The sequence below is a fragment of the Gordonia jacobaea genome (genome assembly GCF_001186365.1).
GTDB classification, from domain to species: domain Bacteria; phylum Actinomycetota; class Actinomycetes; order Mycobacteriales; family Mycobacteriaceae; genus Gordonia; species Gordonia jacobaea.
Genome location: NZ_LDTZ01000013.1, coordinates 115,047 through 172,717 on the forward strand (window position 1 = coordinate 115,047; position 57,671 = coordinate 172,717).

Annotated in this window: 53 protein-coding genes (2 of these 53 cut by a window edge); 38 read left to right on the plus strand and 15 right to left on the minus strand. The window is 65.9% G+C overall.

Annotation, left to right across the window (positions count from 1 at the left end; genetic code table 11):
* Together ABW18_RS00610 and ABW18_RS00615 are read left to right on the plus strand one after the other, a co-directional pair.
* On the plus strand, window positions 1-482 hold the 3' portion of the coding sequence (locus tag ABW18_RS00610; protein ID WP_049697098.1) for a GNAT family N-acetyltransferase. It extends 355 nt beyond the left edge of the window; 482 of the gene's 837 nt are visible here — the last part of the coding sequence; its start codon lies off the left edge, out of view; the stop codon is at window positions 480-482.
* A gap of 49 nt (window positions 483-531) precedes the next feature.
* Window positions 532-2,367 carry a penicillin-binding transpeptidase domain-containing protein gene (locus ABW18_RS00615; protein WP_049697099.1) on the plus strand — a complete coding sequence of 612 codons (1,836 nt, stop codon included), beginning with the start codon at window positions 532-534 and terminating at the stop codon, window positions 2,365-2,367.
* A gap of 133 nt (window positions 2,368-2,500) precedes the next feature.
* On the opposite strand, the gene ABW18_RS00620 is transcribed toward ABW18_RS00615, so the two are convergent.
* Genes ABW18_RS00620 through ABW18_RS00630 form a run of 3 tightly spaced genes read right to left on the minus strand, consistent with a single transcriptional unit; the run spans window position 2,501 to window position 5,378 of the window.
* Window positions 2,501-3,295, minus strand: coding sequence for a heme ABC transporter ATP-binding protein (locus tag ABW18_RS00620; RefSeq protein WP_049697461.1), 795 nt, complete (start codon window positions 3,293-3,295; stop codon window positions 2,501-2,503).
* Entirely contained in the window at window positions 3,289-4,368 is a 1,080-nt protein-coding gene (locus ABW18_RS00625; RefSeq protein ID WP_049697100.1) for a FecCD family ABC transporter permease, read from the minus strand. The genes ABW18_RS00620 and ABW18_RS00625 overlap by 7 nt, the downstream gene beginning before the upstream one ends.
* The gene (locus tag ABW18_RS00630; protein WP_235434252.1) at window positions 4,365-5,378 is read right to left on the minus strand and encodes a heme/hemin ABC transporter substrate-binding protein; all 1,014 of its coding nucleotides are present in this window, start codon (window positions 5,376-5,378) and stop codon (window positions 4,365-4,367) included. Before ABW18_RS00630 ends, ABW18_RS00625 begins: the two co-directional genes overlap by 4 nt.
* Before the next feature lie 191 nt (window positions 5,379-5,569).
* On the opposite strand from ABW18_RS00630, the gene ABW18_RS00635 reads away from it, so the two are divergent.
* Genes ABW18_RS00635 through map form a run of 3 tightly spaced genes read left to right on the plus strand, consistent with a single transcriptional unit; the run spans window position 5,570 to window position 7,394 of the window.
* Window positions 5,570-5,947, plus strand: a complete 378-nt coding sequence (locus ABW18_RS00635; RefSeq protein WP_049697102.1) for a TA system antitoxin ParD family protein — start codon at window positions 5,570-5,572, stop codon at window positions 5,945-5,947.
* Window positions 5,944-6,534, plus strand: coding sequence for an ATPase (locus tag ABW18_RS00640; RefSeq protein ID WP_049697103.1), 591 nt, complete (start codon window positions 5,944-5,946; stop codon window positions 6,532-6,534). Before ABW18_RS00635 ends, ABW18_RS00640 begins: the two co-directional genes overlap by 4 nt.
* Window positions 6,531-7,394 (plus strand): type I methionyl aminopeptidase, encoded by an 864-nt coding sequence (map, locus tag ABW18_RS00645; RefSeq protein ID WP_049697104.1) that lies wholly within the window; start codon window positions 6,531-6,533, stop codon window positions 7,392-7,394. The genes ABW18_RS00640 and map overlap by 4 nt, the downstream gene beginning before the upstream one ends.
* Window positions 7,395-7,397: 3 nt before the next feature.
* Here map and ABW18_RS00650 read toward each other — a convergent pair whose 3' ends face one another.
* On the minus strand, window positions 7,398-8,117 hold the full coding sequence (locus tag ABW18_RS00650) for an SDR family oxidoreductase (RefSeq protein ID WP_049697105.1): 720 nt from the start codon (window positions 8,115-8,117) through the stop codon (window positions 7,398-7,400).
* 143 nt (window positions 8,118-8,260) lie between these two features.
* On the opposite strand from ABW18_RS00650, the gene ABW18_RS00655 reads away from it, so the two are divergent.
* The 3 genes from ABW18_RS00655 (at window position 8,261) to ABW18_RS00665 (ending at window position 11,158) form a co-directional block, all read left to right on the plus strand.
* Window positions 8,261-8,656, plus strand: a complete 396-nt coding sequence (locus tag ABW18_RS00655; protein ID WP_049697106.1) for a winged helix-turn-helix transcriptional regulator — start codon at window positions 8,261-8,263, stop codon at window positions 8,654-8,656.
* Window positions 8,657-8,665: 9 nt separating this feature from the next.
* Complete coding sequence (locus ABW18_RS00660; RefSeq protein ID WP_049697107.1) at window positions 8,666-10,225, plus strand: cobyric acid synthase; 1,560 nt, start codon at window positions 8,666-8,668, stop codon at window positions 10,223-10,225.
* Window positions 10,226-10,321: 96 nt separating this feature from the next.
* Window positions 10,322-11,158: an alpha/beta fold hydrolase gene (locus ABW18_RS00665; protein ID WP_083444262.1), complete on the plus strand. Its 837-nt coding sequence runs from the start codon at window positions 10,322-10,324 to the stop codon at window positions 11,156-11,158.
* A gap of 39 nt (window positions 11,159-11,197) precedes the next feature.
* Here ABW18_RS00665 and ABW18_RS00670 read toward each other — a convergent pair whose 3' ends face one another.
* Together ABW18_RS00670 and ABW18_RS00675 are read right to left on the minus strand one after the other, a co-directional pair.
* Complete coding sequence (locus ABW18_RS00670; protein WP_049697108.1) at window positions 11,198-12,613, minus strand: mycothione reductase; 1,416 nt, start codon at window positions 12,611-12,613, stop codon at window positions 11,198-11,200.
* Window positions 12,610-13,644: an alpha/beta hydrolase gene (locus tag ABW18_RS00675; protein ID WP_049697109.1), complete on the minus strand. Its 1,035-nt coding sequence runs from the start codon at window positions 13,642-13,644 to the stop codon at window positions 12,610-12,612. Before ABW18_RS00675 ends, ABW18_RS00670 begins: the two co-directional genes overlap by 4 nt.
* A gap of 221 nt (window positions 13,645-13,865) precedes the next feature.
* Here ABW18_RS00675 and mqo point away from each other — a divergent pair, with 221 nt between their 5' ends.
* Genes mqo through ABW18_RS00705 form a run of 6 tightly spaced genes read left to right on the plus strand, consistent with a single transcriptional unit; the run spans window position 13,866 to window position 21,697 of the window.
* Window positions 13,866-15,398 (plus strand): malate dehydrogenase (quinone), encoded by a 1,533-nt coding sequence (mqo, locus tag ABW18_RS00680; protein ID WP_049697463.1) that lies wholly within the window; start codon window positions 13,866-13,868, stop codon window positions 15,396-15,398.
* A 40-nt stretch (window positions 15,399-15,438) separates the two neighbouring features.
* Window positions 15,439-15,912, plus strand: coding sequence for a GNAT family N-acetyltransferase (locus ABW18_RS00685; RefSeq protein WP_049697110.1), 474 nt, complete (start codon window positions 15,439-15,441; stop codon window positions 15,910-15,912).
* Window positions 15,909-17,933, plus strand: a complete 2,025-nt coding sequence (locus ABW18_RS00690) for a VWA domain-containing protein (protein WP_049697111.1) — start codon at window positions 15,909-15,911, stop codon at window positions 17,931-17,933. The genes ABW18_RS00685 and ABW18_RS00690 overlap by 4 nt, the downstream gene beginning before the upstream one ends.
* A 32-nt stretch (window positions 17,934-17,965) precedes the next feature.
* A complete protein-coding gene (cobO, locus tag ABW18_RS00695; protein WP_049697112.1) occupies window positions 17,966-18,583 on the plus strand; it encodes a cob(I)yrinic acid a,c-diamide adenosyltransferase in 618 nt (205 codons plus the stop codon).
* Window positions 18,584-18,602: 19 nt separating this feature from the next.
* Window positions 18,603-20,030 (plus strand): cobyrinic acid a,c-diamide synthase CobB, encoded by a 1,428-nt coding sequence (locus tag ABW18_RS00700; protein WP_049697113.1) that lies wholly within the window; start codon window positions 18,603-18,605, stop codon window positions 20,028-20,030.
* Window positions 20,030-21,697 carry a GAF domain-containing sensor histidine kinase gene (locus ABW18_RS00705; protein WP_049697464.1) on the plus strand — a complete coding sequence of 556 codons (1,668 nt, stop codon included), beginning with the start codon at window positions 20,030-20,032 and terminating at the stop codon, window positions 21,695-21,697. The genes ABW18_RS00700 and ABW18_RS00705 overlap by 1 nt, the downstream gene beginning before the upstream one ends.
* Before the next feature lie 4 nt (window positions 21,698-21,701).
* Here ABW18_RS00705 and ABW18_RS00710 read toward each other — a convergent pair whose 3' ends face one another.
* The gene (locus tag ABW18_RS00710; RefSeq protein ID WP_049697114.1) at window positions 21,702-22,415 is read right to left on the minus strand and encodes a response regulator; all 714 of its coding nucleotides are present in this window, start codon (window positions 22,413-22,415) and stop codon (window positions 21,702-21,704) included.
* A 193-nt stretch (window positions 22,416-22,608) separates the two neighbouring features.
* On the opposite strand from ABW18_RS00710, the gene ABW18_RS00715 reads away from it, so the two are divergent.
* The 4 genes from ABW18_RS00715 to ABW18_RS00730 all read left to right on the plus strand — a co-directional run bounded on the left by ABW18_RS00715 (window position 22,609) and on the right by ABW18_RS00730 (window position 27,054).
* Window positions 22,609-23,607 carry an acyl-ACP desaturase gene (locus ABW18_RS00715; protein ID WP_049697115.1) on the plus strand — a complete coding sequence of 333 codons (999 nt, stop codon included), beginning with the start codon at window positions 22,609-22,611 and terminating at the stop codon, window positions 23,605-23,607.
* The gene (locus ABW18_RS00720; protein WP_082937950.1) at window positions 23,604-23,945 is read left to right on the plus strand and encodes a hypothetical protein; all 342 of its coding nucleotides are present in this window, start codon (window positions 23,604-23,606) and stop codon (window positions 23,943-23,945) included. Before ABW18_RS00715 ends, ABW18_RS00720 begins: the two co-directional genes overlap by 4 nt.
* A gap of 117 nt (window positions 23,946-24,062) precedes the next feature.
* A complete protein-coding gene (cobA, locus tag ABW18_RS00725; RefSeq protein WP_049697116.1) occupies window positions 24,063-25,400 on the plus strand; it encodes a uroporphyrinogen-III C-methyltransferase in 1,338 nt (445 codons plus the stop codon).
* A gap of 106 nt (window positions 25,401-25,506) precedes the next feature.
* Window positions 25,507-27,054 carry an MFS transporter gene (locus ABW18_RS00730; protein ID WP_049697117.1) on the plus strand — a complete coding sequence of 516 codons (1,548 nt, stop codon included), beginning with the start codon at window positions 25,507-25,509 and terminating at the stop codon, window positions 27,052-27,054.
* 7 nt (window positions 27,055-27,061) lie between these two features.
* Here the strand turns inward: ABW18_RS00730 and ABW18_RS00735 are convergent, their stop codons facing one another.
* On the minus strand, window positions 27,062-27,796 hold the full coding sequence (locus ABW18_RS00735) for an aminoglycoside 3'-phosphotransferase (protein WP_049697118.1): 735 nt from the start codon (window positions 27,794-27,796) through the stop codon (window positions 27,062-27,064).
* An 11-nt stretch (window positions 27,797-27,807) separates the two neighbouring features.
* Window positions 27,808-28,548 carry a peroxide stress protein YaaA gene (gene yaaA, locus ABW18_RS00740; RefSeq protein WP_049697466.1) on the minus strand — a complete coding sequence of 247 codons (741 nt, stop codon included), beginning with the start codon at window positions 28,546-28,548 and terminating at the stop codon, window positions 27,808-27,810.
* Window positions 28,549-28,631: 83 nt separating this feature from the next.
* Here yaaA and ABW18_RS00745 point away from each other — a divergent pair, with 83 nt between their 5' ends.
* Window positions 28,632-30,362, plus strand: coding sequence for a proline--tRNA ligase (locus ABW18_RS00745; RefSeq protein WP_049697119.1), 1,731 nt, complete (start codon window positions 28,632-28,634; stop codon window positions 30,360-30,362).
* A 53-nt stretch (window positions 30,363-30,415) separates the two neighbouring features.
* Here the strand turns inward: ABW18_RS00745 and ABW18_RS00750 are convergent, their stop codons facing one another.
* Window positions 30,416-30,850, minus strand: coding sequence for a ferritin-like domain-containing protein (locus ABW18_RS00750; protein WP_049697120.1), 435 nt, complete (start codon window positions 30,848-30,850; stop codon window positions 30,416-30,418).
* Window positions 30,847-31,413: a hypothetical protein gene (locus ABW18_RS00755; RefSeq protein WP_049697121.1), complete on the minus strand. Its 567-nt coding sequence runs from the start codon at window positions 31,411-31,413 to the stop codon at window positions 30,847-30,849. Before ABW18_RS00755 ends, ABW18_RS00750 begins: the two co-directional genes overlap by 4 nt.
* A gap of 240 nt (window positions 31,414-31,653) precedes the next feature.
* Between ABW18_RS00755 and rimP the strand changes: the two genes are divergently transcribed.
* The 7 genes from rimP to ABW18_RS00790 all read left to right on the plus strand — a co-directional run bounded on the left by rimP (window position 31,654) and on the right by ABW18_RS00790 (window position 39,675).
* Window positions 31,654-32,199: a ribosome maturation factor RimP gene (rimP, locus tag ABW18_RS00760; RefSeq protein WP_049697122.1), complete on the plus strand. Its 546-nt coding sequence runs from the start codon at window positions 31,654-31,656 to the stop codon at window positions 32,197-32,199.
* A 111-nt stretch (window positions 32,200-32,310) separates the two neighbouring features.
* Window positions 32,311-33,351: a transcription termination factor NusA gene (gene nusA, locus ABW18_RS00765; RefSeq protein WP_049697123.1), complete on the plus strand. Its 1,041-nt coding sequence runs from the start codon at window positions 32,311-32,313 to the stop codon at window positions 33,349-33,351.
* A gap of 160 nt (window positions 33,352-33,511) precedes the next feature.
* On the plus strand, window positions 33,512-33,829 hold the full coding sequence (locus ABW18_RS00770; RefSeq protein WP_152929968.1) for a YlxR family protein: 318 nt from the start codon (window positions 33,512-33,514) through the stop codon (window positions 33,827-33,829).
* Window positions 33,830-33,908: 79 nt separating this feature from the next.
* Window positions 33,909-36,725, plus strand: a complete 2,817-nt coding sequence (gene infB, locus ABW18_RS00775; protein ID WP_049697124.1) for a translation initiation factor IF-2 — start codon at window positions 33,909-33,911, stop codon at window positions 36,723-36,725.
* 153 nt (window positions 36,726-36,878) lie between these two features.
* Window positions 36,879-37,337 (plus strand): 30S ribosome-binding factor RbfA, encoded by a 459-nt coding sequence (rbfA, locus tag ABW18_RS00780; protein ID WP_049697468.1) that lies wholly within the window; start codon window positions 36,879-36,881, stop codon window positions 37,335-37,337.
* Window positions 37,334-38,293, plus strand: coding sequence for a DHH family phosphoesterase (locus tag ABW18_RS00785; RefSeq protein ID WP_049697125.1), 960 nt, complete (start codon window positions 37,334-37,336; stop codon window positions 38,291-38,293). The genes rbfA and ABW18_RS00785 overlap by 4 nt, the downstream gene beginning before the upstream one ends.
* A gap of 59 nt (window positions 38,294-38,352) precedes the next feature.
* A complete protein-coding gene (locus tag ABW18_RS00790) occupies window positions 38,353-39,675 on the plus strand; it encodes an MATE family efflux transporter (protein WP_414651947.1) in 1,323 nt (440 codons plus the stop codon).
* A gap of 51 nt (window positions 39,676-39,726) precedes the next feature.
* Here ABW18_RS00790 and ABW18_RS00795 read toward each other — a convergent pair whose 3' ends face one another.
* Window positions 39,727-43,227 carry an Ig-like domain-containing protein gene (locus ABW18_RS00795; protein ID WP_049697127.1) on the minus strand — a complete coding sequence of 1,167 codons (3,501 nt, stop codon included), beginning with the start codon at window positions 43,225-43,227 and terminating at the stop codon, window positions 39,727-39,729.
* A gap of 175 nt (window positions 43,228-43,402) precedes the next feature.
* Between ABW18_RS00795 and ABW18_RS22655 the strand changes: the two genes are divergently transcribed.
* A complete protein-coding gene (locus tag ABW18_RS22655; protein ID WP_152929970.1) occupies window positions 43,403-43,675 on the plus strand; it encodes a hypothetical protein in 273 nt (90 codons plus the stop codon).
* Between the two features lie 352 nt (window positions 43,676-44,027).
* On the opposite strand, the gene ABW18_RS00805 is transcribed toward ABW18_RS22655, so the two are convergent.
* Entirely contained in the window at window positions 44,028-44,519 is a 492-nt protein-coding gene (locus tag ABW18_RS00805) for a hypothetical protein (protein WP_235434253.1), read from the minus strand.
* Between the two features lie 346 nt (window positions 44,520-44,865).
* Here ABW18_RS00805 and ABW18_RS00810 point away from each other — a divergent pair, with 346 nt between their 5' ends.
* From ABW18_RS00810 to truB, 3 genes are read left to right on the plus strand one after another with little or no spacing between them, the layout of a single operon-like run.
* On the plus strand, window positions 44,866-45,852 hold the full coding sequence (locus ABW18_RS00810) for a metallophosphoesterase family protein (protein ID WP_049697130.1): 987 nt from the start codon (window positions 44,866-44,868) through the stop codon (window positions 45,850-45,852).
* Window positions 45,849-46,505, plus strand: coding sequence for a 4'-phosphopantetheinyl transferase family protein (locus ABW18_RS00815; RefSeq protein WP_049697131.1), 657 nt, complete (start codon window positions 45,849-45,851; stop codon window positions 46,503-46,505). Before ABW18_RS00810 ends, ABW18_RS00815 begins: the two co-directional genes overlap by 4 nt.
* A 1-nt stretch (window position 46,506) precedes the next feature.
* Window positions 46,507-47,406: a tRNA pseudouridine(55) synthase TruB gene (gene truB, locus ABW18_RS00820; protein WP_049697132.1), complete on the plus strand. Its 900-nt coding sequence runs from the start codon at window positions 46,507-46,509 to the stop codon at window positions 47,404-47,406.
* A gap of 39 nt (window positions 47,407-47,445) precedes the next feature.
* On the opposite strand, the gene ABW18_RS00825 is transcribed toward truB, so the two are convergent.
* The gene (locus ABW18_RS00825; protein ID WP_005204465.1) at window positions 47,446-48,150 is read right to left on the minus strand and encodes a metal-dependent transcriptional regulator; all 705 of its coding nucleotides are present in this window, start codon (window positions 48,148-48,150) and stop codon (window positions 47,446-47,448) included.
* A gap of 205 nt (window positions 48,151-48,355) precedes the next feature.
* Between ABW18_RS00825 and ABW18_RS00830 the strand changes: the two genes are divergently transcribed.
* From ABW18_RS00830 to ABW18_RS00855, 6 genes are all read left to right on the plus strand, one after another.
* A complete protein-coding gene (locus ABW18_RS00830; protein WP_039855079.1) occupies window positions 48,356-49,330 on the plus strand; it encodes a bifunctional riboflavin kinase/FAD synthetase in 975 nt (324 codons plus the stop codon).
* Window positions 49,331-49,497: 167 nt separating this feature from the next.
* The gene (gene rpsO / locus ABW18_RS00835; protein ID WP_005204469.1) at window positions 49,498-49,767 is read left to right on the plus strand and encodes a 30S ribosomal protein S15; all 270 of its coding nucleotides are present in this window, start codon (window positions 49,498-49,500) and stop codon (window positions 49,765-49,767) included.
* 479 nt (window positions 49,768-50,246) lie between these two features.
* A complete protein-coding gene (locus ABW18_RS00840; RefSeq protein WP_049697133.1) occupies window positions 50,247-52,535 on the plus strand; it encodes a polyribonucleotide nucleotidyltransferase in 2,289 nt (762 codons plus the stop codon).
* Between the two features lie 131 nt (window positions 52,536-52,666).
* A complete protein-coding gene (locus tag ABW18_RS00845) occupies window positions 52,667-54,169 on the plus strand; it encodes a putative nucleotidyltransferase substrate binding domain-containing protein (protein WP_049697469.1) in 1,503 nt (500 codons plus the stop codon).
* A gap of 28 nt (window positions 54,170-54,197) precedes the next feature.
* The gene (locus ABW18_RS00850) at window positions 54,198-54,959 is read left to right on the plus strand and encodes an NRDE family protein (protein WP_049697134.1); all 762 of its coding nucleotides are present in this window, start codon (window positions 54,198-54,200) and stop codon (window positions 54,957-54,959) included.
* Window positions 54,960-55,053: 94 nt separating this feature from the next.
* Window positions 55,054-55,728 carry a GAP family protein gene (locus tag ABW18_RS00855; protein WP_152929971.1) on the plus strand — a complete coding sequence of 225 codons (675 nt, stop codon included), beginning with the start codon at window positions 55,054-55,056 and terminating at the stop codon, window positions 55,726-55,728.
* Window positions 55,729-55,806: 78 nt separating this feature from the next.
* Here the strand turns inward: ABW18_RS00855 and ald are convergent, their stop codons facing one another.
* Window positions 55,807-56,922 carry an alanine dehydrogenase gene (ald, locus tag ABW18_RS00860; protein WP_049697136.1) on the minus strand — a complete coding sequence of 372 codons (1,116 nt, stop codon included), beginning with the start codon at window positions 56,920-56,922 and terminating at the stop codon, window positions 55,807-55,809.
* Between the two features lie 173 nt (window positions 56,923-57,095).
* Here ald and ABW18_RS00865 point away from each other — a divergent pair, with 173 nt between their 5' ends.
* Both ABW18_RS00865 and dapB read left to right on the plus strand, forming a co-directional pair.
* Complete coding sequence (locus ABW18_RS00865; protein WP_005204483.1) at window positions 57,096-57,578, plus strand: Lrp/AsnC family transcriptional regulator; 483 nt, start codon at window positions 57,096-57,098, stop codon at window positions 57,576-57,578.
* 75 nt (window positions 57,579-57,653) lie between these two features.
* Window positions 57,654-57,671: the start of a 4-hydroxy-tetrahydrodipicolinate reductase gene (dapB, locus tag ABW18_RS00870; RefSeq protein WP_049697137.1), read on the plus strand. It continues 735 nt past the right edge of the window; the window shows 18 of its 753 coding nt (coding positions 1-18); its start codon is at window positions 57,654-57,656; the stop codon falls past the right edge of the window.

The window sequence follows — 57,671 nt, forward strand, 5'->3', positions numbered from 1 at the left end:
GCCCGGCGCAGCCGCTGCTCGCGCTGTCGGGACCGCCCCTTGTCGCACCCGATCCGGGCGTGCGTCTGGTGACTCTCGACGATCTCGACGTCTATCTGCCCGCTGCCGTCGAGATGTTCATCGGCGAGGTCGGGGTCGACCCCTGTGCGGGCGATGGTGGCCGGTCGTATCGTCGACGTCTGGCCGCGCTGATCTCGGCGCAGCGAGTGTTCGCACGATTCGACGGCGCAGCGGTGGTGTTCAAAGCCGAGATCGGTTCTCTCTCACGCCGAGTCGGCCAGATCCAGGGAGTCTGGGTCGATCCGACGCGGCGCGGACAGGGATTCGGTGCGGGTGGCACTGCCGCGGTCGCCGCGGCAGTGCAGGCACAGGGCCGGATCCCGAGTCTGTATGTGAACAGCTTCAACCTTCCCGCACGGTCGGTCTATCAGCGGATCGGATTCACCGAGGTGGGCACCTTCGCGACCGTCCTCGTCGACTAGGGCGAGCCTCCCCGGCGGGTGGTCTTCGCGGGCTTATCATCGGCTACCGATGGTGCTTCTGAGACGTCACGTCACTTCCCTGATTCCCGTGGCGATCAGTGCTGCGCTCATCGTCGGGGCCACTGCGTGCACCTCGGCTGACGACGGTCCGCGTCAGGCCGCACAGCACTTTCTCGCGGAGTTCGGCAAACGAGATGTCGACGCCGCCGCGGCGCTGACCGACAATCCCAATCAGGCTTCGCAGGGACTCGAGGGCGCGTGGTCGGGGTTGGGTGCCACGTCGATGACCGCAGAGGCCGGTCGTGCCGACATCAACGGCGACACGGCCGATATCGACGTCACCTATCGCTGGAAGTTGCCCCGCGGCCGCGAATGGAGCTACCCGGCGACGGTCAAGATGGGGCGGAGCGATTCCGGCTGGTCGGTGCGCTGGACGTCGACCGATGTGCACCCGGATCTCGGTGCCAATCAACGCTTGTCGATGCGAATCGTCGAGGCGCCGCGGGCGACGGTCAACGAGGCCGACGGCTCGCAGGTGATGGTCAACGGCACGGTCGTCGGGGTCAACTTCGACGCGAAGAAGGCGGCGGAGGAGGGGTCGGTCGCCGATTCGGTGACCCGACTGACCGCGGCACTCAACGCGACCGGAATGTCGCTCGACGCGCAGAAGATTGCCGAGGATTCCACCGCCACGGACGGCGAGTATCCGATCACGCGTCTCAGCCAAGCCCAGTTCGACCGTCTGCGTGATCAATTGGCGATTCCCGGCGTCGTCACCAACGAGCAGGCCGAGCTTGTCGCCAAGGATCCGGATTTCGCACCCGCGCTGCTGTCTCAGGTCAAGAAGGTCGTCGACAGTGAGGTCGACGGACACGTCGGGTGGCGCGTCGTGACAGTCAACCCCAACGGACTCGACGCGGACGTCCTCACCGACCATGCGGCGACGCCTGCGCCGTCGATCTCGTTGAGTCTGTCGCGAGCCGTCCAAGAGGCTGCGCAGCGAGCAGTCAACGCCACCAACCGTTTTCAGATTGCGATGGTCGTGGTCCAACCGTCGACCGGACGCATCCTGGGAGTGGCGCAGAACCAGTCGGCAGATGCGAGCGGACCGATCGCCACCACCGGCCTGTACCCGCCCGGTTCGACGTTCAAGATGGTCACCGCGGCCACGGCGATCAGGCGTGATCTGGCGCAACCGGATTCGCTCGTGCCGTGTCCCGGTGAAATCGAGATCGGGCCGCGAACCATCCCGAATTACGACCGATTCTCGCTCGGCACCGTGTCGATGCTGAAAGCCTTCGCGTCGTCGTGTAACACGACGTTCGCTCATCTCGCCAGCATGATGGGGCCGTCGGATCTTGCCAACACTGCAGCGGCGATGGGCGTGGGGGAGCAGTACGAGATCCCCGGCCTCGACGCGGTGTCGGGGTCTGTTCCGATCGCCAACGAGCTCGTGGCCCGCAGCGAGGACGGGTTCGGTCAGGGCAAGGTGCTGGTCAGCCCTCTCGGGTTGAGCCTGGTGGCGGCGACCGTTGCCAACAACGGCAAACGTCCTGTCCCGCAACTCATCCTCGGCAAGCCCACCACGGTGACCGGTCCGACGCCCGCGCTGGAACCCGGCGTCGTGGACAAGCTGCGCCCCATGATGCGTGCGGTCGTCACCGAGGGAACCGGCACCACGATCGCCGAGCAGGGCGAGATCTACGGCAAGACCGGTGAGGCCGAATTCGACGGCGGATCGCACGCCTGGTTCGCCGGCTACCGCGGCGACCTCGCCTTCGCGACGCTCGTCGTCCGCGGCGCCGACTCGAACAACGCCGTCGCGGTGACCCGCGACTTCTTCAACTTTCTGCCGCCGGGCTATGCGACGGCCACCCGCCCCTAGACGCGCTACCCACTCGGCACGCTGGAGCGCCCACTCGGCACGCTGGAGCGCCCAGTCGACACGCTCGAGCGCACGCTCGACGCTGCGCGGCCGTCGAGTGGGCGCTTCTGAACGTCGAGTGGGTACCTCATGCTCAGCGTCGCCGCGGGATGATCACCGGTTGGCCGGTCTCGGGGTGGTCCCAGATCTCGACGGGGTGGTCGTAGGTCTCCGACAGTCGGTCCGCGGTCATCACCTCGCGCACCGAGCCGACGGCCAGCAGGTGGCCCTCCTTCATCAGGGCGACGCGGTCGGCGTAGGCGGCGGCGAGCGAAAGGTCGTGGACCACAAGCAGAATGGCTGCGCCGTTGTCGCGGTGGTTGCGCAAGATGTCGAGGACGCCCTCTTGGTGGTGGATGTCGAGGGCCGCGGTCGGTTCGTCGAGAAGCATGATCGGGGTCGACTGCGCGAGTGCGCGACCCAGCGAGACGCGTGCCTGCTGGCCTCCGGAGAGTTGTCCGAAGGGGCGCTCGGCGATCTCGTCGAGATGGCACAGCCGCATCGACTCGGCGATGATCCGCGGTGACTCGGCGGCCTGCGGAGTGCGCAGCCACGGATACCGACCCATCTCGACGACCTCGGCGACTGTGAACGGCGTATCCGGACGATTCTGCTGGGTCACCAGCGAGCGTGCCCGCGCCAGATCCCGTGCGTGCATTCCGGAAATGTCGACGCCGCCGACACTCACGCGGCCCGCCTGCGGAGTTCGGAGACCCGCCATCACCGACAGCAGCGTCGACTTTCCGCATCCGTTGGGGCCGACCAGCACGACGAGTTCGCCGGGTGCGACCTCCAGCGTGACGTCGCGGACCACGGTTCGCCCGCCGAGTTCGACCTCGATGTGCTCCCCGAGCAGCCCGGCCGTTGTCGGGGTGTCAGCGCTCACCAGCCGGCTCCGGCGTTTCGACTGCGGCGTAGGAGCAGGAAGAAGACCGGTCCGCCGACGATTGAGGTGAACAATCCGAGCGGCAGGCTCGCGGGAGGCATGACGGTCCGTGCTGCGAGATCGGCGGCGGCGAGCACCAGTGCGCCGCCGATGACGCTGGTCGGCAACAGGATCGAATGTCGGGGTCCGACGATGAGCCGCATGAGGTGCGGCACGATCAGTCCGACGAACATCACGATGCCGGTGAATGCGACGGCTGCCGCGGTGAGGATGGCCACCAGGACGATGACCTGCCGACGCACCACCTCGACGTTCACGCCCAGCGACGCGGCCTGCACCTCGCCGAGAGCGAGCAGATCGAGCTTGTGCACCAACAGAAACGACGCCGCGACGGCCGCCACGACGAGCGGCAGCGCCACCCACACCGGTCCCCAGCCGATGCCTTCGAGTGAACCGAGTTGCCAGAACACGATCTGCTCGCGGGCTGTCGTCGACGCGATGAACGTGAGGTAGGCGATGATGCCGAGAGCGAAGGCGTTGACGGCGATCCCGGTGAGCACCAACATGATCGGCGACGACGAGCCGTCGCGCAGCGAGAGCACGTACACCGCTGCGGAGGTGGCGAGCGCGAAGACGAACGCGACAGCGGCCAGTGCCCACCCGTTCACTCCGACGCCGCCGACGACGATCATCAGCGCCGCGCCGACGGCGGCACCCGACGACACTCCGACGACGCCGGGTTCGGCGAGGGGATTGGCCAGGACGCCCTGCATGAGACACCCGCCCGCACCGAGCGCGGCGCCGACGATGAGGCCCATGACAATCCGGGGGAAGCGAACGTTCCACAGTGTGTACTCGCCGATGTCGGCCGGAAGCGGTCCGATCGACAGGTGGAGGTGGTGTGCGAGGCTGCCGAGGACTTCGACGGGTGACACACTGACCTGCCCGACGGCCGCCGAGGTGATCACCACCAGAACGGTCAACACCAGGAGCGCCACGATCACGACGACGCCGGACACGCGGCCGCCGTGGGTTGTGAGGTGTCGCGATCGCGACGGTGAGGTCTGCAGGGTCATACGTAGATGGCCCGGGCGAGTGCGCCGAGCACCTTCCCGGTGTCGGGTCCGAACGAGAGCATCTCGGTTTCGTCCATCTGGACCACACGACGCGCTTTGCCCGCACTGGTCTGCGAGACACCGGGGAGCGCGAGGACGCCGTCGAGCCCGCCGACCGAGTCGGCGCCCTGGGTCATCACGAGGATCACATCGGGGTTCGCGCTGAGCAGTGCTTCGGTGGTGACCTGGGTGAACCCGGGCTTGAGCCCTGACGCGGTTCCGGCGTCGGTGCCGCCGAGCGCTGCGATCAGATCATCGGCCCCCGATTGCGGTCCGGACATGAGCACCAGTCGTGGGCCGCGGATATAGAGAAACGCCATGCGCGGATTGCCCGACGGATTGGGCACCGCTGCTCGGGCGTCGGCGATCTCCTTCTCGGTCCGTGTCACGAGTTGCTCGCCGGCCTGCCGAACACCGAGGGCTGCGGCAACGTCGCGGATGAGGGCGGGAGTGGTGGCAATCGTTCTGGTTGAGGTGAACGCCACCACCGGGATACCGGAGTTTCGAATCTGATCGACTGCGCCGGGCGGTGTCGTGTCCTCGTCGACGAGCACCACCGTGGGGTTCAGCGCGAGTACCGCCTCGGCGCTGAGCGTGTGTCCGTTGGTCGTGACGAGTGGGAGCCTCGACGCTGACGGGAAGGTCGTCGACCTATCGCGGCCGACCACCCGCGATCCCAGCCCAAGCGAGAACACGGTGTTGGACAGCGTTCCGTTGCGATCGATCGCGATGATGCGGCTGGTGTCGGTGACCGTCACCTTGCCGTGTCCGACGGAGTCGACCGTCGCGGGCAATGTGATGGTCGGTGTCGCGGTGACCGGCACGACGTCGGAGTCGGGAAGTGTCGCCGTCGACGGTCCGTTGCGTAGGTGTGCGGTCGCGGCAACCGAACTGCTCGTCGACTGTTGGATGGGTGCGGTGCTACAGCCCGCGACGAGCGCGGCCAGCGCTCCCAGCAACACCGCGAGCACCCGTGAAGACCTCAATCGCCCGCGACCTCCCGCTTTCCCCGACATGCCATCTGTGCCACCTGGGGCAATGCGTCGGCTTAGTCTCACCTTAGTCGTCGCATCGGCAGAGACGTCCGAGGGATCTGGCTCTCGTCCGGCTCTGGCCGTAGCAGATTGCTACACTGGGTTGAGGTTCGTGGTCAGGAGGAGTCATGACGAACGTTGCCGACAAGGTAACTCGCTTCTCGTCGGAGCTTGTCGACGCCGCGGCGTCGGAGGGCCGACGCGAACAGCGCTCTGCGCGACAGCAACTCGAGCACTGGGTGCGGGTCGGTCGTGAGGTGTCCGACCAGCGGCAGGTCGCCCGACGTCGTGTCGAAGCCGCGCTCGCCGGACGGCTCCCGCTCGGTGATCTGTCGATCGAGGAGGGGGCGGTGTTCAACGCAGAGATCGCCGCATCCCTCGAAGAGTCGCTCGCCACCGGCAATCACGTCGCCGATCGTGCGGCTCGTGGTCTCGCGACGGTGGCACTCGACGACCAGGGACGCGTCGTGAAGCATCTGCCTGACGGTACGCAGATCGTTCTGTGAAGCGGCTCGACCTCGTCGTCGGGCCCAACGGTTCTGGTAAGACGACGTTCGTCGAGCAGCGCCTCGCGCCGCTACTGCCCGGCAGCGTGTTCGTGAACGCCGACGTGATCGCCCGCGATCGCTGGCCCGAGGCTCCCGAGGCGCACTCCTACGAGGCAGCCCGCATCGCCTCGACGATCCGCGAGACGCTGATCGAGCAGGGCGAGTCCTTCGTCGCCGAGACCGTGTTCTCCCACCCGTCGAAGCTGCACCTGATCACCCGCGCGCGACGATCGGGCTACGTCGTGGTCCTCCACGTCGTGCTCGTACCAGTCGAACTCTCGGTGGCGCGTGTCGCCGAACGGGTCGTCGAAGGCGGGCATTTCGTGCCGGAGGACAAGATCCGCGGCAGGTATGCGCGTCTGTGGGCTCTGGTGTCCGCCGCGATCGGCATGGTCGATCACGCGACGGTGTATGACAACTCGGCTCCCGACGTCACGCGGATCGTCGCACGCTTTGTCGACGGCGACCACGCGGGCACGGCGCAGTGGCCGTCGTGGGCGCCCCACGAACTGATCGAGATCACGGAGCCTAGTCTGGAGGTATGACCGTGCGCACTGCTCTTCGACCAGGAAAGCCGACACCCATCCGTCAGGTGCCCGACTCCATCGAGCGCCCTGAATATGTGTGGAAGCCGACCGTCAACGAGGGCCACGAGCCGTGGGTGCAGAGCCCCGAGGTCATCGAGAAGGTGCGCGTGGCGTCGAAGATCGCCGCCAACGCGCTCGCCGAGGCCGGTAAGGCCGTGGCTCCCGGTGTGACCACCGACGAACTCGACCGTATTGCACACGAGTACATGATCGACCACGGTGCATACCCATCGACGTTGGGCTACAAAGACTTTCCCAAGTCATGCTGCACGTCGCTCAACGAGGTCATCTGTCACGGAATCCCCGATTCGACGGTCATCGAAGACGGCGACATCGTGAACATCGACGTGACCGCGTACATCGACGGCGCGCACGGCGACACCAATGCGACGTTCCTGGCGGGCGATGTCTCGCAGGAGGTGCGGGATCTGGTGGAGCGCACCAGAATCGCCACCGAACGAGCGATCAAGGCGGTCAAGCCCGGTCGCGAGCTCAACGTCATCGGACGGGTGATCGAGGCGTACGCGAACAGGTTCGGCTACACCGTCGTTCGCGATTTCACCGGGCATGGGATCGGCGAGACCTTCCATAACGGGCTCGTCGTGCTGCACTATGACCAGCCCAACGTCGAGACCGTGATCGAACCCGGCATGGTGTTCACGATCGAACCGATGATCAACCTCGGCGGGCTGCCCTGGGAGATGTGGGACGACGGCTGGACCGTCGTCACGGCAGACAAGAAGTGGACGGCGCAGTTCGAGCACACACTCGTCGTCACCGACGACGGCGCCGAGGTTCTGACGATTCCCGACGCGTAGCGATCACGCGCTGCGTGCCCCGCCTTCGACGTGGATGGTCTCCCCGGACACGAATCCCGCGGTGAGCAGCCATTCGGCAGCGTCGACGATGTCGTCGACGGCGCCGACTCGCCCGGCGAGGTTGCCGCCCGCGACACCGTCGAAGAACGCGCTTCGGTCGGCCTCGGGCATCGCGTCCCAGGTTCCGGAGTCGATGATTCCGGGCGAGATCGCGTTCACGCGAATGGGTTTCAGTTCATCGGCCAGATGGCTGACCGCGAACGAGACCGCCCCGTTCGTGATGCCCATGACCGAGTAGCCCGGCGCAGGCTTCCATGCGGCGACGCCCGAGAACAGGGTGATCGATCCGCTCGGTGGCAGCTTCGGTGCGAAGTGCTTGGCCAGCAGCATCGGCCCGATCACTTTGGCGTCGAACGCCTTGACTGTCGCATCGTGGTCGAGTTCGGCCACGGGCACATTGTGATGTGCCGCAGCGGTACTCACGATGTGGTCGACGGCCCCGAGTTCCGCAGCGGCCGCAGCGATCGACTGCTCGTCGGTGACGTCTATCGCGATCCCGCGCCCATCACGGAGTTCGGCGGCCGCCTTCTCCGCGGAATCGATGTCGCGCGCGCCGATGATCACCGACGCTCCGGCGGCGTCGGCTCGGCGTGCGATCGCCAGCCCGAGATTCTTGGCACCTCCGACGACGAGGACGGTGGTTCCGGACAGGTGTGCGCTCATGGCGTGGTCCCTTCAGATCGGTAAGCTGAACACCGACCACGGTATGGATTTGATACCGGTATCTTCAACGAAATCGTCGACGACCAGCGCAGATCGAGGCGTCTAGCGGTGCCGGGAGCGCGAATTGCGGTGAGAGGAAAGAGATGGCCAAGGCGTACGACGTGATGGCGGCGACGTGTCCGAGTCGGGTTGTGCTGCACCGGATCGGGGCGCGGTGGACGGTGTTCGTCATCACCGCGCTCTCCGACGGCCCGATGCGCTTCAGCGCGCTCAAGGCGCATATCGAGGGCATCACCCCGAAGGTGTTGACGGAGACGCTGCGGGCCCTGCACTACGACGGACTCGTCGACCGCCTCGACCTCGGTGGGCAGCCGCCGCACGTGGAGTATCAACTCACCGATCTCGGTCGGTCATTGTTGGTGCCGCTGGCCGCGGTGCGGGCGTGGGCGGAGGATCACGTACCCGACGTCGAGGACGCGCATCGACGCTTCGACGACGGCGATCTCGCTCCGACGCGTGCCGATGGAGCACCCCGATAGGGTGAGCCGGTGACGGAGTTACGCGGAGCGCTTCTCGTCGGGGGTACGAGTTCTGACGCGGGTAAGAGCCTCGTCGTCGCCGGATTGTGTCGGGCGCTCGCGCGCGAAGGTGTGCGGGTCGCGCCGTTCAAGGCGCAGAACATGTCCAACAATTCGGTCGTCACGCTCGATGGCGGTGAGATCGGTCGTGCGCAGGCGTTACAGGCCACAGCGTGCGGACTCGCACCGTCGACACGATTCAACCCGGTGCTGCTGAAACCGGGCAGTGACCGACGTTCGCACGTCGTGGTCCGCGGCCGACCTGCCGGCGATGTGGGTGCGCGGGACTACCTCACCCGACGTGCGGAGCTGCGCGAGGTGGTCGCCGACGAACTCGCCTCTCTGCGTGCAGAATTCGACGTCGTCATCTGCGAAGGCGCAGGATCGGTCGCCGAGATCAACCTCCGCGCCTCCGACATCGCCAACATGGGCCTGGCGCGATCGGCAGGCCTTCCGGTGATCCTCGTCTCCGATATCGACCGCGGCGGATCGCTCGCGCACCTCTTCGGCACCACCGCGATCCTCGATTCCGCCGACCAGGCGTTGGTCGCCGGGTACGTGATCAACAAGTTCCGCGGTGATCAGACGATCCTCGACCCCGGCCTGCACACCCTCGGCGCGCTGACCGGTCGCCCGACCCTCGGCGTGCTGCCGTATGTCGACGACCTATGGATCGACGCCGAGGATTCGCTGGCCGCGCCGGTGGGGCGCAGGGTCGGCCCGCCGGAAGCCGCCGGTGCGTTCAGAACAGGCCAGGCCGCGTCCGAGCGGCTGTCGGTGGCAGCCATCCGGTTGCCACGTATCTCGAACTCGACCGACGTCGAGGCACTCGCGTGCGAGCCGGGTGTCGATGTCACCTGGGTCGCCGATCCGACGTCGGTACGCACCGCAGACCTGGTCGTCGTGCCGGGAACGCGTGCAACCGTGGCCGATCTCGCGTGGATTCGTGAACGCGGCCTCGACGTCGCGTTGACCGAACGCGCGGCGCGGCACGGCGCGATCCTCGGTATCTGCGGTGGCTTCCAGATGTTGGGCAGACGGATCGTCGACTCGGTCGAATCCTCTGGTGGGGCCGTTGTCGACGGTCTCGGTCTGCTCGACGTCGACGTGCGATTCGAGCCGGAGAAGGTGCTGCGCACGACGACCGGCGTCGTCGACAAAGTCGAGGTCACCGGGTACGAGATCCACCACGGCAGGGTCGTCGACTCGTCGGAAGCGTCGTGGATCGACGACGACGAGCAGGGTCCGGAGGGTGCCCGCCGGGACGCGATAAGGGGCACGCACTGGCACGGACTGCTGGCGTCGAACGAGTTCAGACGCCGTTACCTGCGTGAGGTCGCTGCCGTCGCGGGTAAACACTTTGAACCGGCAGGTGACACCGACGTCGCCGCGATCCGGGGCAGGCAACTCGATCTGATGGCAGACCTGGTGACAGCACACCTCGACATGGCCGCGATCTGCGACATCATCGGCAGCGGCGCACCGCGACGGGCGCCGACAATAGCCCACTACCTGGGCGGGAACCGGTGAGTGGTTGCCGACACATCGGTGAGTAGTGAGATTTGCAACCTGTGACCCGGCTCAACCCGCTGATTCAGCGGCGATCCCGCCGCTAGGGTTGGTGGAGTGGAAACTGAGCGGCGCGAGATCACAGTCGGCGACCTGACCTTCGACGTTCGCGTCGGCGGTCCTGACCGCGGCCCCTGGGTGCTGCTGTTGCACGGGTTCCCGGTGAACAGCTCCTGCTACGACGACGTCGCCGACCGCCTGCACGAGTCCGGTCTGCGCACCATCCAGGTCGACCAGCGCGGCTACAGCCCGGGGGCGCGTCCCGAGGGGGTCGAGGCCTACCGGCTCGAGGCACTCGTCGACGACGCACTCGGCGTACTCGATGCGCTCGACGTGCCGTACGCGATTCTCGTCGGTCACGACTGGGGCGGAATCGTCGCCTGGCACCTCGCAGGTAAGCACCCCGACCGGTTCACCGGCCTGGTTGTGGCGAGCACTGGCCATCCGTCGGCGATGCGTGATGCGATCAAAGACCCGGACGCCGTCGACGATCAGCGCGAGAAGTCGGCGTACATCAAGGATTTCATCGCCGAGGGTGCCGAGGAGATGCTCCTGGCGCGCGACGGGGTGCTGCTGCGTCGCGCAGGTGTGACGGCCGAGGAATTGGCTCCGCTGCGCGAACCGGGGGCGTTGACGGCAGGACTCAACTGGTACCGCGCCAACTTCACCGGCGACGTCGCCGCAACCCTCTCCTGCCCACCGATCGAAATCCCCACCACCCTGGTGTGGAGCGACGGCGACACCGCGCTCGGCCGGGCGCAGGCCGAGGGGAGTGGCCGCTACGTCTACGGCGACTACCGGTTCTGTGAACTGTCCGGCATCGACCACTGGATTCCGCAGAAGGCCGCGAAGGAGTTGGCCAGCGAGATCTCGCTGCGCTCGGCTGTGTTCTGAGCGGGACGCCGCGCGGTCAGGATTGCACAGACACGGCGCTCAGAACTCCAACCCGAGCAGAGCGTTCTCCAGAACCTCCGGCATGGCCGGGTGAATCCAGTACTGACCGCGCGCCATCTCTTCGACGCCGAGGCCGAAGCTCATCGCCTGGATTGCAGGCTGAATCAACGTCGGTGCCTGCGGGCCGATGATGTGGACTCCGAGTAGTCGGTGGGTCTCCCGGTCGGCGATGACCTTGCATGCGCCGGTCGTGTCCTCCATCGCCCAGCCGTAAGCGACGTCGCCGAACTCCTGCACCTTGACCGCGATGTTGTGGCCGCCGTCGCGCGCTTTGAACTCGGTCAAGCCCACCGCAGCGACCTGCGGGTGGGTGAACACCGCAGCGGGCACGACGTCGTGCTGGAAGGTGTCGAGATCGGGTGCGTCCCAACCCTTGAGCAGATTGGCGGCCACCACGCGCTCCTCGTGATTGGCCACGTGCTTGAGCTGGAACGGCGAACTCACGTCGCCGAGTGCCCACACTCCACGCGCACCGGTGCGGCCGTGGGAATCCACCTCGACGCGGCCGTCGTCGGTCAGGTCGAGGCCGATCGTGTCGATGCCGAGGCGGTCTCCGTTGGATACGCGCCCGGTCGCCACGAGCAGGACGTCGGCTTCGACGATCTCGTCGTCGCCGAGGGTGAGTCGGACCCCACCGTCTGCAAGATTCTCGGCGGAGACCAGGTCGCGCTCGAGCCGCACGTCCCACTTGCCGCTCGCGATGTCGGTGAACCGCGTGGACAATTCGGTGTCGAGCTTGCGGAGCAGCCGCGGACCGCGCGCCAGAATCGTGACCTGTGTGCCGAGTGAGCCGAAGACGTGTGCGAATTCGGCTGCGATGTAACCACTTCCGAGGATGATCATGCGGCGCGGAAGGTCGGGGAGTCGCATCACGTCGTTGTTGGTGTGATAGGTCACGCCCGATTCGGTGATGCCTTCCGGTATCACCGGGCGTGAACCCGCTGCGATCACCACCTCGCGGGCGAGCACAAGGGCGTCGGCGGTGACGAGCCGGTAGAGCCCGTCGTCGTCGCGTCCGTCGAATTCGACGTGGGAGGCGTAGACGGTGATGTTGTCGCATTCGAGTTCGCGGTACTGCAGGCCGCCGGTCGAGATGGGATCGATCCGGCCGAACACCCTGTCGCGAATCGCGGGCCAGTCGACGCCGTCGACCCGGGAATGAACGCCGAAACGGTCACCGTCGGAGGCGATGTCGGCGACCTCGGCCGGATAGACGAACATCTTCGTCGGGATGCAGCCGACATTCAGGCAGGTCCCGCCGTAGATGCCCTCTTCGAAGATGGCGATCTGCTTGTCGGCGAAGCGGTCGTCGGGAATCGAGTTGCCGCTGCCGCTTCCGATGATCGCGAGATCGACTGTCTGCGTAGCGGATCGGGTGTCGGAAGTTGCGGTCATGATGCGCTCCTTGCTGGCGACGGGTCGACGACGGTGTCGAGCCACCGATCGACCTCGGAGTATGCCTGTGTGCGCGCCGACTCGACGGACAGGAATACGTCGTGGCGTGCACCGGCGATGGGCGCGATCGTGACGTGACCGCCAAGACTGCCGCTCCACCGCGCGATCTGCGTGACGTCGAGTACGACATCGGCTGCGTCGACCGCAGGCGAGTAACTCTTGGCGAACTTCGTTGCGTCCGAGCGCAACACGAGTGTCGGAACCCCCACATCGATGCCGTGATGAAGGTGGCGCTGGCCCGAGCGGACCGCGTTGAGGAATCCGAACGTAACCGGAAAGCCGCCGAGTGGCTTCTTCGTGAGGTCGTAGGCCCACTCTCCGTGGGAGTCGACGTGCAGGCTCTCGCCGTAGGCCGCGGAGAGTTCGCGGGTGAGCGTCTCGAAGGGGCGCACGGCCGCAAGGCCTTTGACGACCATCGTCACCGGATACGAGCGCAGCACGGGCTTGCCCTGCAGGTCGAGCCACGGGCTGTTGAGCAGAAGCCCCGACACACGCGCGTGGCGCTCCGGCGATGCGGTGCGTAGACGATCGAGCCACAGCGGGGTGATCAATCCACCCGTCGAGTGGGCGGCGATCAGTACCGGTGTGTCGGCGGTGAAGTCGTCGGCGATGGCATCGAGTGCGAGCCCGAGCTCGAGATCGTAGGCAGCGAGGTCGCGGACGAAATGGGGCGTCTGCCCGTCGAGCAGCGAACGTCCACATTTGCGTAGATCCAGTGCGTAGAACGCGTACCCGCGGTCGTGGAAGTGATCGGCGAGGGGCTCGTGAAAGAAGTAGTCGGTGAATCCGTGGACGTAGAGCACCGCGCCATTAATTGCGGCCGCTGGTGCGGTGGGTTTGCGAACCAGGGTTGCGGTGATCGGGTCCTCGCCATCCGGGTCGGGGCCGAGGTCGAAGGTCCGCACCTCGTAGTGGTCGAGGAAGCCGTCGGGTTGCCAACCGGAATCGCGGTCAGTGGGATCATCTTGCACCGAGGAGGTCGACTGCTGACTAGTCGACTCTGGGGACACAGTCACGATTTCCACTGTAAAGGCGCATCCGAGGTAGGCACGCAAGTGTCATCCGGCCCACACTTCTCGGAGGCGATTCGGGCGGCTACACACTCATGGGGAACAATGGTCGACGTGGACGAAGATTCGTCCTCCGCAACACAAGACAGTGTTGTCGAGTGGAGTCTGAAGTGGGGTCCGAGTTGTCTGAATCGGTGATCAAGACGGACGTTGCGCTCGTGGGTGCAGGCATCATGAGTGCCACCCTCGGTGCGCTGCTGCGGCAGGTGCAGCCTGATTGGACCATCAGCCTCTTCGAACGGCTCGATGCCGCGGCCGCGGAGAGCAGTGACCCGTGGAACAACGCGGGCACCGGCCATTCGGCGTTGTGCGAGCTCAACTACACACCGAAGACCGCGGATGGTGGCGTCGACACCACCAAGGCGATCGCCATCAATGAGCAGTTCCAGGTCTCTCGACAGTTCTGGGCATACGCGGTCGACAACGACATCATCTCCCGCCCCTCGGAGTTCATCAATCCGATTCCACACGTCAGCTTCACCCACGGTGACGCGGGCGTCGACTACCTCCGCAAGCGCTACGACGCGCTCTCGAAAGAAGTTCTCTTCGAGGGCATGGAGTACATCACCGATCCGAGCGAATTCAGTGCGCGTCTCCCGCTGATGTCGCAGGGACGTGACTTCTCCGACCCGGTCGCGTTGAACTGGTTCACCGAGGGCACCGACGTCGACTTCGGTTCGCTCACCCAGAAGCTCCTCAATTTCGTGGGCAAGGGTGGCGACATCTACTTCGGTCACTCCGTGACCAACCTGGACAAGCAGTCCGACGGAAGCTGGATCGTCAAGGTGCGCAACGTCCGTACCGGCGAGAAGTGGACCGTCCACGCCAAGTTCGTGTTCGTCGGCGCGGGCGGCGGTGCGCTGCACCTGCTGCAGAAGTCCGGCATCAAGGAAGCCAAGGGCTTCGGCGGATTCCCGGTCTCGGGCGAGTTCTTCCGCTGCAACAACCCCGAGCTCATCGAGGAGCACCACGCCAAGGTGTACGGCCAGGCTGCCGTCGGCGCGCCGCCGATGTCGGTGCCACACCTCGACACCCGTGTCATCAATCATCGACAGGGCCTGCTGTTCGGTCCGTACGCCGGATGGTCGCCGAAGTTCCTCAAGAGCGGAAAGATGACGGACCTGCTGAGCACGGTCAAGCCCGGAAACGTGCTGCCCATGCTCTCCATCGCACCGCAGGAGTTCGGTCTGCTCAAGTACCTCATCGGCGAACTCGCCGCGAGTCCCGCCGACCGCGTCGACACCCTGCGCGAGTTCGTTCCGCGCGCCTTGGGCGAGGACTGGGAGCTGATCACCGCGGGTCAGCGCGTGCAGGTCATCCGTAAGAACAAAGACGGTGTCGGCGGAAAGCTCGAGTTCGGCACGGCGGTCGTCGCCGCCGGAGACGGCACACTCGCAGGCCTCCTCGGAGCGTCACCCGGTGCGTCGACGGCAGTTCCGGCGATGCTCTCGGTTCTCGAACAGTGCTTCCCGGCCGACTTCGAGCGCTGGACGCCGAAGCTGACCGAGATGATTCCGTCGTTCGGCAAGAAGCTCTCCGACAACGCCGACCTGTTCCACCAGGTCTGGGATTGGACCAGCAACAGTCTCGAACTGCGTCGCAACACCGTCGACGCTCCGGCCGACGCCGACGTCGAGCCCGCACCGGCAGGCTGAGTTGTGACGTGCGTGCTGTCGGTGTGATAGTCACGACACCATGACCTCTGGGCAGCTTCATCGCAGCTTCACAGCCGACCTCGACGTCGAGACGCTGTACAACATCCTGCGATTGCGGGTGGATGTGTTCGTCGTCGAACAGTCCTGCCCGTACCCGGAACTCGACGGTCGGGATCTCGAGCCGGCTACCCGCCAGCTCTGGGTGTCCGACGACGAGGGGCGCGTGGTCGCGACGTTGCGGCTCCTCGAGGATTCCGGGGCACCTGGTGACGGCGAGATGTATCGGATCGGGCGAGTGTGCACCGACCGGTCCCGCAGAGGCGAGGGTATGACCGCGCGTCTCATCGAGACAGCGCTCGCCGAGGTCGGCGAGCATCCGTGCCGCATCGAGGCGCAGAGCTATCTCATCGACATGTATGCGAAGTTCGGTTTCGTCGTCGACAGCGAGGAGTACCTCGAGGACGGCATCCCGCACGACTCGATGATCCGACCTGCCAGAAGCACGCGCTCATGAGCGGTAGGCACGCTGTCGCGGCTCCGGTGAGCGCCACTCCTGCGCGGTATCCGTTCAGCGCCGTGGTGGGGCAGGAGCGGCTGAAGTTGGCGTTGATCCTGTGCGCGGTGTCGCCGGGCATCGGCGGTGTGCTGATCCGCGGCGAGAAGGGCACGGCCAAATCGACCATCGTCCGCGGACTCGGACCACTGATCGCTCACGAGAACACGGCAGACGGCGGCGACGAGCCGTCCGCGGGCAGAGTCGTCGAACTCCCGATCGGCGCCACCGAGGACCGCGTCGTCGGGTCGCTGGATCTGACGGCCGTACTGCGCGACGGCGAGGCGGTGTTCACGCCCGGGCTGCTTGCCCGTGCCGACGGGGGAGTGCTCTACATCGACGAGGTCAATCTCCTCGCCGACCACCTCGTCGACGTGCTGCTCGACGCCGCGGCCAGCGGGCGGGTGACCATCGAGCGCGACGGCGTCTCACATACCCAGGCCGCCGACTTCGTGCTCGTCGGAACGATGAATCCCGAAGAGGGAGAACTACGTCCGCAGCTGCTCGACCGTTTCGGGCTGGCCGTCGACGTCACCGCGGCGCGCGAGGTCGACGACCGCGTCGAGGTCATTCGACGCCGGATGGACTTCGACGCCGATCCCGATCGCTTCGTCGAACTGTATGCCGACGACGAACGAGCACTCTCCGACCGGATCGCCGCCGCTCGCGCAACCGTGGGAAGTGTCGAGATCAGCGCGCGAGAATTGCGACGCATCGCAGGCATCTGCGCGCACCTCGACGTCGACGGACTGCGCGGCGACATCGTCGTCGCACGCACCGCGGCCGCACATGCGGCGCTGCGCGGCGCAGCGTCGGTGACCGAGGAGGATGTGCGCGTCGGCGTCGAACTCGCTCTGCCACACCGTCGTCGACGCGACCCCTTCGACGAGTCGGGCATGTCCGAGCAGCAACTCGACGACGCGCTGTCGGCAGGCGACGACGCCGCGGGCCCTCCGGAAGAACCAGAGCCCGACCCGGACGGACCCGACGGTGCTCCTGCGCCCGAGCAACGCGACGAGTCTTCCGCTGACTTCAATCCTGCTGACTCCGATCCCACAGGCCCGCAACAGGATTCCAGCGACGAGCCTGTCGAGCAGGACGTCTCCGGACAGTCGCAGCAACCGCCGCGCGGCCAGATGTTCGGTGCCGCGGCGTCGAGTTCCGGTGTACGCATGCGGCGCCTGCGGGCCGACGGGGTCGGTGACGGCGATCCGGGTAAGCGGTCTCGCGCACGAAGCCGGCGCGGGCACACCGTGTCCGACACCGACTTCGCGCCGGGAGGTCCGGTCCACCTCTTCGGGACTGTGCTGCGCGCCGCAGGGCGTTCGGTCGCCGCCACTGAGATATCGACGACGCCCGAGCGGCTATCGGTTGCACCGGTCGATCTGCGTGGGGCACAACGCATCGGGCAGGAAGGCAACCTGGTGGTGTTCGTCGTCGACCTCAGCGGGTCGATGACGGCACGCAGGCGACTGAGTGCCGTGAGCCGGTTGTGCGTTGACCTGCTGCGCGATTCGTACACCCGGCGCGATCGGGTCGCGGTGATCGTGGCGCGCGGATCGCGTGCAGAACTCGCTGTGCCACCGACGAAATCGGTCGATATCGCTGTGCGGCGGCTCGCCGACATCAGGACCGGTGGCCGAACCCCGTTGGCGGAAGGACTGATCGAGGCGCAACGGGTCATCGAGCGTGCCCGACGCGCCGACCCGCGACGCAGACCGCTGCTCGTGGTGCTGACCGACGGTCGGGCCACCGCGGGACCTGACGCCGCCGGACGCGCATCGGTTGCGGCGCAGCGTATTCGGCGCAATGGAATCGACAGTGTCGTCGTCGACTGCGAGCAGGGCGTGGTTCGACTCGGACTGGCCGCGGATCTTGCCGTGCGCCTCGGGGCGCAGACGATGCGGACGGACGAGCTGTCGGTGGCGGCGTTGTCGGCCCCCGCCGCCGACCGGCGTCAGTCGCGCACGTCGGCCGCCTGATCCGAGTCCGCGCGAGAATAGGGAGAGTTACTGTGCCGCAGGGTGTTCCGCAGACGGTACCCGACGACGGGTTGACCACCCGGCAGCGTCGACAGCAGCCGGTACTGGCCGTGCACACCGGTGACGGCAAAGGAAAGTCGACAGCCGCGTTCGGGATGGCGATGCGCGCATGGAATGCGGGTTTGCGCGTGGCGGTCTTCCAGTTCGTCAAGAGCGCGAAATGGCGTGTGGGAGAAGAGTCGGCGATGGCCGCGCTCGGCGAGATCCACGCCGAACAGGGCATCGGCGGGCCCGTCGAGTGGCACAAGATGGGCCAGGGATGGTCGTGGCTGCGCGCCAATGCCGACGTCGCCGACGACCATGCCGCGGCGGCGCGTGCGGGGTGGGCTGAGATCGCCCGTCGTCTCGCCGACGAGCAGCACGACTTCTACGTGCTCGACGAGTTCACCTACCCCCTCGACTGGGGATGGATCGACACCGACGAGGTGGTGCGGACACTCGTCGACCGACCCGGCCGCCAACACGTGGTCATCACCGGACGTCGTGCTCCCGAGGCGCTTATCGACGCCGCCGATCTGGTGACCGAGATGCGCAAGGTCGCGCACCCGATGGACGCGGGACGTAAGGGCCAGAAGGGAATCGAGTGGTGAGCCGCGTGGCGAGGGCGACATGACGTCGATCCCCACAGTCGTCGTGGCCGCGCCGTCGTCGGGTAGCGGCAAGACCACCGTGAGCACCGGGCTGATCGGTGCGCTACGCCGCGCCGGGCACCGCGTTGCGCCGTTCAAAGTCGGCCCCGACTACATCGATCCCGGCTATCACGCGGTCGCCGCGGGACGTGTCGGTCGCAACCTCGACCCCAACCTGGTCGGAGCCGACCTGATCGGGCCGCTGTTCGCGGCCGGAAGTCTCGACGCCGACATAGCGGTGGTCGAAGGCGTCATGGGGCTCTTCGACGGCAGGATCACCGCTGACGACGTCGCCGACGCGGACCCGATCGGCACGGGCTCCACCGCGCACGTCGCAGCACTGCTGAACGCGCCGGTCGTTCTTGTCGTCGACGCCGCGGGTCACAGTCAGTCGCTCGCGGCGCTGCTGCACGGCTTCGTCGGCTACGAACCGTCGGTGCGGATCGCGGGTGTCGTGCTCAATCGGGTTGGCTCCCCGCGACACGAAGCCGTGCTGCGACAAGCCTGTGCGCGTGTCGGAATGCCCGTGCTCGGGGTGCTGCGTCGCGACTCGCGCCTTCAGGTGCCCTCTCGTCACCTGGGGCTGATCCCCGCCGCGGAGAGGTCGGTCGAGGCTGTCGAGGCCGTCGACGCGATGTCGGAAATGGTCGGCGCAGCACTCGATCTCGACGCAATCGTCGCGCTCGCGGAATCGGGCGGCGTCACGCTGTCGGCGCCGTGGTCGGCCGCCGACGCCATCGCAGACGCGGAGGAGGGCGTGCGATCCGAACGTCCGCACTCTGCTCGTCCCCACTCTGGACGCCCAGTCGTCGCGATCGCTGCGGGTGCTGCGTTCACCTTCGGGTACGCGGAGCACGCGGAACTGTTGCGCGCGGCCGGTGCGGAGGTCGTCGAGTTCGATCCGTTGGTCGACCGCCTGCCCGAGCGCGCAGCAGGACTCGTCGTCGGAGGGGGATTCCCCGAGGAACACGCAGACAAGCTGGCGGCCAATCATGAACTGCGAGAAGACATCGCGACGCTGAACCGCGCAGGTGGTCCCATCCACGGGGAGTGTGCAGGCCTGCTGTACCTCACACGAGAGCTCGACGGGCATCACATGACCGGGGTGATCGACGCGGTCGGTCGGTTCGGTTCCTCGCTCACCCTCGGATATCGCGACGCCGTGGCGGTCACCGATTCGGTGCTCTATCGGGCGGGCGAACGGGTCACCGGGCACGAGTTCCACCGCAGCGTCGTCGAACTCGATGCCGGGGCGCCTGCGTGGGCGTGGCGTGACCATCATGGCGCATCAGGTGTGCACGGCGTGGCGACGTCGAATGTCCACGCGTCGTATCTGCACGTGCACCCGGCGGCGGTGCCGACATCGATTGCGCGGTTCGTGCGCGCGTGCAAGCCGAAGGAGACGTGATGGCGGAGAGCAAGGTTGCGCAGGTGCTCGACATCCTGCGTGAGCACGGCGTCGACGATCCGGCGATCCTGCGTGATCTGCTCGAGGCCGTGCTTGTCGTCGGGCAGGGACTCGACCTCGACGAAGCCCTCCAGCGGATCGTCGAAGTCGCTGTCGGAGTCGTCGATGCTCGCTACGGCGCGCTGGGTGTGCGCGGTCCCGACGGTGGGCTGTCGGAGTTCGTGTACACGGGGATCACTCCGGACGAGCGGTCTGCGATGGGGTCGCTGCCGGTCGGCAAGGGAGTGCTGGGGGTCCTGATCAACGACCCCCACATCCTGCGCATTCCGGATCTGGCGAAACACCCTGCGTCGGTGGGCTTTCCGGCGAACCATCCGCCGATGACGACATTCCTCGGTGCTCCGATCATCATCCGTGGCTCCAACTTCGGCCGCATCTACCTGACCGAGAAGCGTGGGGCTGACCAGTTCTCGCCGCTCGACGAAGCGCTGATCGCGGTGCTCGCGGTGGCCGCCGGGATCGCCGTCGACAATGCCCAGTTGTTCGAGAGCTCACGCACGAGGCAGCGGTGGATGCAGGTGCTGGTGCGTCGCGGCTCCGAGCCACTCTCGGGAATCGCGTTGGAGGACACGCTGTCTCGGATGTGTACCGACGTCGCCGACCTGGTCGGCGCCTCCGACGTCCTCATCTTGAGCGACGAGAGCGACAGCGGAGACGATATCGTGCTCAGCGGCCACACCGGCGGGCCGATCGAGTTCGATCCCGCGGAGTTCTCGGCGCCGACGGGGACGGGGATGTCGATCGTGCCGATCGCCGATCTCTCGCCCGCACTCGGTCGGCGCGGTGCTCGCTGGGCGACGGTGCAACCGCTTGCGCGCGCCTCGGGGGCTTTCGGGTGGATCGTCATCACACATGTCGACGAACCGGTGTGGGAGGCCGAGGAGGCCTCGGGCCTGGCCGGCGTCTCCGAAGTGGCGTCGTTGGCGATGGTCTATGCGGAGCAGCAACAGGTCGCCCGCGACCTCGAGGTGCTCTCCGACCGCCACAGAATTGCCCGCGACCTGCACGACCACGTGATCCAGCGACTGTTCGCGATCGGCATGTCGATCCAGACGATGCTCGCGGCCGGCGGGAGCGGTGCGTCGGTGCGATTCGACGACGCCGCGCGCGCCGAGCGGCTCGAACAGGTGATGACCGACCTCGACCGCACGATCGCGCAGATCCGCACCTCGATCTTCGACCTGCAGACCGTCCCCGGGCATCACGACACCGCGACGTTGCGGCGCCGCGTCCTCGACATCGTGTCCGAACTCTCGGTCCACGCGCCGATCGCGCCGAGTGTGCAATTCGACGGCCCGGTCGACACCGTTGTCCCCGACGCGCTGGGGCCACACATCGACGCCGTGCTGCGCGAGGGACTGTCGAATGCGCTGCGCCACGCACACGCCGAGCACATCTCGGTGTCGGTGAGCGCCGACGACGTGCTGTCGGTCGAGATCACCGACGACGGGGTGGGTATCAGTACCGACGTCACCTACCGCGGTCTGGAGAACCTCACGCGCCGCGCAGAGGAATGCGACGGCACGTTCACCGTCGTCACCAATCCTCGTGTGGCGCCCGGCCGTTCGTCGGGGACGACGCTGACCTGGTCGGTGCCGCTCACCTAGCGGCTCAGGCCTTGCCGTCGCGGATCTTGGTGGCCATCACCGCGACCTGGGTGCGTCGCTGCATGTCGAGCTTGGCGAGGATACGTGAGACGTAATTCTTGATCGTCTTCTCCGCCAAGAACATTCGCTGAGCGATCTGGCGGTTCGTCAGCCCGTCGCCGATGAGGTTGAACACCTCGCGTTCCTGATGGGTGAGCTCTGCGAGAGGGTCGGACGGCTTGTTCTTGCCGTCGCGCAGCTTGGCGAGCAGTGCGGCGGTCGAACGGTCGTCGAGCAGCGAGCCGCCCCGTCCGACGGTGCGTACGGCCGCGATGAGGTTATGGCCGAGGATCTGCTTGAGCACGAAGCCGGACGCCCCCGCGAGTACCGCGGCGAGGAGTGCGTCGTCGTCGGCGTAACTGGTGAGCATGAGGCATCGGATCTCGGGTTCGGCGGCACGCACGTCGCGGCACAATTCGACGCCGTTGCCGTCGGGGAGCCGGACGTCGAGGACCGCGACGTCGGGCTTGGCGGCGAGGATGCCCACGCGGCCCTCGCCGACCGATGCGGCCTCGCCGACCACCTCGATGTCGTCGGCCGTGCTGAGCAGGTCACGGAGACCTCGACGCACCAACTCGTGGTCGTCGACGAGGAAGACGCGCACCCTCGACTCGTCCGGCGCGGTGTCCGACGCCGTGGGATCTGACGCCGCGGGGGCCGGCTGACCTTCGGAATGCATGTACCGAAATTACCGCAGGTCGAAGTTGAGTTCGCGACGTCGGTCCCCATCCACTCGGGACTTTGGTCTCACTCACGCCCCCTGCGTCACACGCGAGAGTGAATATCTGTCGGTGGAGGTCGGTGGTCGGGCCGAGCGGAACCGGACGACGCAGCGCTACGCGCGGCGTCGACGACGAGAGCGAGGAGAGACAGTGACGAGCCTCATCGGGCCAGGAATCAGCGACACCGGAATGACCGGTTCGGATCTGCTGCGGGAGTTGCTTCCCGTGTGCGAGACCGAGGTCGAGCGGCACATGAAGATGACCAAGGACTGGCATCCACACGACTACGTGCCCTGGGACGAGGGGCGCAACTTCGCTGCTCTCGGTGGCATCGACTGGGATCCGGAGCAGTCGCAGCTCTCCGACGTCGCGAAGGCCGCGATGATCACCAATCTGCTCACCGAGGACAACCTGCCGTCGTATCACCGGGTGATCGCGGAGAACTTCTCCCTCGACGACGCCTGGGGCTTCTGGGTGGGGCGCTGGACCGCCGAGGAGATGCGTCACTCGACGGTGATGCGCGACTACCTCGTCGTGACCCGCGGCGTCGACCCGGTGGAACTCGAAGAGACCCGCATGGCGCACATGACGTCGGGTTTCAATCCGCTGCCCGAGGACGACGGCCAGCGTGACCACAGCTTCGACATGCTCTTCGCGGTCAGCTACGTCAGCTTCCAGGAACTCGCGACGCGTGTGAGCCACCGCAACACCGGCAAGGCATGCGGCGACCCGATCGCCGACCGCATGCTGCAGCGGGTCGCCGCCGACGAGAACCTGCACATGCTCTTCTACCGCAACGTCGTTGCGGGCGCCCTCGACCTGGTTCCCGATCAGGCGATGTGCGCCATCTACAGCATCGTGTCGAACTTCCAGATGCCCGGCGCGACGATGCCCAACTTCCGGCGCAACGCGGTGCTGATCGCCAAGGGCGGCATCTACGATCTGCCGCAACATCTTTCGGAGGTCGTCATGCCGGTCCTGCGGAAATGGCGCATCTTCGAACGCGACGATTTCGGGCCGCTCGGCGAGATGTACCGGGAGAAACTGGCCGACTACCTCGAAGAAATGAACGTCAAGGTCGAGAAGTTCGAGCGCGCCCGCGAACGCGCACTCGAACGCGAGGCGAAGAAGGCGAGGGCAGGAGCGTGACCGTGATCGACAACAGGCTGGCACTGACGATCTCGCCCGCGGACGACGCCGGGGCACGGGATTGTGACGGGTGTTGCGGCGCGTGCGAGCGTGAGACCCCCGACCAGCGCGACGTCCCCGAAGGCTTCGACGAGGCGATCATGATGGCCGAGGCCGCCACGTTGCACAACCCGACCCGGTGGAATGAGATCCGCACCCACGCACCGGATTCCGCTGCAGGGGAGTACTGCTCGTCGATCCTCCTCGGCGCGTTGTTGCAGTCCGCGGCGCACCGGCTCGGGGTGCCCGCCGCCGACGTGTGGTCCTACGTCCGACGCGTCGGTGAGCTGCCGCTCTGAGTTGGTGAACCCGTGAATCGGTGATCCTCCACGATCACGAGGGTGCGGTGCGCCTCATTGCGGGCCGACCCGTCGCGATCCGGACGCACGCGCGTCTCGTCGGTAGGATCAGCACCCATGTCAGACGATGCGTCCGCGGTCCCCGGTGGCGATAACGACAAGAGTGGCGACAACGTCCACTATCTCGCCGGGCTCGATCTGCACGGACGAAAGGTGGTTGTCGTCGGTGGTGGGTCGGTTGCGCAGCGTCGACTTCCGAATCTTGTGGCCGCCGGCGCGCGGGTAGAGGTCGTCGCGATTGATCCGACGCCCGCCGTCGAGTCGTTTCCGGGGGTCGTCGTGCACAAGCGTGCGTATGTCGACGGCGATCTCGACGGGGCGTGGTACGCGATGGCGTGTACCGACGATCCCGATGTGAACGCAGCGGTCGTCGCCGAGGCGGAGCGTCGGCACACGTTCTGTGTGCGGGCCGACGAAGCGCGGTGGGGCAGTGCTGTCACCCCGGCGTCGGGGCGACACCGCGACGTGCAGTTCGGGGTGCTGGCGAGCGGCGATCACAGGTTGTCGGCGGCCTTGCGCGCCGCGATCTCGCGGGCACTGGCGGACGGCTCACTCGACGTCGACGAACAGCCGCACCCGCCGGGCGTCGCGCTCGTCGGAGGTGGCCCGGGCGACCCCGACCTCATCACCGTGCGCGGACTCAAACTGCTGATGGCGGCCGACGTCGTCGTCGCGGATCGGTTGGCGCCACCGGAGCTCTTGGCCTCACTCGGTCCGCAGGTGGAGATCATCGACGCCGCGAAGGTGCCCTACGGGCGGGCGATGAAGCAGGAGGCCATCAACGACGTCCTCACCTCCAAAGCGAAAGAGGGCAAGTTCGTCGTGCGGTTCAAGGGCGGCGACCCGTATGTCTACGGTCGCGGCTTCGAAGAGTTGCAGGCATGCGTGGCCGCGGGGGTTCCGGTGACCGTGGTCCCCGGCATCACCAGCCCGATCTCCGTGCCGAGTTCTGCCGGCATCCCCGTCACGCATCGTGGCGTCACGCATGAGGTGGTGATCGCCTCGGGGCACGTCCGGCCCGGACACCCCGACTCGCTCATCGACTGGTCGGTGCTCGCACAGCTACGCGGAACGCTGGTGCTGATGATGGCCGTCGAACGTGTCGACGTCTTCGCCGACGCGCTGCTGGCAGGCGGCAAGCCCGGCGACACCCCGGTCGCGATGATCGAGAACGGGTCGCTGCCGACCCAACGCCTCATCCGCACCGACCTCGCCCACGCCGGCGAGACCGCCGCGCGCGAAGGACTCAAGCCACCCGCGATCGTCGTGATCGGCGCCGTCGCGGGATTCGACGATGCCGATGCCGTCGCGGCGTTCGGTGATCTCGACAGAGCTCGATCAGCGGGGGACGAGGCTCGATCAGCGGTGGACGAGTCTCGATCAGCGCGACGGTAGGGTGCCAGGCCGTCGACTGGGCGCTATACCCAGCCGACTGGGCATACAACCTATCCGCCAACGAGAATTGGCACATACGCGCAGGGGCGCGGTAGCGTCGAAGCCTATGTCGTCGTCACCTGGGCAAGCACACCGGCTGGATTTCGCGGCCGGGGCGTCGGACACCAATCAGTACCGGCCGGTGTTCGGACTCGCGATCCTTGTGCTGTCCGGAATGCAGCTACTGATGGTGCTCGACGGTACCGTCGCTGCGCTGGCGCTTCCGAAGATCCGCGAGTCGCTGCAACTCTCAGAGTCCGGCGCGAACTGGATCATCAGCAGCTACGTCCTGGCTTTCGGTGGGTTGATGCTCCTCGGTGGTCGACTCGGCGACACCTTCGGGCGCAAGCGCATGTTCGTGATCGGCGTCGCGGCCTTCACCGTGACCTCACTGCTGTGTGGCCTGGCCTGGGACGAGACGAGCCTGATCGTCGGACGTGCCCTGCAGGGTGCCTCGGCGGCCGTGGCAGCGCCGACCGCGATGGCCCTGGTCGCCACGACGTTCGCGCCAGGTAAACCGCGCAGTCAGGCGTTCGCGATCTACGCGGCGATGACCGGTATCGGTTCAGTCGCGGGCCTGATCCTCGGTGGTGTGCTGACCCAGGTCTCCTGGCGTCTTGTGTTCCTGATCAACGTCCCGATCGGCCTGCTCGTCGCTCTCGGCGCGTACTTCGTCCTGCGCGAATCCCAGGGTGTGCGATTGTCCCTCGACCTACCGGGAGCCGTGCTCGCGACGCTGGGATGCTCACTGCTGGTGCTCGCGGTGAACGAGGGCCCGAGCGGTTGGGGCCGTCCGATCGTCATCGGCTCGTTCATTCTCGGCGGTCTTGCTCTTGTTGCGTTCGTCATAGTCGAGCGACGTGCCAGCAACCCGATCTTGCCGTTCGTTCTCTTCGACAACACGAGTCGCGTGGCCGCGCTGGTCGCCATCTTCTTCGCCAGCATGATCATGATGTGTATGGCGGTCTTCATCTCGCTGTACCTCCAGGGAATCCTGAAGTACAGCCCCGTGCAGAGTGGTCTCGCGGTCGTGCCGTTCGCGTTCGGCCTCGGAATCGCCGCTGCGATCGCGTCGAAGCTCGCGCTGCATGTTCAGCCGCGGTGGCTGGTGCTCTGCGGCGGCGCAATCATTCTGGCCGGTTGCCTGTACGCGGCGTCGATCGCGTCGAAGGCCCCCGCGTACTTCCCGAGCATCCTCATCCCTGTCGTGGTGATCGGCGTGGGTGTCGGTTTCGCTGTCATCCCGCTGACGCTCTCGGTTGTCGCGGGCGTCGGGCCGAATGAGATCGGGCCGCTCACAGCGCTCGCGCAGGTCGCCCAGAACCTCGGCGGTGCGATCGGGTTGGTTGCGGTCGGGGCGCTCGTGACGTCCCGCGCGTTGTCACTCGGCGGCACCACTGCACCCGTGGAAACGATGAACGCGACGCAACTCGCAGCGCAGGCCAACGGCTACGGATTGGCCTTCGCGTGCTGCGCGGGCATCGCGGTGATTGCCGCGGTCGTCGTGTTGTTCATGCGGTTCACCCCCGAGCAGGTGGCCGAGGGGCAGGCCGCGCAAGAAGCCGCGGACGCCGGACTCGACGCGGACATCGCGCAGAACACCCGCGACCACTGATCAGGTTTCAGGTGGAGTCCCAGAGACGCTGGTAGAAGCTCATTCGCTCCTCGTCGAAGTCGACGCCGTACGCCTCGACGAGCGGTCGTTCCCATCCGGGCCCGTAGTCCCACTCCGTACTCATGGCTGCGACGGCGATGTCGGCCCAGCGATCTGCGACGCCGAGGCTGCCCAGATCGACGTACGCCGTCACCTGTCCGGGGTCTGACAGCAGGAAGTTGGGGCAGCACGCGTCGCCGTGACACACGACCGCGCGGTCGATCGTGGGGGCATCTGTGGCCTCGAGTTGGACGTCGATGCCGCGCGACCGTGCGTCGGAAATGCGTTCTGCGGGCGACCACGTCCACGGACACGCGTCGGTGGGCAACGTGTCGTGCAGACGGCGAAGACCTCGACCGAGCGCTGGGACGGTGATCTCGGGGTGTTCGAGCCACGGTGTGAACACCGCCGAATCCCCTGGCGCTGCGGCCGTGAGCATCCACTCCGCGCTCTCGTCGTATCCGGCGTCGAGGACGGTGGGACACGCGACGAACCGCGCCGCCCACAAGAGTCGGTGAGCTTCGGCGCTCAGGGAGACCTCGTCTGTCGGTGGCTGCCATTTCAGGTACCGGGCGGACGGGCCTTCGCCGAGCCGATAGGTGATGCCACCGACATCATTGAGCCAGACCGGCGTGATCGGATCGTCGCCGGAATGCGACAAGACAACGTCGGGAATTTCGTGCGCGGGGACAGCAGAGGTCATCGGGATCGGTGTCAGTCGGTCAGGACGACGATCTCGTCGGGTCGGGGAATCTCGACGCGCTGCCCGGCGTCGGACAGCACGGCGGCGAGGGCGTTGATGTCACGGACGTTTCGGCGCGTCCGTACCAGTTCGCGGGCCATCAACCCCTTGTAGTGTTTGTTGAAGTGGCTCACCACTTTTCGGGTGCCGTCGGGCGCCTCTGTCATCACCGTGGCGGTCACCGCGCCAGAGACGGGGCCCAACTGCTGGTAGATCCCAGAGCGCAGGTCGATGACGAAATCGTCCACGGCGTCGAGCGCGTTCGAGAGAGCTGGTTTCCACGCCGAGGTGAGTGTGCCGAAGCCGGGCAGTGTCGATCCGCCCGAGAGGCGGTACGCGGGTATCCGGTCGCTTGCCCGGATGACCCCGAACAGCGCCGACCCGATCGCGAGGCGATCTGCCGCTTTCGTCTTGCCCGCGCGGGTCAGTGATCGGTGGTCGAGGGCGTCGTAGAGCACGCCGGTGTAGCGCTCGATGGCAGGGCGGGTGGGGGAGAGCCAGAGGTCGGCGTTGCGGTCGACCTCGGCGAGTTGTGTCTTGCCGAGCCCGAGTGCCTTGACGCTCGCGTCGAGATCACCAGCGAGGTCGACTACGGCGTCGGCGATCTGTTTGCGGACCGGATTGAGTTCGGTGAACGAGAGTGCGTCGAGGTCGAGTGGGGCGCCGGAACCCCCGTCGGACTTGGTTTCCGAGGGCGGGAGGATGACGAGCACGTCGAACACTGTATCCGGCCATGCGGACGGGACCGAAAAGCGTGTGCGGTGGCCGACTAGACTGATCGACCGTGATCACACGGATGTCGACGCTGTTCCTGCGTACGCTGCGCGATGACCCGGCAGACGCCGAGGTTCCCAGCCACAAGCTGCTTGTTCGCGCTGGATATGTTCGGCGCGTCGCGCCGGGCGTGTACAGCTGGCTCCCGCTGGGACTGCGTGTGCTCAGGGCGGTCGAGAACATCGTGCGCGAGGAGATGAACTCGATTGGTGCGCAGGAGATCCTGCTGCCCGCGCTGCTACCGCGTGAACCGTACGAGACGACGGCCCGCTGGACCGAGTACGGCGACAACCTGTTTCGTGTGAAGGACCGCAAGGGCACCGACATGCTCCTCGGTCCGACGCACGAGGAGATCTTCGCGCAACTGGTCAAGAGTGAGTACTCGTCGTACAAGGATCTGCCGGTCATCCTCTATCAGATCCAGACCAAGTACCGCGACGAGGAACGTCCGCGCGCAGGTATTCTGCGTGGACGCGAGTTCGTCATGAAGGACTCGTACTCGTTCGACCTCGACGACGACGGTCTGAAGGCCTCCTACATCGCGCACCGTGACGCCTACCAGCGCATCTTCGCGCGGCTCGCGGTGCGATACGTCATCGTCGCCGCGACGTCCGGTGCGATGGGCGGCAGTGCCTCGGAGGAGTTCCTCGCCGAGAGCGAAGTGGGCGAGGACACGTTCGTACGATGCGTGGAGTCGGGCTACGCGGCCAATGTCGAGGCCGTCGTCACGCCTGCGCCCGAATCGATTCCGTTCGACGGCCTCGCGGAGGCGCAGGTTCACGAGACCCCCGACACCACGACGATCGAGACGCTCGTGGCGTGGGCCAATGAGACCCTCGACGGGACGTTCGACGCCGCGGACACACTCAAGAACGTGATGGTCAAGGTCCGCCAACCCGGAGGCGAGTGGGAGTTGCTCGGCATCGGCGTTCCGGGTAATCGCGAGGTCGACTTCAAGCGGCTCGAGGCGTCGTTGGAGCCTGCCGAGGTCGAGATGCTCACCGAGGCCGACTTCACGGCCAACGCGTTCCTGGTGAAGGGCTACATCGGGCCAAAAGCACTGCAGGAGAACGGTGTTCGCTATCTCGTCGATCCGCGCGTCGTCGACGGCACTGCGTGGATCACGGGTGCCGACCAACCCAACCGGCACGTCGTCGGACTCGTCGCCGGGCGCGACTTCACGCCGGACGGGACGATCGAGGCCGCCGAAATTCTCGACGGCGATCTCTCGCCGGACGGCAAGGGGCCGCTGGTGGCCGCGAAGGGCATCGAGATCGGTCACATCTTCCAGTTGGGCCAGAAGTACACCAACGCCTTCGAGGTGGATGTACTCGGCGAAAGCGGAAAGCCGGTCCGCCTGACCATGGGCTCCTACGGCGTCGGCGTGTCACGCCTCGTCGCGGTGATTGCCGAGCAGCAGCACGACGACAAGGGATTGTGCTGGCCGGCAGAGGTGGCGCCCTACGACGTGCACCTGGTGATCGCCAACAAGGACGAGGCCGCGATCGGCGGCGCGACGTCGCTGGCCGAGGAACTCGACGCCGAGGGTCTCGACGTTCTGCTCGACGACCGCAAGTCGTCGCCCGGCGTGAAGTTCAAGGACGCCGAACTGCTCGGCATGCCCATCGTGGTCGTTGTTGGTCGCGGCTACGCCAACGGCGTCGTCGAGGTCCGCGACCGCTTCACCGGCGAGAGCGCCGAGGTGCCGGTCGACAACGCGGTGTCGGCGATCGTCGCGGCGGTGCGCGGCTAGCTTCCGGCGGCCGGTCCGGCAACCCGAGCTGATCGGGCTGCCGGACCACCGGACTATTGGGGCTGTCCCGGGAACGGGACGGTCACCGGACTCTCGCGCAATGCCGCACGCCAGGTGGCCGCGCGCTGTGCGCAGTCGGTGAGCTGGTCGACGGCCAGGCGGCGCGCTGATTCGGAGTCGGCTCGCTCGAGCGCGGAGCGATACGCCGTGGCGCAATCATTTTCGGCGGCCAGCGCGGCGCGGGCGGCACTGGTGGGGTCGGTGACCTGCACCGGCAAGGTGTATCCGGAGGCCATGTCGGGTGGCGTCGCGCCCCCTGCCAAGATGGCGGCGTTCAGGGCGTCTCGCGCAGCGCGGTGGGCAGCGGTGTAGTCGGCGACAGTGGTGCGTCGAGTCGCGGACACGAAGGCCGTCGTGACTCCGTATGTGAAGATCGCGGCATTCTCGGCCTGCGTCGCCGCGGCCAGAGCGTCGGTCGTGGCGGTCATGCGAGCTGCACCTCCACGAGTGTTGCGATCGAAGCGCTGACCGACCCGGCCAGTCCTGCCGAGTAGCCCTTCAGTGAGATCGCGGCGTCGTGTGCTGTGCGGGTCGACGCACGCAGCGCCGAGCGCAGCTCGTCGAGCGTGCCCGCTGTCGACGACGACTCCGGTGTGGACGTCGACGACGCACCCGCACCGGTCGAGCCTGGGGTCGCGGATGCCGACGGTGCGGCAGACAACTGGTTGGCCGTGTCGGAGTCGAGGCGTTGGACTTCCTGCGAGAGTGCGGTCGCGTGGGCGTCGCGCTGCTCGGCGATCACTCCGAGCGCCGCGCTGTAGGTCGGAAGGCGAGGGGCGAGGGAACGTGCTGCCGCAGCGTCGGAGCGGGCGGCCTTGGCCAAGGGGAGCAGGGCGGTTGCGGTGATCTCATTGGGCGTCGGGCCGCTGTCGCATGCGCTCGATGCGCCGATCACGAGTGCTCCGGCACCGAGCGCGAGGCCGCCTCGCAAGACGGTGCGACGATCCACGGCGTCGAGTACATCGGTGGCTGCTGGCTTCACCCGACACATGATGCCAGCCCGACACACGGGCGCCGCATGGGCCGCGAGCGGTCCGGCGGCTTGAAGTAGCCTGCCGAGTCCGAGGCCGGTCGCAAGGTGGTCGGGAGAGGGTCGAATATCGACTAGAATGGGGTGCCGTCGGATGCGGCAGAGCAATCGTCTCGAAAGCCAACCGATGGCTACGGACGCAACTGACGACCGCAACTGAACACGCTGCGCGGCAAGCGAAGACGAGGAGTGAGGGGAGCAATGAGCATCGATACACGACAACTCCGCACACTCGTCGACACCTTTGTCGCCGACCGCGGATTCGACGTCGAAGACGTCGCGGTCACCCAGGGTGCGGACGGCGACGCTGTCGTCGTGATCGTCGATCGGGACGGGGGAGGTTCTCTCGACGAGCTCGCCGACCTCAGTCGCGAACTGTCGGACGCGCTCGACGCCGATCCTGCCTACTCCGATATCGACACACTCGAGGTCACCTCACCCGGCGTCGACAGGCCGCTCACGACCGAACGTCAGTGGCGTCGCGCTGCCGGACGCAAGGTGCTCATCGATCTCGTGGACGACGACGGGCCTGCCCGTGTCGCCGGCAGGGTCGGTCCGTTACACGACGGCCAGGTCGACATCGTGAGCAACGACCGTGGGCGTTTCCGGGTGCGCGCCGTCGAGCTCGACGCGGTCACACGCGCCGTGGTCGACGTCGACTTCTCGCGGCCGGGAGTCGCCGAACTGCGATTGTGCGGCCTCGACGACGAACAGATCGCGCAACGTCGCGACACCGTCACCTCGTAGCGACTCGACAACGCAGCCGACGAGACAAACCGGGCGACAAAAACTGACTTCAGAACCGAACGACACAGCCGAAAAATTCCATAGCAGCCGACAAGTGAATAGGAGCGCCCAATGAACATCGACATCAATGCACTGCGCATGATCGAGGCCGACAAGGGAATCTCGATCGACACCGTCATCACCGCCATCGAGACCGCATTGCTCACCGCATACCGCCACACCGACGGGTTCGCGCCGCACGCGCGCATCGACGTGAATCGCAAGAGCGGGGCGGTCCGGGTGATGGCCCAGGAGGTCGACGAGGACGGCACCGTCGTCCACGAGTACGACGACACCCCCGAGGGATTCGGTCGGATCGCGGCCACCACCGCCCGTCAGGTCATCCTGCAGCGTCTGCGGGACGCGGAGAACGAGAAGAACTTCGGCGATTTCGTCACCCACGAGGGCGAGATCGTCGGCGGCGTCGTCCAGCAGGACGCCCGCGCCAACGCACGCGGCATGATCGTCGTGCAGATCGGTAGCGACGCCAACAGTGCGGAGGGAGTCATCCCGCCCGCTGAGCAGGTGCCAGGGGAGAGCTACAAACACGGCGAGCGCATCAAGTGCTATGTCGTCGGGGTCTCGCGGGGCCCGCGCGGGCCGCAGATCACGCTGTCGCGCACCCATCCGAACCTTGTCCGCAAACTGTTCGCCCTCGAGGTCCCCGAGATCGAGGACGGATCGGTCGAGATCGTCGCCGTGGCGCGCGAGGCGGGTCACCGCTCCAAGATCGCCGTGCACACCGGTGTCAGCGGACTCAACGCCAAGGGCGCGTGCATCGGTCCGATGGGGCAGCGCGTGCGCAACGTAATGAGCGAGTTGTCCGGCGAGAAGATCGACATCATCGACTACGACACCGATCCCGCCGTGTTCGTCGGGAACGCTTTGTCGCCTGCGAAGGTCGTCTCGGTGGAGGTCGTCGACGCCGCGCAGAAAGCCGCGCGTGTCGTGGTGCCCGACTATCAGCTCTCGCTCGCGATCGGTAAGGAAGGTCAGAATGCCCGCCTGGCAGCTCGACTGACGGGTTGGCGAATCGACATCCGTTCCGACGCCGACGACGCTCCCGGTGCACCCGCCGGACAGGCGGGCGGGCCGGGCACCGGACGCGCGTGATGAGGTCCGGTTGTCCAGTTCGGTGCTCGGCGCGCTAGACTGATCGATGGTCACGCGAATGCGGCCGGCCGCCCCCTGTGGACACGCTTCCGATGGTGGTGACCGGTCCGGTCCGCGGAACGACTCTTCCGAGAGTCATTCTCCGCAAGGTCCGATCCGTATGTGTCTGGGATGTCGGCAACGAGCCGGCATCGCAGATCTGGTCCGTGTCGTCGTCGTCACCGGCGCGAGCGGCCCGAGGATCGCGGTCGACACCGCGAAGACCATGCCTGGGCGAGGTGCTTGGCTGCATCCGATGGCGGACTGCGTGTCCGCCGCGGTTCGACGCCACGCGTTTGCCCGGGCGCTGAGGAGTCCGGGACTGGTCGTAGACCAGTCCGACCTCAAAGAAGTGCTGTACACCCGCTCGGGAGACAGCACGGACGAGAGCGGCCCTAACGGGCCAGAACAGGTAGCAGAAGACATGAGCACACCGTGAAGTCACCACGATGAGCACGTATCGGACGTAATCCGAGGCCGTGGCGGGCAAGCCGCTCGGCCTCCAAGTGAGGAGAGCAGTGGCAGGCAAAGCCCGCGTGCATGAACTGGCCAAGGAACTTGGCGTGACGAGCAAGCAAGTGCTCGAACGTCTCAAAGAACAGGGCGAGTTCGTCAAATCCGCGTCGTCGACCGTCGAGGCCCCCGTGGCCCGCCGACTCCGCGAATCCTTCCCCGCAGCTAACGGGGGAGCAACCAAGAACGACTCCACGAAGTCGGCAGCACCCAAGCCGGGTGCCGCGGCTCGTGACAACTCTGCTGCGCCCAAGCCCGGCGCAGCTCGCCCCGGCCCCAAGCCGGCGGCTCCGAAACCTGCACCAGCACCGACGCCTGCCGCCGCACAGTCGGCACCAGCGCCCGCGCCTGCAGCCACCCCGGCACCTGCCGCCGCGCCCACCCCGGCGCCGGCACAGAAGCCGACGCCCGCGGCAGCTCAGGCTTCCGCGCCGGCGCCGACGAGTCCACGTCCCGGGCCCAAGCCCGGTCCGCGTGCGCCTCGCGTCGGAAACAATCCGTATTCGTCTGCTCCCGCACCAGCTCCGCGCCCGGCGGCACCACGTCCCGGACCCGGTCAGGGCGGTCCCCGCCCGGGTGGTGGACGTCCCACACAGGGCCGACCAGGTCAGGGTGCAGGGCGCCCCGGTCCCGGCGGTGCCGGAGCACGTCCCGCACCGGGTCAGGGCGGACCTCGCCCGAACCCGGGCAACATGCCCCCTCGCCCGAACCCGGGTGCCATGCCCAGTCGTGCGGCACGTCCCGACGCAGGCCGACCAGGCCGCGGCGGCGGACCGGGCGGTCGCGGTGGCGGCGGTGGCGGAGGCTATCGCGGTGGCGGCGGAGGCGCGCCCGCCGGAGCACCGGGAGGTCCTCCCGGAGGTTTCCGCGGACGCCCCGGTGGCGGCGGTCGCGGTCGTGGCGGCGCAGCCGGTGCGTTCGGACGTCCAGGTGGTGCACCCCGCAAGGGTCGCAAGTCCAAGCGTCAGAAGCGGCAAGAGTACGACTCGATGCAGGCTCCGGCCGTCGGTGGCGTCAGGCTGCCGCGCGGCAACGGTGAGACGATTCGTCTCGCCCGCGGCGCTTCGCTGTCCGACTTCGCCGACAAGATCGACGCCAACCCGGCATCGCTGGTCCAGGCGCTGTTCAACCTCGGCGAGATGGTCACGGCGACCGAGTCGGTCAACGACGAGACGCTGGAGCTGCTCGGCTCCGAGATGAACTACAACGTCCAGGTCGTCAGCCCGGAGGACGAAGATCGCGAGCTCCTCGAGAGCTTCGATCTCTCCTACGGCGAGGACGAGGGCGGCGAAGAGGATCTCGAACAGCGTCCGCCGGTGGTCACCGTCATGGGTCACGTCGACCACGGCAAGACCCGCCTGCTCGACACCATCCGTAAGGAGAACGTGCGTGAGGGCGAGGCCGGTGGCATCACCCAGCACATCGGTGCCTACCAGGTGAATACGCACCTCAACGGCGACGATCGACTGATCACGTTCATCGACACCCCGGGTCACGAGGCGTTCACCGCCATGCGTGCCCGTGGTGCCAAGTCGACCGACATCGCGATCCTCGTGGTCGCCGCCGACGACGGCGTCATGCCGCAGACGGTGGAGGCCGTGAACCACGCGCAGGCAGCAGATGTGCCGATCGTGGTCGCGGTCAACAAGATCGACAAGGAAGGCGCCGATCCGTCGAAGATCCGCGGCCAGCTCACCGAATACGGGCTGATCCCCGAGGAGTACGGCGGCGACACGATGTTCGTCGACATCTCGGCCAAGCAGGGCACCAACATCGAGCAGCTGCTCGAAGCGGTGCTGCTGACTGCCGACGCGTCGCTCGATCTGCGTGCCAACCCCGACATGGACGCTCAGGGTGTCGCCATCGAGGCGCACCTCGACCGCGGTCGCGGACCTGTGGCGACAGTGCTGGTCCAGCGCGGAACGCTGCGAGTCGGCGACTCCGTGGTGGCAGGCGATGCCTACGGTCGTGTGCGACGCATGGTCGACGAGCACGGCGACGACGTCAACGAGGCTCTGCCTTCGCGACCCGTCCAGGTCATCGGCTTCACGTCGGTGCCGGGTGCAGGTGACAACCTGCTCGTCGTCGAAGAAGATCGCACCGCCCGGCAGATCGCCGACCGGCGCAACGCGCGCAAGCGCAACGCGCTGGCCGCACGTAGCCGCAAGCGGATCAGCCTCGAGGACCTCGATTCGGCGCTGAAGGAAACCAGCCAGCTGAACCTGATCCTCAAGGGCGACAACGCAGGTACCGTCGAGGCGCTCGAAGAGGCGCTGCTCGGTATCGACATGGGCGACGAGGTGTCGCTGCGCGTCATCGACCGTGGTGTCGGTGGCGTGACGGAGACCAACGTCAACCTGGCTGCGGCGTCGGATGCGATCATCATCGGCTTCAACGTCCGTGCGGAGGGCAAGGCCACAGAGCTCGCCAACCGCGAGGGTGTCGACATCCGGTACTACTCGGTGATCTACCAGGCCATCGACGAGATCGAGAGTGCGCTCAAGGGCATGCTCAAGCCGATCTACGAAGAGGTGGAGCTCGGCCGCGCCGAGATCCGCGCCATCTTCAAGAGCTCGAAGGTCGGCAACATCGCCGGTTGCCTGGTGCAGTCCGGTCTCATCCGCCGCAACGCGAAGGCTCGTCTGCTGCGCGACAACGTGGTGGTCGCCGAGAATCTCACGATCTCGTCGCTGCGACGCGAGAAGGACGACGTCACCGAGGTTCGCGAAGGCTACGAATGTGGTCTCACGCTGACGTACAGCGACATCAAAGTCGACGACGTCATCGAGAGCTACGAGTTGCAGGAGAAGCCGCGCGACTGACGCGCGGATCGTCGAACACGCTCCCCTTCCGGGGCCTGAGGGCACTTAGTGCTCGACGGCCCCGGAAGGGGAGTACGTTCCTCATTCACAGTGCGTGGTTCGATTCTCAGTGGTTCGATTCTCGCTGGTTCGATTCTGGAGGAAGGACATCCCATGGCTGACCCGGCACGGGCACAGCGAATGGCCAAGCGGATCTCGTCGATCGTGGCGTCGTCGATCGCCCACGACATCAAGGACCCGCGGCTGGCCCACGTCACGATCACCGATGCCAAGGTGACCAACGACCTGCACGACGCGACGGTCTTCTACACCGTCATGGGCGAATCGATCGACGCCGAACCCGACTACGAGGCCGCTGCCGCGGGACTCGCCAAGGCGACCGGGATTCTCCGCTCGAAGGTCGGCGCCGGAACAGGCGTGCGCTTCACCCCGACATTGAGTTTTGTCCTCGACACCGTTCCCGACGCCGCGCGGCACATGGAAGAACTCGTGGCACGCGCACGTGCCAACGACGAACTCGTCGCGCGTCAGGCGAAGGAAGCGCAACCCGCCGGTGACGCGGATCCGTATCGAAGCAAGGACGAAGACAGCGAGGACGGTTCACGCGGGTGACCACTGCCTCCACTGCGGCGATCGCAGATGCCCTCGGTGGGGCATCGGCGGTGACGATTCTCTGCCATGTGCGACCCGACGCAGACACCATCGGTAGTGGACTCGCGCTGGGGCTCGCGTTGAAGACACGCGGCCTCGATGTCGAGGTGTCCTATCCCGGTCCCGAGAGCCTGCCCGTTGCGCTGCGCGACCTGCCCGGGGCGCGGGATCTACTCGTCGAACCCGATGCACTCAAGGGTCACGACGTGACGGTGTCGGTCGACGCCGCCGGACCTGATCGGCTCGGCGAACTGGCCGCGGTCTTCGAGCGTGCGGTCACATCGGTCGTCGTCGATCATCACATGTCCAACGGGGGTTTCGGCGACCTCGACTTCGTCGACCCCGACGCCGACTGCACCGCGGTGCTCGTCCTGCGACTCATCGACGAACTCGACGTTCCGCTGAACGCCGACATCGCGACGTGCCTGTACGCGGGTCTCGCGACAGATACGGGATCGTTCAAATGGGCGCGCCCCGACTCGTTTCGGGTCGCGGCGCGACTGCTCGACAGCGGAGTCGACGGTCGACGGTGGAGTCGGGCGCTATTCGACACCCACCCCTTCTCGTGGCTGTCCATGGTGGCCGGGGTGTTGGCTTCGGCGACGTTCGTCCCGGAAGCAGCCGACGGTGCGGGACTCGTCTACTCCGTCGTCGATCACGACGCGATGGTCGGCATGAGCTGGGAAGAGTCCGAGAGCATCATCGATATCGTGCGAACCACGGCAGGCGCCGAGATCGCGGCGGTGTTCAAGGAGATCGAACCGACGAGTTGGACGGTCTCGTTGCGGTCGAAGGCCTCGGTCGATCTGGTTCCGATCGCACGCGCACTCGGCGGCGGTGGACATCGACACGCCTCCGGGTACAGCGATACCGGGAGCGCGTCTGAGGTCGTCGATCGGCTGGTGGGGTTGCTCTGACCGAGCCCGACCGACAGGCCGACTCCGAGGCGAGCGCCCCGGACACGGGGATACGCCGCATCGCCGTGTTGTCGGTGTCGGCGCTTGCGGTGCTGACCGCGCCGCCGCTGTATCTACTCCTCGACCTCGCCGTCGTGGGACGCCTCGGCGGCGACGAACTGGCTGCGCTCGGCGTCGGCGCTCTGGTGCTCTCCGTGATCAGCACCCAGCTCACCTTTCTCTCATACGGGACAACCGCGCGATCCGCTCGACGCTTCGGCGCGGGTGATCGCGCGGGTGCGGTGGGAGAGGGCGTGCAGGCGACGTGGCTCGCGCTCGGCGTCGGTGCGGTGATTGTCGCCGTGATCTATCCGCTCGCGCCGTGGGTGATGCGACTCATGGTCGGCTCGTCGGGTCCGGATGCGAGTCACGTTGCGGCGGAAGCGACGTCGTGGTTGCGAATCGCGTGCTTCGGCGTGCCGCTCATTCTTGTGTCGATGGCGGGCAACGGCTGGATGCGTGGCGTCCAGGAGACCCGTCGACCGGTCGTGTACGTCGTGATCGGATTGTCGATCGGGGCGGTTCTGCTGGTTGGGCTGGTGCACGGGCTGTGGTTCTTCCCGCGGCTCGGCTTGCAGGGAAGCGCAGTTGCCAACGTCGTCGGACAGTCGATCACCGGTCTGCTGTTCGCGGTGCGACTCCTCCGTGAGGTACTTCCCGACGGTGGGCGTCGCGCGCTACGTCCTCGATGGGCCGTGATCAAGGCGCAACTCGTGATGGCGCGCGACCTCGTTGCGCGCAGCCTCTCGTTCCAGGTGTGCTTCCTCTCGGCGGCTGCTGTTGCCGCCCGCTTCGGGGTGGCCGCTGTCGCTGCTCATCAGTTGACACTTCAACTGTGGGAGTTCATGTCGCTGTTCCTCGACTCGGTGGCCATCGCGGCTCAGGCGTTGGTCGGTGCCGCGCTCGGGGCGGGTGCGGTCACGGCGGCGCAGAACGTCGCCCGCCGGGTGACCGTCGTCTCGGTGGTGGCTGCGTCGACAATGGCGGCGGTCTTCGCCCTCGGCGCCGGCGTGCTGCCGAGGCTGTTCACCAGCGATGCCCGTGTGCTTGACGCCATCGGTACGCCCTGGTGGTTCTTTGTCGCCATGCTGCCGATCGCGGGTGTCGTGTTCGCGCTCGACGGCGTGCTCCTGGGCAGCGGCGACGCCGCTTACCTGAGGACTGCGACGTTGGTGGCAGCGCTCGTCGGGTTCTTACCGCTGATCTGGCTGTCGCTGGCGTTCGACTGGGGGTTGGCCGGCATCTGGACGGGCCTCGTGGTGTTCATGGTGATTCGCATGCTGACCGTCGTGTGGCGGATTCGGTCGGGCCGGTGGCAGCGGGTCGGGCACGAGCGCGGATAGCCGACGGCACCACTGCCTGCCTGGAAACGCGTAACTGGCATCCTGCGAGGGTCAGCGGCGCCCGGGTACAAAGTGACCTAATTCATCGTATCTATCGTCGACCCAGTTGAAGAAATCCTGTGACTTATTTCCGAAATCACTGGCGCGGTCAGATAAATAGTGACTCGCATCCGAGAAACCTTGGTCGACCCGAGACTTCACTTGCGCGATGGCTTGATTTCCAGAGCTCCGAACCGCGGCTCTGAAATCCGGGTCCTGAAACATATCTACAGCGTCGTTAAATCCCGTACTGAAATCATTCAGTCCGGTCTTGATGTTTTCCGAATTGCGTGCGTAGAACAGACCGAAGTCCATTGACACTCCCACCACACTTCCCGCTGAGAATCCGACGGCGGCACCCGCGAGGCAACCCGCACCTGCGACATAGAATGTCGCTGCTGCCCCAATTGCGCATCCGGTCGCCGCTCCGATGACTGGTGCGGATGCCGCTAACAGATCGAAGGACGCGTCAATTCGTTCTTGGTCGGTTTTGGCATTGATGAGGTCATCCGTTGCTTGCACGATTGAGTACGCCATCAGCGCATTTCCGCCGACCTTGCCGACAAACCCCACAGATTTGACGCCCTTTGAGCCCACGGCGAGATTCTTAAGTGTGGATGCTCGCGCGCTTCTCTCTGCCAGTTCACGTTGGGTGAAGACTTTGTTGAAGTATTGCTGCACTCGCACTGAGCTCTCTGTGTGGAGCATGCGTTCGAGCTCGGTGAGGGTGAAGAAGCGAGTGTCTGCGAGACTCATCTCCAACTGTCGGGCCACGGAAGCGCGGCGCGGCAACTCGTCGAAGGCGTAGTCGCTGAGTAGTGATGTTTCCAATGCCGTAAGACCATACAGTCTGCCGACCTTGGCTCGCTGTGAGTATTTATGGAGTGCTTCTGGAAGGTCATGGAATGCCGCCACGCCGTCGTATCCGAGTGTCGCGAGCGTAAGGAAGTTACGCGCGCGCTCTACTATCGTTAATTCGCCATGTGCATCCACAAGATTAGAGCTGGCGTTTCTGAGTAGCTCCATGTACTCGTCGACTGATTCGGACGGTATAACGACTCGGTTATGCGTATTGCTGGGCAACCACGGGAAGAAGGTGCTGTCAAAGTTGCCAACGAAGATCGACTCACTGTGAGTGCTACCTGAGGCCCACCCGTCTGAGACCGTGACATCGATCGTGTCACGGTAGTAGGGGTTGGTAGTAGGACGCGGAACATATTGCAACTGACCGGTACTCAGAAGAATGACGTTACCGCCATTGCGGGTTCGTGCAGCGATGTCGAGTGGATCGCCGTCTTGATCGGCCGTTACAACATCGAAGATGTATGGCGACTCAGTGGTGTTGATCCACACCTCGGGCGCATAGTTGTGGAACTGGACGTGGCCTGCGATGGTGACAACTTGAGCGTCGCCGCCGTCATCGGTCAGCGTGAAACTCAATGGAACGTCATATGCCCCACGGTGTGCGCGAGTGAGGTCGGGAAGCAGCTCGAATGTGGCAGTTGCATCCTTCGCCAATCCGAGGATGCCTGGTGCGTTACTCGAATTAGGATCGGCAGGAACGAAGTTTGACATCCTCCAACCGGTCATCTGGTTGTGGGTTACGCTGTCCCACTGTGTGTCTGGTGAATTGAGTAGCGCGCTGGCGGAATTGCTCCAGTCGATGTAGCCACCGTCAGGATCGACAGCGCTGACCGAGAACGCGGTATCGCTGAGTTTTTTTACGGTGATGACGAGCTTCTGGTTGATTCGTGTGAACGCGTAATCGAGCACGACAGTTTCCGTGGTGGTGCCGCCGCGTCCGTCTGAAGCAAGCACTGTGAAGGCGTCAGAGGCGTGTCCTTGACGGAGCATCGCGGCCGTCGGTGTGTAGGTAAACGTACCGTCGCTGTGTGAGACAACGCTTCCCAGCGGCGGAGACATCACACTGAGCGTGACAGGGTCGCCGTCGGGGTCCGTGGTCTGCGCGTGAACCAGACTGACACCTGTCGTGGGTGATGGGGTCTGTGTAATCGTCAGTACGGGTGCGTGATTCGCCGCTTCAGGGGGAGTTTCGCTGTTCTGTCGCTTCGGTATCGCGGGGACGTTGCTGACCGGTAATGACTGGGGCACGGACGAATTGATCGAGGTGATCGATCCGAAGTACACCGGGTTGCCGCTGGCATCGCGTGGTGCCTGTACCGACAGGATATTGACACGTGCATCTTTGGTCGCGCTGAACGTCGACGACTCTCCTCGGCGGATCACCACGAAATCAACGATCTCGATGCCTGACAGTCTAGAAACAGCTATCTCGTCTGAGCCGCCGTTGTACACGGTCACTCGTCGATTGGCGTCGACGGAGTAACTGATACCCGCGACTTGCGGGTCGGTGTACGACGGCGTCGTAGGTGTGGTCGCGGAAACCGGGTCGCTGGGATCGACGAAGCGATTGGCCGGGTCGAGACTTGCGTAGTCCGTGCCTTTTCGCGGAAGGGTGATGGTGCCGTCGGCGACCGATACGGACGAGTAGACCCCGGTGATCGGCGACATGCTGAGGTAGCCGAACACCTGTGGCTGTCCACTCACCCGGGGTTTTTGAAGTAGGTACATCGATGTGCCGAGAAGCGCACTCGCTTGCGCGGGGATGGTGAAAGACTCGCCGGCGCCGATGACTGACAATCCAAGGCCTGATCCTGCGCTGAGTATCGCGACCTCCGTCGAGCTCTCATTATGCAGCGTGACCGCGTCTGAGCCATCCGCAGCAACGCTGTAGGTGAGCCCCACCGGGTACGACACTCCTGGACTGGTTTTAGTTGACCAGTCCTGGTCTTTGGGGTCGACGAATCGATTCGCGACATCGGGATCTGGGGTGGGAAGATTCCGATTCTCGTATCGTGGCAACTCGGTCGTGCGTCCCACCGAGTCGACAGTCTCGGCTGTGACCACGTTGATGGCAGGTGTGCCCGGACCGACGCTGATCGAGCTCGCTCGTACTGTTCCGAATACATGCGCTTCCCCGCCATTCCGAGCAGTTTGGAGAAGATATGCATTTGTGCCGGCAGTAGTTGTCGATTCTTTGCCCGCGGTGTACGTGGTTCCTGCGTTCACCACCACCAATTCCAGGTCGGATAGACCGGGCACGCCTACGATTGCGATGTCGGCGCCGCTGTCGTTGTGGAGTGTGAAGACGCCGGAGCCGTCGGTCGGAATGCTGTAGGTGACGCCCGCAGGTGCGCTGTCGGTGACGGCATGCCCTTGATCCCAATCGGCATCCGCCGGATCCAGAAACCTATTCCCTGGGTCGGCGCCGACGGCTGCTAGAGCGACTGTCGGGACAGCGGAGCCGTCGATCTCCTCGGTTCGTCGCGCGCTTCCGGCCGCAGCGGTGGTTTGCGTCCCGATCAGGAGCCCGGTGTTGACCGGTGAAGCGGGCGTGGAGTTGGCGTACTGAGTAGCGGGCGCCTCGGCCACGACGGCTGGCTTACTGGAAATGGCCTGCAGCGTTTCGGTTTCTGAGGGCGTCAGCCACATACCGGTGTCCTCCGGTGTCGAATCGACTGGAGCTTCGTCAGGTGCCGATGCGGCAGGAGTTGGCGAGTGGCTATCCGGAGCGGCGGCCGAAGTAGGCGTCGCAACGCTCGGTTCGGTTCGAGTGATTGACGGTGCAGTGACGGACTGCGCGGGTACCGAAACAGGTGCGCTCGGCGTGGCTGCGGTCGACGTCGGGACCGGTGGTACTGGCACTTGGTTTGCGGCCGACGTCGGCGCCGATGTCGACACCGCCGGGGGAGGTGATGCGGGTGTGGACGTCGACCCGGTGGCCACCTCGCTCGGAACAGTCACTGCGGCAGGCGGTTCGGAGTGTCCAGGGCTCAGCGTGGCAGGTGCGCTCGAACCGGGATCGTTGCTGGTGGTCGAGTCGGTGGTAGTGGCCTCCTGCGTCGGCGGAGCCGAGTCGGGGCCACCGCTGTCTGGCTGACTCATTGGAGTGGTGTCGGCAGCGGCAATGGCGGGTCCGCCTGCCGCGAGAACTCCAGCCGCAAATACCACTGACCCAGCAAGACGACGAGCCCGACGGACATTCTTGATTGAATGCTTCGACATCTGCGGCCGCTCCTTATCGATTATGAAATCGAGTCAGAAGTAGCACGGATCGAAAAGGCGCGATCTGTCAGAAGCCGCTGGCTATTGGAAATCATCCGTTCGGATCACAGCAGATTCCCAGAATTGGACTGAATCTAACGTGAGTCCCAACTTTGAGTCGGTTTCCTTACGCCTGCCAAACGGCCGGCTCGTGCAGAAGATTCAGTGCGTCGGTGCGCGGCGACCACTCAGTAGCCGGGATGTGGATACGCAGGTACCGGTCTGCTCTGAGTGCGTCCGCGTCGGATGGCGAGGCCGATTCCGTCGCACGCCCACACACTGAGGATGCCGAGCACACAAAAGCCTATGAATACGACGCCGTCGAGAAGCGACGCAGTTATGTACGACTTCGGATAGTGGATTGCCTGCTCGATCCATCCCCCCGCCGCGCTGAGCGCGAGCGCCGGGATGATGCCGATCAACGCGAATGCAGTTTTTCTGCGTGCGAGTGACCACCCCGCCACGACGCCAAGAATGACGAGTCCGTTATTGGCGCTGTACCACCATTCGAATTCGGCGTAGGTCCAGCCCGAGTAGAGGCGTGGGCCCGAGATAGCCCACAGTGCGTCGAGTACACGTTGCAATCCCAGGAGCACCAAGGCAGCGCCGGGACCGAGGATTCGTTGCGGAGTGGACCGGGCCCACACGGCGAGGACGCCCACGTATAACAGGGCTGCCAACGTCCAGACGCTGAATCTCCACCAATCGTGCAACCCGAACTCGCTCAGAGCGATTTGGAGCGCGCAGCTCACAACAAAGAAGAATCCGCCGATCGCTGCGCTGACCAGGGCTTGTGCCCACCAGGGGCCGCGGTCGCCGAGAGGTGTGCGGGCTCGGCGGCGTGGTGGGTACATCGGGTACGGGGGCTGGTACGAAGGCCCAGGTGGTTGTGCACTAGGCGGCTGGGGTTGGCTCGGATACACGTGCGCATCCTGACACAAGGTGGAACGCAACATCGAGTGGGTCACCGGTGATTCATTCGGTTGAAAACAGTGGCGCCGCGGCCATCTGGCACGATGGATCCTCGTGGCTACACTCTGGGCGATCAGCGATCTTCACGTCGCGCACCGCGGCAACGAGAGCATCGTCGACCAGATTCGACCGTCGGCTCCCGACGATTGGCTGATCGTCGCCGGCGACGTGTCCGAACGCACCGACGACATCATCGACACCCTGCGTCGACTCAAGGCTCGATTCGACACGGTGATCTGGGTGCCGGGCAATCATGAGCTCTACACCACCGCCAAGGACCCGCTGCAGATCTTCGGTGTCGCGCGCTACGACTACCTCGTCCAGGCGTGCCGCGACATCGGGGTGGTCACGCCGGAAGACATCTACCCGCTGTTCGACGCGGGCGATGGCAGCGAACCCGTCCGTGTCGTGCCGATGTTTCTGCTCTACGACTACACGTTCCGCCCGGAGGGCACCTCGACGGCGCTGCAGGCGCTCGCTGTCGCACGGGAACGCAACGTGGTGGCGACAGACGAGTTTTTGCTGTCCGCCGAGCCGTACCCGACCCGGGACGCATGGGGGAGGGCCCGCATCGAGTCGACACGCAAGCGTCTCGAGGCACTCGACCCGGCAGAGAAGACCATCCTGATCAATCACTGGCCGCTGCGTCGCGAACCGACCGACGCGCTGTTCTACCCCGAATTCGCACTGTGGTGCGGCAGTGAACTCACCGCCGACTGGCACACGCGGTTCAACGCAGCATGCAGCGTCTACGGACATCTACACATCCCGCGCACCACCTGGTACGACGACGTGCGGTTCGAGGAGGTGTCGGTCGGATACCCGCGCGAGTGGAAGCGACGCGGCCTGCCCGAACCGCTGCTACGTCAGATCGCACCCGATCCCGGTGTGCGCGAACAGGATCTACCGGATCACGGTGCGCGCTTCAACCTGCCACCGGATTACGCCGAGCGTGCCCGCGAGTTCGCCGAACGCGTGGCACAACGTCGAGCACAGCGAAGCTCGGGTCAGACAAGCTCGGGTCAGGAGGGCGACCAGTGATCGAACGACTCCTCCCACCAGGCGTTGCGTCCGCCGAATCCTTCGGCGACCCACCGGGTCTCGAGCCGATGCCCGCCGAGGAATCGCTGATCTCGCGCGCCGTCGAGAAGCGTCGTCGTGAGTTCATCACGGCGCGTCACTGCGCCCGTCAGGCGCTCGGCCAACTCGGGATCGAGCCGACGCCGATCATGCGCGGCGACAAGGGAATGCCGTTGTGGCCGAACCAGATCGTGGGCAGCCTGACACACTGCGACGGATATCGTGCCGCCATCGTCGCGTACGCGATGGGCGTCAGGACGCTGGGGATCGACGCCGAGCCGCACGACGTGCTGCCCGACGGCGTGCTCGAGCACACCAGCATCCCTGCCGAACGTGACGTCATCGCGCAGCGGCCGTCGGGGCTGCACTGGGATCGACTTCTGTTCTGCGCCAAGGAGACAACCTACAAGGCATGGTTCCCGCTGACCCAACGATGGCTCGGCTTCGAGGATGCCCACATCACGTTCGAGCAGACCGCGGAAAATATGGGTACCTTCCGCTCCCGAATCCTGATCGACGGCTCGGTCATCGACGGGGGAACACCGATCACCGAGTTCTTCGGACGCTGGCTGGTCGACGACGGTTACATCACCACGACGATCGTGATGAGCTGACGTGGCCGACTCATCGATCGAAAACGCCGGATTGGTCATCGTCGACAAGAACGAGGGCATCACGAGTCACGATGTCGTCTCTCGCTGCCGAAAACTGTTCAACACCAGACGAGTTGGCCATGCGGGCACACTCGACCCGATGGCGACCGGAGTGCTCGTGGTCGGCGTCGAGCGGGCGACAAAACTGCTCGGATTGCTCGCACTGACCACCAAGTCGTACACCGCGACCATCCGCCTGGGCGCCGCAACCGACAGCGACGACCGTATGGGCGAGGTCATCTCGAGCGCCGACGCGTCGTCGATCACCGACGAGCAGATCGCTTCAACGGTCGCGACACTCACCGGCGACATCGAGCAGGTGCCTGCCAAGGTCAGCGCGATCAAGGTCGACGGCAGGCGCGCGCACGCGCTGGCACGGACCGGCGAGGAGTTCGAGCTCGCCGCGAGGCCGGTCACCGTCTCGCGATTCGACGTGTTGGCTCGACGCGACGAGGGGGAGTTCGTCGACCTCGACGTCGTCGTCGACTGTTCCGCAGGAACCTACATCCGCTCTCTCGCACGCGATCTCGGCGCGGCAATCGGAGTCGGGGGACACCTGACCGCGCTGCGTCGAACCGCGGTGGGGCCGTTCACATTGGAACACGCACGGACCCTCGAGCAGTTGGCTGGGCGTCCCGAGCTCAGTCTCACGATCGACGAGGCTGCCCTGATCTCCTTCCCGCACCGCGATATCGACGACGACGAGGCCGAATCCATCAGTCAGGGACGGTGGTTGACGCCGATCGGGCGCAAGGGCATCTACGTGGTTGTCGACCCGGCCGGGCAGGCCATCGCGCTGGTGCAGGAAAAGGGGCGTCGGGCGAGTTCTGTGATGGTCGTGCGGCCGGCAACGCTGCGATAGCGACGCGTGGCTTGACGCGCTCCTGACAGTGCGTCGTGTTCAGTGCTCGGCGACGAGGAAGATCGCGCGAGCGGCGATGTCGCCGAGCACGATCGGCTCGGCGCCGTCGATCGAGATCGAGATCGTGCCGGCGAACGGGCGTTTCTCGGAGACGTGGACCACGCAGTCCAACGCGACTCCGAGTTGGTCGAAGTAGCGGAGCACCTCGGGATCGGTATCGGAGATTCGTGCGATTCTGCCGCCCTCACCCGTGTCGAGATCGGCGAGTGAGAACGCCTCCGGTGCGGGTATCGAGCCGTCGACACGCGGGATGGGGTCGCCGTGCGGATCACGGTCGGGATGACCGAGTTTGGTGTCGAGGCGCGCCATGAAGCGGTCGGACATCGCGTGCTCGAGGACCTCGGCCTCGTCGTGCACCTCATCCCACCCGTAGCCGAGTTCGCGGACGAGGAATGTCTCGATCAAGCGGTGGCGTCGCACCATCAGCACCGCGGCCGCCCGACCCTCGTCGGTGAGGGTGACTGCGCCGTACCGCTCGTGTGAGACGAGGCCCTGATCGGCGAGTTTGCGGATGGCCTCCGACGCCGTCGACGCCGATACGCCCATCTTGTCGGCGAGCATCTTGGTGGTCACCTTGACCTCGGCCCACTCCTGGCTGGTCCAGATGACCTTGAGGTAGTCCTGGGTGACCGTCGACAACTCGGCCACGGACGTATCAGGACCGGCAGCACGGGTTTGAGGCATGAAACGAGCTTAGCCCCGCCTACCCACGCCGAAGCTCCGCGGCCGACCGAACCCGGCGCCATCGCGGCATGGACAACTGTCATTGGTGTGGTGGCATGCCGCGATTCACTGTGTTGACGTGCGTGATTCACGATGCGCGTTCGGATCGGCATCAGGCGGGCGCGGGTGCTGGTTCACCGGCGTCGGTCGCCGTAGGCTTGTCGGCGTGTTGCGATGGCGAGGTCTGGACGAGGTGCCCGCGGATTGGGGCAGGTGTGTGGTCACCATCGGTGTGTTCGACGGCGTCCACCGGGGGCACGCGCAGTTGATCCACGCCGCGACCTCTGCGGCGGCCGAGCGCGGCATCCCGTCGGTGTTGATGACGTTCGACCCGCACCCCGCCGAGGTTGTCCGGCCGGGAACGCATCCCCCACAGTTGACGACGCTGACTCGTCGAGCCGAGTTGGCCGAGGAGTTGGGGATCGACGTGTTCTGCGTGATGCCGTTCACCCCCGAGTTGGCGTCGCGTTCTCCGAAAGACTTCGCGCACAACGTTCTCGTCGAGAGCCTGCATGCCGCCGAAGTGGTGGTCGGAGCCAATTTCACCTTCGGGAAGAAGGCCGCGGGCAACGTCGAGAAGCTCACAGAGCTCGGTCAGCGTTTCGGGTTCGAGGTGCAGGCCATCTCGCTGTTCGGCGAGCACGCGGTGACCTACTCGTCGACCTACATCCGCTCGTGCGTTGCTGCGGGCGACGTCGAGCGCGCGGCAGAAGCACTCGGACGGCCGCACCGCGTCGAAGGAGTGGTGGTTCGCGGTGACGGACGTGGACGCGAATTGGGTTATCCCACAGCCAATGTCGCACCCCCGATGTACGCTGCCATTCCGGCTGACGGGGTGTACGCCGCGTGGTTCACGGTCCTCGGGCCCGGACCGGTCGTGGGCCAGGTGATTCCGGGGGAGAGCTACCAGGCGGCTGTGTCGGTGGGTACCAACCCGACGTTCTCCGGGCGTACGCGGACTGTCGAGGCATTCGTCCTCGACACCACGGCCGACCTCTACGGTCAGCACGTCGCCGTCGACTTCGTCGACAGAATCCGCGGCATGGAGAATTTCGACAGCATCGACGATCTGCTGACCGCGATGAGCGGAGACGTCGACAAGACCCGAGGCATCCTCGCCGCGACCCAGAGCGGTTCGTAGGACCACGGACGCTTTGGCGCGATTTGGGCTGGGACCTGCGGAGTTGATAGCCTGACATGTCGGTGCCGCTGCAGTCCGCGGTGGCGCACCGAACCAGCGTTGACGATCCCGGGTGGGATTGCCGCTGGTCACAGATGACGCGGGACTGAAACAACAGGAGTATCTCCATGGCATTGACTGCCGAGCAGAAGAAAGAAATCCTCACCGAGTACGGCCTGCACGAGACCGACACCGGCTCGCCCGAGGCTCAGGTCGCGCTGCTGACCAAGCGCATCACCGACCTCACCGAGCACCTCAAGGAGCACAAGCACGATCACCACAGCCGTCGTGGTCTGCTGCTGCTCGTCGGCCGTCGTCGCCGCCTGCTCAAGTACGTCGCCAAGGTCGACATCGCACGCTACCGCTCGCTGATCGAGCGCCTCGGCCTGCGTCGCTGAGCGACCCTGGTTTCCGTCGCTGAGCGACACGCGAACTCACGAACCGGTCATCTCCCACGTGGAGGTGGCCGGTTCGTTGTTTTTCGGTGTCGTCGTTTCCTGGTCTCAGGGGCCGCGATGATAGGCTGACAAGCGGAACGTTGCAGATTTGTGTGCTCACACACATGTCGCAGAGTCAGATCGGTCCTCGGTAGTGGCCGCCGGAATCGCCAGATGATTCCGACCGCTTCGATCGAAGGCCGTCTGAGCACCCACGGGTCGCACTAGGGCGGCCCTGGCATGCAGTGGCCATTTCGCGCGATGTTCTGGGCCGGTAGTGGCGCTACGCGCGCCCCGGTGCGCGAGTTCATTCGCGCAGTTCATCGGGAGCGCACGTCAGTCTGTCGCTCCTGGTCCCAATCCGCATATTCGGGTCGCTATGAGCGGCCACCACCACGGTCGCGTCGAATGCGACCGGCACGAAGGGATTCATAGCCCACATGACAGATGTCACCACCACTGAGGTCGTCGAGGAGTTCGACGACGCGATCACCGAGGCAACGGCCGTTATTGACAACGGCAGCTTCGGCACCCGCACCATCCGGTTCGAGACCGGACGTCTCGCCCTGCAGGCAGCCGGTTCGGTAACCGCCTACCTCGACGACGAGACCATGCTGCTGTCGACGACAGCGGCGTCGAAGCACCCCAAGGAGCACTTCGACTTCTTCCCCCTCACCGTCGACGTCGAAGAGCGCATGTACGCCGCGGGACGCATTCCCGGGTCGTTCTTCCGCCGTGAGGGCCGTCCGTCGACCGACGCCATCCTGACCTGCCGTCTGATCGACCGTCCGCTTCGTCCGTCGTTCGTCGACGGCCTGCGCAACGAGATCCAGGTTGTCGTCACCGTCCTGAGCCTCGACCCCAAGGATCTCTACGACGTCGTCGCGATCAACGCGGCATCGGCGTCGACCCAGCTCGCGGGCCTGCCGTTCTCCGGCCCCGTCGGTGGCGTGCGTGTCGCGCTCATCCCGACCGAGGAGAACAAGGCCGGCCAGTGGGTGGCGTTCCCGACCGTCGAGCAGCTCGAAGGTGCAGTCTTCGACATGGTCGTCGCCGGCCGCATCGTCGGAGAAGGCGATGACGCCGACGTCGCGATCATGATGGTCGAGGCCGAGGCAACCGACAACGTCATCGACATCGTCGCAGGCGGCGCGCAGGCACCGACCGAGGCCATCGTCGCCGAGGGCCTCGAGGCTGCCAAGCCGTTCATCGCTCGTCTCTGCGAGGCACAGAAGTCGCTCGCCGCGGCTGCTGCCAAGGAGACCGCTGAGTTCCCGCTCTTCCCGGCCTACGAGTCCGACGTCTACGACGCCGTCTCGGCTGCTGCCACCGAGCGTCTCTCGCAGATCCTCACCATCCCGGGCAAGCAGGAGCGCGACGAGAAGACCGACGAGCTCAAGGCCGACATCCTCGCCTCGCTCGGCGAGCAGTTCGAGGGTCGTGAAAAGGAGATCGGCGCGGCATACCGCTCGGTCACCAAGAAGCTCGTGCGTCAGCGCATCCTGACCGACCACTTCCGTATCGACGGTCGCGGCATCACCGATATCCGGTCGCTCTCGGCCGAGGTCGCCGTGATCCCGCGCGCCCACGGTTCGGCACTGTTCGAGCGCGGCGAGACCCAGATCCTCGGTGTCACCACGCTTGACATGGTCAAGATGGCGCAGCAGATCGACTCGCTCGGACCCGAGACGTCGAAGCGCTACATGCACCACTACAACTTCCCGCCGTACTCGACCGGTGAGACCGGTCGCGTCGGATCGCCCAAGCGTCGCGAGATCGGCCACGGCGCGCTCGCCGAGCGTGCCCTCGTGCCGGTGATCCCGAGCGTCGAGGACTTCCCGTACGCGATCCGTCAGGTCTCGGAAGCGTTGAGCTCCAACGGTTCCACCTCGATGGGTTCGGTCTGTGCGTCGACCATGTCGCTGCTCAATGCCGGTGTGCCGCTGCGCGCTCCGGTCGCGGGCATCGCGATGGGCCTCGTGTCCGACACCGTTGACGGCGAGACCCGCTACGTCGCGCTCACCGACATCCTCGGTGCCGAAGATGCCTTCGGCGACATGGACTTCAAGGTCGCGGGCACCAAGGACTTCGTCACGGCGCTGCAGCTCGACACCAAGCTCGACGGCATTCCGTCGAAGGTGCTGGCCGGCGCATTGAGCCAGGCCAAGGACGCGCGTCTGACCATCCTGGACGTCATGGCCGAGGCCATCGACGAGCCCGACGAGATGAGCCCGTACGCCCCGCGGATCACCACCATCAAGATCCCGATGGACAAGATCGGCGAGCTGATCGGCCCCAAGGGCAAGACGATCAACGGCATCACCGAGGACACCGGTGCCAACATCTCGATCGAGGACGACGGCACCGTGTTCATCGGTGCTGCCGACGGCGTCTCGGCGCAGGCCGCGATCGACAAGGTCAACGCCATCGCCAACCCGCAGCTGCCCAAGGTGGGCGAGCGCTTCCTGGGCACCGTGGTGAAGACCACCGCCTTCGGCGCGTTCGTGTCGCTGCTGCCGGGCCGCGACGGTCTGGTGCACATCAGCAAGCTCGGTAAGGGCAAGCGCATCAACAAGGTTGAGGATGTCGTCAAGGTCGGCGACAAGCTTCAGGTCGAGATCGCCGACATCGACGAGCGCGGCAAGATCAGCCTCGTCCCCGTCGACGACAGCGACAAGTCCGGCAGCGATGCGGAGAAGTCCGACGACAAGGCTTCGGCAGACGCCTGATCTGCTGACGCCGCGGCGCTCGCCGCGAGAACTCGACGGCCCGTCGTCCACAATGGAGTGGACGGCGGGCCGCCGTCGTCGGTGTGGACACGTTCGTATGTTCGCGAGGAATTCGGTGAGGGGGAGTGACGATGGCGGAGGATGAGCGTGGTGGTGAGGCCGGCGGGGTCGGCGCCTTCGCAGACAAACTCACCGTCGCGCACCGGCGTGAGCCTGCCGGATCGGTCGACCACACCGTCGAGAGCCTCATCCGCTCCGCCCCGGTTGTCGGCACGGCCGACATGTCGGTGCGGGAGGCGGCCCAACTGATGACCGAGCGCAATCGCGACCACGTGCTGATCCCGTTGCGCGACGGCGGTTTCGGAGTGCTCACGGACGCGATCATCCGTGAGCGAGTGGTCGCGGCGGGCGCGTCGCTCGATACCCCGGTGACAGAGCTGACGCAGCGACGCGCAACCGTGGTCGCGCCGCACGTCGCAGCCACCGATGCGCTCACCACCATTCTCGAAAACGACCTGACGGCACTGCCCGTCGTCGACGCGGGGGGAGTGGTGCGCGGAGTCGTCGCACCGTCGGACTTCGTGGCAGCACCCGGAGGGCCGAGTGTTGCTCTGCGCGAGCAGATCTCACGCGCGCGCGACGTCGTCGAATTGCAGGAGCGTGCGTCGCGGGTGCCGTACCTGATCGCTGATCTGGTCCGCCGCGAGCAACCCGCACACTCGGTCACCACTATGGCTTCTCTTGTCGTCGATGCTGTGGTCCGTCGTGCGCTCGAACTCGTCCTCGCCTCACATCCGGAGCTGGACCCGACCAAGCTGACGTGGATGTCGTTGGGCAGCAACGCTCGTCGGGAGACAGTGTTGAGTTCCGACATCGACTCGGCCGCCTCGTTCTCCGACGACGTCAGCGACGAGCAGGTGCAGGCCTATCGAGTGGCTTTCGGCGAGGTCGACACCGTGCTCCGCGGAGCGGGTATGGCCGTCGACGACAACGGCGCGATTGCCTCGATGCCGTTGTTCTCGCGCACTCACGCGAAATGGCGCGCGGCAGCGGAACGGTGGCTCGCCGAGCCGTTGGAGAACAAGGGCATGATCCTCACGTCGTTGTTGATCGACGCCCGTCCCATCTGGGGCGATGAAGGACTCCCCGCGGTCGGCGAGGTGTTCGCCGACCTTCGACGCCATCGCGGAACGCTGAACCTCCTGCTGTCGGAAGCTCTTGCCACCAGAGCGAAGATGCGGTCGATGCGCGATGTGCTGACTCGTCGAGGCGACGACTTCGACATCAAGGAACATGCGATCGGTCCCCTGGTGAACTTCGCCCGCTGGGCGGCGTTGTCGGTGGGGTCGACGCAACTCGACACCCGAGGTCGGTTACGCGCCGCGTCGGGAACCGAATTATTGTCCGACGACCAGGCCGACACCCTGATCGAGGTCTTCGAGATCTTGCAACGGATACGGCTCAATTACCAAGTCGCACAGTTCGATCGGGGTGAGGACGTGAGCGACGTGCTGGACATGAAGCGATTGTCGCCGCTCGATCGAAGCATGGTCGCGCAGGCCGTACGCGAGATCGCCGGGGTGCAGCGTCGGGCCGCCAACCGCGCGCACTATCTGCCGGTAGGTTCGACGTAATGAATTCTGTGACAAGGGGTCGCGCGCGGTGTGTCTGATTCTGTTCGCCGTCGACGCCGACCCGAGATACGAGTTTCTCCTGGCCGCCAATCGTGACGAGATCTACTCGCGACCGACCGAGGGGATTCACCGGTGGGCCGATGCCCCGATCATCGGCGGTCGTGATCTAACGGCGGGCGGCACCTGGATGGGTGTGTCGACGACGTCGCCACGACGCATGGCGGCGGTGACGAATGTGCGCATCGGCGAGCCGAAAGTGCTGCCGGACAAACGATCACGCGGCGACCTGCCCGTCGACTTCCTCGTCGGTGAGGCCACCCCGCGGGAAGCGGCGGAGCATCTTGTGCGACACGCCGACGAATACGCGCCGGTCAACCTGCTGGTGGCCGACGGCGTCGACGTCTGGTGGGCGACGAATGCGCCCGTGCCCGAGGCGAGGGCCGTGGCGCCCGGCTGGCACGGATTGTCGAATGGCGTGCTCGACAGCGACTGGCCCAAGGTGACCGATGGTGTTCGACGGTTCCAGCACGTCGCGGCCGAGCCGGGCGCGCTGCCGGACGACTACCTTGCGATGCTCGACGATCGGCGCCTGGCCGACCCTGCGCGACTGCCGGACACGGGCATCGACCCCGAGCGTGAACACGAGCTCTCAGCGATGTTCGTCGACATGGATGGCTACGGCACCCGCGCCTCGTCGGTGCTGCGGATGGGACGCGACGGCCGTGGCGACCTGACCGAGCGTCGTTTCCACGAGGGAAAGGCCGCCGCGACCACAGTGCTGTCCTGGTGATTGCCCCGGTGACTGGTGTCTGTCAGCGACGCGGTCCATCGCGCTGCACCCCCGAGTGTCGGCATTGCAGCCGCAGTCCGGTTATGTTGCTCAGGTGATTCGCGCGGCAGTCGACGTCCTACCCATTGCACTCGGCCTACTGATGGCGTCGGCGCCACTGGTGATGGTCAGCATGGCGCTGGTGATCAGACGGTCGGTGGGGGCTGGTTGGAGCTTTCTGCTCGGCTGGATTCTCGGGCTCGCAATCGTCTGCGGGGTGGTGGTCGCTGTTGCCGACCTGGTGTCCATCGCCGGTGACACGGGGACCGTCGGCGGCGTGGTCGGCGTCGTCGTGGGCGTCATCCTCCTCGGCCTCGGCGTCTGGAAGTGGTACGGCGCGTGGCGGAACCCGAACAAGGGCGACGTGGCGTCGTGGTACGAGTCGATCGAGCGTATGCGCGGTTCAACGGTCTTCGCCTTCGGCATCGGAATGGCGGCGCTGAACCCCAAAAACCTCTTCCTCGCTGTCGCGGCCGGTGTCGCCGTCGCCGAGGCGACCGACAACATCGGAGCTCAGGTCGTCGGAATCGTCGTGTTCGTCCTCGTCGGCAGCATCGGAGTGGCCGCACCCACCGTGGCAACGCAGTTGGCGGGAGACCGCGCAGGACCGACGCTGGCGCGGGTCGACGAGGTGATCACGCGATACAACTCAGTGATCGTCGGTGCCGTGCTGATCATTCTGGGCGCCGTCGTGACGACCAACGGGATCGATGCCCTGCTCGCGTCCTGAGTTGCGGGCGCGGCTTATACGACAACCGCCGGGCCCGAGGCGATCTCGGGTCCGGCGGTCTCGCGATGGAGGTCGTGGTCAGTTGGTGGCGAACGGGTTCTGCTCGGCCGGGATATCGAGCGCTGCGCCGACCTCGGCGTTGAACAACGCGCCGGCGTGGGTGCTCAGGCCGCCTGCGAGTGCGGCGTTGTCAGCCAAAGCCTTTTCCCAGCCCTTGTCGGCGAGCTGCAGCACGTAGGGGAGCGTGGCACCGGTGAGCGCCTGCGTCGATGTGCGGGCGACGGTGCCGGGCATGTTGGCGACGCAGTAGAACACGGTGTCGTGCACGGTGAACGTCGGGTCGTCGTGGGTGGTGGGCCGCGAGTCTTCGAAGCAGCCGCCCTGATCGATAGCGATGTCGACGAGCACCGCGCCCGACTTCATCTGCGCGACAAGGCTGTTGGGGACGAGCACGGGTGCCTTCGCGCCGGGGACGAGCACCGCACCGATCACGAGGTCGGCCTGCTTGACGGCCTCGGCGAGTGCGAGCGACGTCGAGTAGCGGGTGTGGACGCGTCCGCCGAAGCGGGCGTCGACGGCGCGAAGTTTGGCGATGTCGAGGTCGAAGACGGTGACCTGTGCGCCCATTCCCATCGCGATGGTCGCGGCGTTGACGCCGCTGACACCAGCACCGATGACGACGACGTCGGCGGGTTCGGTGCCGGGGACGCCGCCCATCAGCACGCCGCGGCCGCCTTCGGAACGCATGAGGTGGTAGGCGCCCACCTGGGGAGCGAGTCGGCCGGCGACCTCGCTCATCGGGGCGAGCAGGGGCAGCGAGCCGTCGGCGGCGCGGACGGTCTCGTAGGCGATCGACGTCGTCTTGGAAGCCAGCAGCGCATCGGTGCACGGGCGGCTGGCCGCGAGGTGCAGGTAGGTGAAGATCGTCTGGCCCTCGCGCATGAGTCCGTACTCGGCCTCGATCGGCTCTTTGACCTTGAGGAGCAGGTCGGCCTGCTCCCAGACCGCGGCCGCGGTGTCGAGGATCTGTGCGCCCGCGGCCTTGAAGTCGGCGTCGTCGATGGCGGACCCGAGGCCTGCACCTGCTTCGATGATCACGTCGTGGCCGCGCTTGGTCAGCTCGGCGACACCGGCGGGCGTGATGGCGACGCGGTATTCGTTGTTCTTGATCTCTGTGGGGATGCCGATACGCATCGGGAACTCCTAAGAAAGTTTTGGGGTGGTGGTCACGTGGTGGCGCTGCGGAGGCGCTGCTCTGCGCTGAACACCTTCAAGCGTGAAGGAACGTCGACAAGCGCACAACATTGATGAGGAAAGTTCTGTAGATTGTGTATCTGGATGAAGAATCGTCATATCGAGGAGTTGTGATGGCCGCCACGCCGAAGGATGTTCGGGCAGTCGAGCTCGACGCGACCGATCGAGAACTGCTGCGTGTCCTGCAACTCGATGCGCGCATCCCCAACAGTGAGCTCGCGGCACGAGTGGGGATCGCGGCGTCGACAGCGCACGGGCGCCTCCGACGGCTCGTCGACGCCGGTGTGATCCGCGGATTCTTCGCCGACGTCGATCCGGCTGCGGTCGGACGGCCGTTGCGAGCGATGGTCGCCGTGAGCTTGCAGTCGGATGCTCGCGGGCAGATCCGCCAGTTCGTCGGCGAGATCGCACAGCGAGACGAGGTGATCGACGTCTTCTTTCTCGCAGGTGCCGACGACTACCTGCTGCACGTCGCGACCGCCGACACGGAGGCATTGCGCACGTTCGTCGAGATGCTCAATGCCAGACGCGAGGTCGCAGGGACCACGACGTCGCTGGTATTCGACCACCAGCGTGGCGATGCGCCGATCTACTGAGGGTGGGCACGAAAGTGCCGCCCACTAGACTCGGACAAGAATGTTCGACCGAGCACGCACGAAGAGGGAGCACCGATGAGCGACGAGATCAGA

What these genes read in the sequence shown, in the direction of transcription:
- ABW18_RS00840 (WP_049697133.1), top strand. Translation starts at nt 50,247, where the DNA reads ATGACAGATGTCACCACCACTGAGGTCGTCGAGGAGTTCGACGACGCG.
- ABW18_RS00650 (WP_049697105.1), bottom strand. Translation starts at nt 8,117, where the DNA reads ATGAGCGCACACCTGTCCGGAACCACCGTCCTCGTCGTCGGAGGTGCC.
- ABW18_RS00745 (WP_049697119.1), top strand. Translation starts at nt 28,632, where the DNA reads ATGTCGACGCTGTTCCTGCGTACGCTGCGCGATGACCCGGCAGACGCC.
- ABW18_RS00710 (WP_049697114.1), bottom strand. Translation starts at nt 22,415, where the DNA reads ATGCATTCCGAAGGTCAGCCGGCCCCCGCGGCGTCAGATCCCACGGCG.
- cobA (WP_049697116.1), top strand. Translation starts at nt 24,063, where the DNA reads ATGTCAGACGATGCGTCCGCGGTCCCCGGTGGCGATAACGACAAGAGT.
- ABW18_RS00825 (WP_005204465.1), bottom strand. Translation starts at nt 48,150, where the DNA reads ATGCCTCAAACCCGTGCTGCCGGTCCTGATACGTCCGTGGCCGAGTTG.
- ABW18_RS00735 (WP_049697118.1), bottom strand. Translation starts at nt 27,796, where the DNA reads ATGACCTCTGCTGTCCCCGCGCACGAAATTCCCGACGTTGTCTTGTCG.
- ABW18_RS00795 (WP_049697127.1), bottom strand. Translation starts at nt 43,227, where the DNA reads ATGTGGCTGACGCCCTCAGAAACCGAAACGCTGCAGGCCATTTCCAGT.
- ABW18_RS00700 (WP_049697113.1), top strand. Translation starts at nt 18,603, where the DNA reads ATGACGTCGATCCCCACAGTCGTCGTGGCCGCGCCGTCGTCGGGTAGC.
- rpsO (WP_005204469.1), top strand. Translation starts at nt 49,498, where the DNA reads ATGGCATTGACTGCCGAGCAGAAGAAAGAAATCCTCACCGAGTACGGC.
- ABW18_RS00615 (WP_049697099.1), top strand. Translation starts at nt 532, where the DNA reads ATGGTGCTTCTGAGACGTCACGTCACTTCCCTGATTCCCGTGGCGATC.
- ABW18_RS00705 (WP_049697464.1), top strand. Translation starts at nt 20,030, where the DNA reads ATGGCGGAGAGCAAGGTTGCGCAGGTGCTCGACATCCTGCGTGAGCAC.
- ABW18_RS00635 (WP_049697102.1), top strand. Translation starts at nt 5,570, where the DNA reads ATGACGAACGTTGCCGACAAGGTAACTCGCTTCTCGTCGGAGCTTGTC.
- ald (WP_049697136.1), bottom strand. Translation starts at nt 56,922, where the DNA reads ATGCGTATCGGCATCCCCACAGAGATCAAGAACAACGAATACCGCGTC.
- ABW18_RS00770 (WP_152929968.1), top strand. Translation starts at nt 33,512, where the DNA reads ATGTGTCTGGGATGTCGGCAACGAGCCGGCATCGCAGATCTGGTCCGT.
- rimP (WP_049697122.1), top strand. Translation starts at nt 31,654, where the DNA reads ATGAGCATCGATACACGACAACTCCGCACACTCGTCGACACCTTTGTC.
- map (WP_049697104.1), top strand. Translation starts at nt 6,531, where the DNA reads ATGACCGTGCGCACTGCTCTTCGACCAGGAAAGCCGACACCCATCCGT.
- ABW18_RS00865 (WP_005204483.1), top strand. Translation starts at nt 57,096, where the DNA reads ATGGCCGCCACGCCGAAGGATGTTCGGGCAGTCGAGCTCGACGCGACC.
- ABW18_RS00730 (WP_049697117.1), top strand. Translation starts at nt 25,507, where the DNA reads ATGTCGTCGTCACCTGGGCAAGCACACCGGCTGGATTTCGCGGCCGGG.
- nusA (WP_049697123.1), top strand. Translation starts at nt 32,311, where the DNA reads ATGAACATCGACATCAATGCACTGCGCATGATCGAGGCCGACAAGGGA.
- rbfA (WP_049697468.1), top strand. Translation starts at nt 36,879, where the DNA reads ATGGCTGACCCGGCACGGGCACAGCGAATGGCCAAGCGGATCTCGTCG.
- ABW18_RS00685 (WP_049697110.1), top strand. Translation starts at nt 15,439, where the DNA reads ATGACCTCTGGGCAGCTTCATCGCAGCTTCACAGCCGACCTCGACGTC.
- ABW18_RS00750 (WP_049697120.1), bottom strand. Translation starts at nt 30,850, where the DNA reads ATGACCGCCACGACCGACGCTCTGGCCGCGGCGACGCAGGCCGAGAAT.
- ABW18_RS00655 (WP_049697106.1), top strand. Translation starts at nt 8,261, where the DNA reads ATGGCCAAGGCGTACGACGTGATGGCGGCGACGTGTCCGAGTCGGGTT.
- ABW18_RS00690 (WP_049697111.1), top strand. Translation starts at nt 15,909, where the DNA reads ATGAGCGGTAGGCACGCTGTCGCGGCTCCGGTGAGCGCCACTCCTGCG.
- ABW18_RS00670 (WP_049697108.1), bottom strand. Translation starts at nt 12,613, where the DNA reads ATGACCGCAACTTCCGACACCCGATCCGCTACGCAGACAGTCGATCTC.
- ABW18_RS00625 (WP_049697100.1), bottom strand. Translation starts at nt 4,368, where the DNA reads ATGACCCTGCAGACCTCACCGTCGCGATCGCGACACCTCACAACCCAC.
- ABW18_RS00755 (WP_049697121.1), bottom strand. Translation starts at nt 31,413, where the DNA reads ATGTGTCGGGTGAAGCCAGCAGCCACCGATGTACTCGACGCCGTGGAT.
- ABW18_RS00845 (WP_049697469.1), top strand. Translation starts at nt 52,667, where the DNA reads ATGGCGGAGGATGAGCGTGGTGGTGAGGCCGGCGGGGTCGGCGCCTTC.